We start from the raw sequence: 57671 nt of genomic DNA, 5'->3' as shown, positions 1-57671 counted from the left end.
GTACTAGGAATGGCAGAAGCCAAAGGCAAATTTTCGATAGCAAAGCCTAAATCCTTCTTAATCAAATCATACACATCGGCTTGTGGTGAGCGAGGTACGGCATAGGCCTCGTCACCCGAAAGAGGCTTTGTTACCAAAGGAATATCGCCCCAAGTTTGAACCATATTAAAGTAAAATAAGGCTCTTAAAAAACGCATTTGAGCACGAACATCGTTTTTATATGTTTCGCTCAAAGATGCCGTTTCAATTTTATCTAAAACAATGTTTGTACTAAAAACGGCACGATAATAATCTTGCCAGAACTGATACACCATGGTATTGGTGGTCATCAAGCTATAATCTTTAAACTGCCATTTGTCTGCCTGAATCCCTGAAATATTGTACATAATGGCATTGTCGCTCATTTGTTCATTACAATACGAAACGGGTCCTTCGGGATGATAAACCGTATATAAAGAAGCGTATGCCGAGTTGATGGCAAGTTCAAAGTCGTCGGTTGATTTGAAATTGTCTGCCGTTGCATTTGAAATCGGCGCAAGTTCTAAAAATGAATCACTACAACTGGTAGTAAGTAAACTTGCGGCAATGAGAAGGTATATTTTTACAATTTTTTTCATGTCTATCCTGTTTTTTGAAGTTTAAAAAACATTGATTAAAAATCTATCTTAGCACCAATTGTAATGACTCTTGGGATGGGATATGAGCCATAATCTACGCCAATGAAAGCACCATTTGGTGCATTTCCTGAAGCGTTCAAACCACTTGAAGAGTTACCATTGGCTTCGCCCGAGAAGTTAGAGGCGTTGTAAGTAGTATTTTCAGGGTCATAGTTGGTGTACTTACTCCACAAATACACGTTTTCGGCATTTACGTACACACGAGCCGTTTTCAAATGTAATTTTTGAGTGATAGATGATGGGATAGTGTACGAAACGCGAATGTTTTTCAATCTCACAAATGAGGCATCCTCTACCCAAAGACTTGTGAATTGGTCTTGTAAACCTGTCAAACCTAATGTAGCTCTGAAGTGTGTGCCATCGCCAGGGTCTGATTCTGAGCGCCAACGATTGGCTACACCTGCGTACATATTACGTCCGTTGTTCCAAAAACCTGAGTAACGGAAGTTTTGGTTGACAATTTCACCTCCAAATGAGCCTTGGAACATAAACGACAGGTCAAAGCCTTTATAAGAGAAGTTGTTGGTAATACCCGCCATGAAATCAGGTTGATAGTTACCCAAGGTAGTGCGGTCGTCAACCGTGATTTTTCCATCTCCATTCACATCTCTGATAATTGGGTCACCAGGTTTTGTGGTCGAATAATGAGGCGTTGCATCTACCTGTGCTTGGTTTTTGAATACTCCATCTACTACGTATCCAAAGAAATTGGAAATTGGCTGTCCCACTTCTGTTTTTACCGTAACCACAAAATCAGTGTAAGTAATAGGCGCATTGTTTTGACCTAATTGCAAGACTTTGTTGCGGTTTGAACTAAAGTTGAAATCAGTTGACCAACTAAATTTAGGTGTTTGGACATTTTGGGTATTCAAGTTTAATTCTACGCCTTTATTTTCCATTTTACCGATATTTGTCAACTGCGTAGAGAAGCCCGTAATATCTGGAACAGGTACGTTCAGCAACATATCGTTGGTCGTTGAATTGTAATATTCAGCAGATAAGCCAATACGGTTGTTCAGCAATTTTAAGTCTAAGCCAAGGTTAAATTGCGTTGTACGTTCCCATTGCAAATTGGTATTGGCAATATTCGAAATCGCTAAACCAGAAGCTAGCGTTGAGCCTGAAACATAGTTAGAAGAACTTAATAAACTAGTTGAGCCATAATTTGGGATTTGATTGTTACCCGACATACCATAACTTACTCTGAATTTTAGGTTATTGATAGCTCTAATATCTTTCATAAAGTTTTCATCCGAAACTACCCAAGCACCTGATACTGAAGGGAAATATCCCCAACGGCTGTTGGCTCCAAATCTTGAACTTCCATCACGACGGATAGCGGCAGTGAAGAAATATCTGTTCAAATAATTGTATTGAGCTCTTGCCAAATACGAAATCATTGCCCATTCTGAAGCATTGGTGAAGCCACCAGAAACTACTCCAGCATTGAGAGTTTCAACTAAATCGTTTGGAAAACTACCAGACGTAATTGACGCGAATTCATTGCGTTGTTTTTGAACAGAATAGCCCAAGAGTAAAGCCAAATTGTGATCGCCGAAGCTTTTATCATAGTTCAAAGTATTTTCGCTCAACCAGTTCAGACTGTATCCGCTTGTTGAATAACCTTCGGCAGGAAGAATACCCGAGTAGCCATAGCCCTGTTTGTTGACACGGTAAGAGTTGTAACGAGTATTATACAAATTGGCGCTAATACTTGTTTTGAATTTTAAATCATCCAAAATTTTGTATTCCAAAAAGCCTGTAGCTAGTGTGTTGAAAGTCTTATTTTGCTTGTGGATATAGCGTGTCAATGAATATGGATGGCATAAGTTAAGGTCATTGTAGGCCACGTATTTGTTCCAAACTGAATTTGGGTCGCGATAGCCAATATTACCATTTTCGTTGTAGACAGGGAAAATAGGGTCACTTTGAAGTCCCAAACTTACCACATCACTTTTTCCTTGCGTACCATCGGTTCTATCAAAAATTCCTGTAACACCAAGGTTTAAGCCAATCGTAAATTTGTTGCTCAATTGATGCTTGATATTCGAACGTAACGAAAGACGTTTGTAATAGTTTTCGTCTAAAACAGCGTCTTGATTTAGGTACGCTGCCGAAAACATAAACTGTGTTTTGTCTGTACCGCCCGAAGCTGAGAATTGTGCATTTTGAGAAGGAGCTACTCTAAACATCACATCTTGCCAATCTGTACCTTTGCCAAACTGTTGAGGATTAGTCAAAAACTCATCAGGAATTTTGTAAACCGAGCCTCTCACGCTGTTAGGGTCAGAAGCTTTGTTTTTAGCTGGATTCAAATCAACCCAAGCATTATTATGAGCATCGATGTAATAATTAATCCACTGCTGGGCGTCCATCATTTTAACACGTCTTTCTACGCTTTGTACACCCGATTCGTAGCCAACGCTGAAGGTGGTTTTACCTGCTTTTCCTAATTTGGTTGTCACCAAAATAACGCCATTGGCTCCTCTAGAACCATAAATTGCTGCTGAAGAAGCATCCTTCAATACCTCTACAGATTCAATATCTTGAGGGTTTACCATATTCAAGTTGAAGTTTTCAAGTGGTACGCCATCCACCACAAAAAGTGGGTTTGTACCTGCCGTTATGGAGCTTACACCACGAATACGAATAATAGGAGATACCCCAGGAGCACCTTGACTTTGGCTGATATTTACCCCAGCAATCTGACCAGAAAGTGCTTGAGTGACATTGCTAAATGAACGGTCTTGGAACTGCTTAAAACCTACTGAAGATACCGCACCCGATACTGCTCTTTTGCTTTGGGTACCATAACCTACCACAACAACTTCATCGAGCGATTGGAGTTCGAGTGCCAAGGAGATATTGAAAACGGTTCGATTACCGACCACTACTTCTTGTTTAACATAGCCTACATAGCTAAACACTAAGGTTGTGTTTTCAGTAGGAACTTCGATTTTGAAGTGACCGCTTGCGTCCGAATTTGTTCCTTTTGTGGTGCCCTTAATCGTAATGTTTACTCCAGGGAGTGCTTTCCCTTTTTCATCGGTAATAGTTCCTGAAACAGTTGGTAAAGCCACCACGTTTTCTCGCTCTGTTTCTGTGGCGTTGGTGGTAGTACTGGGTGTTTCGATTTTACGTAAAACAATTTGATTGTTAAACATTACATAGGTCACCGAAAGGGGCTTGAGTAAACGCTCCAAAACATCGCCTACACGTTCGTTGCTTGCCAAAAGAGTGACTGTTCTGTTGAGAGGCACAACTTGCGAGTTGTAGGAAATTCTTATTTGAGCGGTTTTTTCAATTTTTTGTAAAGCTGATTTTAGGACTATTCCGTCGATAGAGATACTTATCTTTTTGTTGAGTTCTTCTTGCGCAGAGGTTTTTGCCCAAGCAAAACTCGTGAGGAATAGAATCATGAAAAACTGCATTCCAGTAATTCTCATAATAGTAAGCCAAAAAGCCTTTGATTGTCGATTTTTTTTCATAAATTTGAATGGTTTTCTGTTAAATAAAACAAAAACATCCCCTTACCCTTTTTTGAAAGGGTATGTTGAGCAGACAGGAAGGGGAAAAATGCTAGGTGTTTGTTGTGTGCCACCACGACATACACCTTTTTTTATTGCTATGGAGGGAAGGAGTTAAGTAGGTTTTTCATTGCGATTGTTTTATTTATTGGTTACACCCTAGAGATTGGATAATGATTTTTTCGTTGACTACTTCAAATTTGGTATTAGGTCCAATGGCTTCACAAATAATTTGAAGTTTAGTAAATAGTGGCTCTTCGCCTAGCGTTGTCGTGAGTGAGCAGTCTTCTAATAACTTTTGGTCAAAATAGATATGTACGCCATAAAGACTTTCTAGTTTCTTAAAAATCTGAGCTACGGGGCTTTCATTAAATTCTATTGCTGTACTTGTTTTTGAGGTAATTGCGGCAACTTGTTCGGAACTGATAGCGGTGGCTTGCATCAAATTTTGTTCGTCTACAATGACCTGTTGGTTGGGTAATAGCGTCACTCGGTTATTGTCTTCCTCTTCTTTTTCATATACCATTACTTTACCTGTTTTTACTACTACTTTTACTTCTTTTTCTTTGTTAAAAGACTGTACTGTAAAGCTAGTGCCCAATACTTTGACAACAGTAGTTTTGGCATGCACCAAAAAGGGTTGTTGAGGATTTTTGACTACTTCAAAAAAAGCTTGTCCATCCAAATACACTTCGCGATTAGGAGAATTATCAAAACTTGCTGGAAACTGAATCGTACTATTAGGTTCCAATAATAAAGAACTTCCATCGGGTAATTTGATGGGCATTTTCATCCTGCTCAAATTGGTTTTTGTTACTAACTCTTCAATCGCTTTTTGTGATAAGTGTGACAGCTGAGGATTCACACTTTTGTCGGTATACCACCACACGCCTACACTAAATAGAAGGAATATTGTGGCGGCAATAGACCATTTCCAGGTGTTATGATGGTACCAAGCTACATGCTCGTTGATTTCAAATTCCAGCGTTTCTTCTTCTTGTATTCGATTATGTGTATTTGTAATTAGTCTTTCAATTTGTTCTTCTGAAATCGGCTTTTCATGTATGCCTGTAGCCAAAATAAACTCTCGGGCTTGTTTGACCAAGTATTGCTGGCTGGGGTGTTGTTGAGACCATTGTGTCCATGGGTGTGAATGATTTCGATATCCCTCAGATTTCACCCATTCTACGAAGGTTGAATCCAAGAGAAAATCTTCTATCGTGTAATCACTATATTTTTTCATAAAATAGTAATAAGTCGTCTTTTATATACAGTAGAAAACTTTCTGTTTCTTTATACTGCTTTTTTGTAAAAAAAAATTGATTTGAGGAGGGAAGGGGTTAGGGAAGGAGTATTTTTTGTCTAGGCACAGAGAGAGGCACAAAGGCACAAAGGCACAAAGGCACAGAGTGGTAGAGGGGAAAGGAGGTAGACAAAGAGTTTTTTTAAGGAAATACCGAGGTATAAAGGGAAGGAGTATATCTCAATAAACACACTTTGTGCCTCTGTGCCTTATGCCTTTGCCACTTGTTGTAACAAAACACACTTTGTGCCTCTGTGCCTTATGCCTTTGCCACTTGTTGTAACAAAACACACTTTGTGCCTCTGTGCCTCATGCCTTTGCCACTTGTTGTAACAAAATCCACTTTGTGCCTCTGTGCCTTATGCCTTTGCCACTTGTTCACCACTCAAAAAACCAGACTAATAGCCCGAACCATATGGTCTCGTCAGGGAAAAGGGTGCGTAATAACGTGAGTGCTTCATGGACTAAGTTGCTGACAGATTGGTATTTTACTCCCATTGTCTCAGCAATTTCTTGATTGGATAGTTCCTTATAAAATTTGAGGTAGACAACTTCTTTTTGTCTTTTGGGAAGATGATTTAAGCGTTCGTTTATTAGCCTTACACGTTGAAGCTCGGTTTCGTCTTTGACGATTTTTTCTTCTATCGAAAAGTCAATGTCAAAATAGCTTTCAGAACTTGAGTGTTCGTCAAGAGAAATTGTTTCATTTTTTTTGATTTCGGAAATGATTCTTCTTCGTACTGCCGCAAATAAATAGGCTTTTACGGAGCCTACGTCAATTTTTAGATTTTGACGGTACTGCCATAATTGAATAAATACTTCTTGAATGCAATCTTCAATTAATGCGTCGTCATTGACCATTTTGCGGCCATAGCTAATCAAAGATTTGGCATAAATGCGGAGAAGTTTAGCAAGCGCTGCCTCTTCGCCATTGCGCAAATCATTCCATAGCATTAATTCATCATATCGAGGAGATGAATTGGACATAGTCAGGTTTTAGATCAGGTAAATATTATTATTCATAAAGACTGTAACTAAGGTGGTTATACTCAAAAAATAGTTGCTTTGATAGGATGCGTTAATAATAGGATAAGATGCTACTAAAAAATGGATGTGCCCTTTTCATGATAATTTTAGATTGGTATTATTCTTGATAAACAAATACTAACAACTATGAATTGCAAAATTGATTTGTATTGTTTTGGAACAATACATAAATAAATACCTTCATTACTAGTATGAAAAAATTGATTAGGAACCGCCAGCCTGTCAAAGTTTTAGTAATCGAAGAAGATCCGTCTTCGTTAGAAATTATAAAAACATTACTAAATCAAAATGACTTTGAGTTATTGGCTATTGCACCCGCAATAGGCGAGATAGATTTGTTGTTAGAAACCTTCCAGCCTAACATCATTCTTGTTGCATTAGAACTAAATAGTCTAGGTATTTTTGATTTTATAGCAACGCCCCAATACCTCAGCACACCTTTTATTGGTATGTCTCATAGCCTTGATGATGAGATGTTTGATAGGTGTTTAGAACATGGTAAATGCTTGCTTTTAGGAAAACCCATCAATCGATATGCCTTTCTTTCTTCGATAAACCTTTTGTTACGGATTTATCCCCCTGTTCAGCATAAATATGTGGAGGTGATTGACAAAAATCAGCAGGTGTTGAAGATTCATCTGGCTGATATTGTTTATGTAGAAGCCGAAGGGAATTACACCTTTATTCATACGATTCAAAATAAAGTTTATGCCAGAAAAAAGCCTCTTAAAAACCTTAAAGAAGAATTAGATGAAAAGTTTATTCAGATAAATAAATCTCATTTAATTAATATAGATTTCATTCAAAGATTAGAGTTAGGAAAGCGTTTATTGGTGTTAAACAACAAAGAAATAAAGATAGGAAGGTCTTTTCGTTCTGATTTGGATGCTTTTATCTGCCCATTATCTTGACTTTTGTTAATTTTTGCTCATATTTTTAAAGCCTCCTAAATCTACTTCCACAAGAGAATCTTTTTGACCCTTTCAGTTAAAAATTGTCAGACCATATTTTATTGAACATATAAAAGAATATATTTTACAATTCTAATAAGTGTTATTGGTTCTAGTGGAAAAATCTTCTTGATTCTACTAGTAATTGGCATCTTGTCACCTTTTATGGTGTTTTATCACCCTGAGGTGCCTTCTATGGAGGCTTTGGTTTCAAAATTGTACTTTCAGTTTACATGTGTGATTATTTTTCCAAACAAGTGCATATTTTTTTGTGTGTAAATTATAGGTTCGCCCTGTTGTAAAGTTATTGTTATTTAAAAAATCATTCGTACGCATATTTTTCATTTTCAATAACTAAAATTAATAGTTCTAATTATATGGAGTAAAACTCTGATTTGTGTTGTAGTTCATAGCTTTTTAATAAAAAATATTTAAAAAGATTCGCCCTAATGCTGCAATGAAGTGAGTTTTACCCTGAAGGTTTAAAAGAGTTTAGTATCGTACAAATTTTCCTTTTGATATCCGCTATGATCAAAAAATTACTAATTCTTCGCCCTTATAAGCCGAAGTTCGCCTTTGTTAGTCTTAAGGTTTATGCTCTCTTCAAATCAAATTTGAGGATACGGCTATCGTCCGCTTTTCATATCGCTTCTTCACAGCCCACCTCACAAGCTTATTTTGCTTTCGAATAATTCATAGGAATTAGTCTGCTCAATATCTAATGAGTTTGAGGTAGGAAAGATGTATCGTATTTTTCATGGTGCTTAAGCTAATTTACTGATAGACAGTAGATGTAGCGATGCTAAAATTACAGATAGTAGTTTTAGGATTGATGATATGCAAGTGTTATTCGTTTGTAGAACGTGCTGCAATGCGACTACGAATGATTTGATTTTAGATAGTGTCCTTCTCCAAAAGCCTTAATAATTTTAATTCTATCAAATTGCTCAAACTACCTTTCGCCAAAGTTGTTTAAGATAAATTTTGAAAGTGGTGCCTAAGTAATATGGTTTGGAATTGTTGGGCTACATACAACCTATAAAACAATTTTCATCATGATAAAGAATTTTGTCAGATGTCTAGTCCTTTTCCTGTGTCTTTTTCTTCTTTGGGGTAGCCCTTCTATTGCGATAGGGTCTGATAAACCCTCAAAAGCCAATCTTATTCCCGTTGACCCAGGCAATACAAGTTGTAATACAAAAACACCTTGGACGAATGCTTCGTATACAAATTTATCTGCCAGTAAGTCTAATGGTTTATGTATAGTTACAAACTCTGGTAGTCCTGCTAACCTAGTAGATGCAGATTTGACCAATACCGTGGGCTTCACCCTCACAGGTTTAGGGTGTTTTATGGAATATAGTGTTGTTGATGGTGATGCGGCAGATACTTATCCAGCAGGCTATTATGCAGGTTTTAAAATATCATCCTCTAGCTTATTGAGTGGAAGCGTTGGTGCTAAAGTAACCATCACAACCTACAATAATGGATCTCAAGCTGAGACGAAAGATGTTGTATCCAGCTTACTTGGAATCGAATCAAGTTTGGTAGATGCAAGTGGAAATACAACAGTCGGTTTTATCACAACCCAACCTTTTGATGAAGTAACCATTACATATACAACCTTAGCGGGCGTTCTTTTTGCTGGACAAGTATATTATCCAGTAATCGAGAAATTCTGTGCTGGTTCAGCGTTGGTATGTAATACCCAGACAAATATTTCTAATCCTTCTTATCCTGTCACTATTGATGCTACTCAAACAGGCATCACAGGAGTTGCATGTTTGGGATGTTCAGTCTCTAATCCTGACAATGTCATTAGCTCAAGTACTAGTGATTATGCCACTATTACCATGGCTGTTTCGGCTGGAAGTGTAGGGTCATTAGCTGTAAAAGATGTTTTGACGACTTATCCCATCGGAACTTTTGCAGGGTTTAATATTTCGAATCCAAATTTGATTAATGCGAATTTACTGTCGGGTATTACCTTAAAAACGTATAAAGCTGGGGTATTACAAGAAACCTCTTCTGCAAGTAGTTTGCTTTCGGTGAATTCCTCTTTGTTAACAGGAACTGGTGAACAATTAGTTGGCTTTATTACGACAAAAAGTTTTGATGAAGTAAAGATTGAAGTAGCGAACTTATTAGGGATTCTAAGTACGACGAGAGTTTACAACGTAGTACTAGAAAGTTTCTGTGCAGGCCCAGCGTTGAGTTGTACAGATACGTATTTGGTATCGCCAAGTTTTCCAGCGGTATTGAATGGTAGTTTGACCGGTATTGGGGGAGTAGCTTGTGTAGGCTGTTCTATTAATAATAGTCAAAATGTGGTAGATGCGAGTACTTCAAATTATGCAGACATAGTTTTGACAGCAGGCTTATTGAGTAGTGGTTCGATATCGGTAAAAGACGCTGTGACGACGTATCCAATCGGAACCTTTGCAGGTTTTGACATAGAAAATACGACCATATTAGGAGCGAGTCTTCTGAGTAATGCGACGGTAAGTACTTATTTGAATGGAGTGTTACAAGAAAGTAATGCAGGCGGATTGATATCATTATCGATTTTGAGCTCAACCCGTCAGGTAGTTGGTTTTAAAACCACTAAAACATTCAACGAAGTTCGCTTTACGATTGCGAATTTGGTAGGAGTAGATGTTGGTACGACAAGGGTGTATGGTGCCGTATTACGTTTGGCAAATGCTGCGGGTTTTGTAGCTCCAAGTTTATTGAGTAGTAGTGTGAGTAACGTATGTCCTGCCACAACAGGAAACTTATCAAGTGCCATCGGTAGCGCACCATCTGGTGCAGTGATACAGTGGTTTACAAACAATGCACATACAGGAACAGCCTACAGCACACCGAGTACTGCCGCTGCGGGTACGTATTATGCTTTTTATTATGATTCAGTATTGGGCTGTTATAGTCCAGCCTCGACAGGAGTGGTTGTTACGGTAAATGCCTGTGATACAGACGGTGATGGTGATTTGGATACAACCGACCCAGCACCAAACAATCCATGTGTATGGAGTAATAATCAAGTTTTGGCAAATACTACAACTACTTGGCGCACTGCAGATTGTGATGGCGATGGTATTAGTAATTATGCAGAAAAATTGGCAGGTACAGATCCATTAAATGCTTGTGACCCAGCCTTGGTTGTTCCAACGGTTAGTGCAAGTAGTATCAATAACATTTGTCCTGCTACGACAGCTAATTTATCTACTGCGATAAGTGGAACAGCGCCATCGGGAAGTAGTTTGGTTTGGTTTACGAATAATGCTCATACAGGCACTGCTTATTCCACGCCAACAGCAGCGACAAATGGTACCTATTATGCATTCTATTACAATGCAACGACAGGTTGTTATAGTGCTGCAAGTGCAGAGGTAGATGTATTTATCACTTCTTGTACAGGCTTAGATCCAAGTGGCGTGAGTTGCAATACGAAAGTACCTTTGACGAATGGTTTGTTTACGAACCTAGCGGCAACAAAGACGAATAGTTTGTTGGGTTGTGTGAATCTGACGACTGCCTCGACGAATAATTTGGTTGATTCAGACTTAAATAATTATGCGGGCTTTAATGTGACAGGTTTAGGTTGTAATGTGACCTACAGTGTCAAAGACAATGATGCTACAGATACGTATCCTGCGGGATATTATGCAGGTTTTAAGATAGCCTCAACAAGCCTATTGAGCGGAAGCATTGGTTCTACGGTACGTATCGAAACATATAACAATGGAGTATTTGTAGAAGGAAAAGATGTAGTGACGAGTTTGCTAGGAATAGAATCAAGTTTGTTAGATGGCAGTGGATTGGCGACGGTAGGTTTTATCACGACCCAAGGCTTTGACGAAGTACGTATTATTTACACGACTTTGGTTGGTGTAGGTTTTACAGGCCAGGTGTATTATCCCGTAATCGAGAAATTCTGTGCGGGCTCAGCGTTGGTATGTAACACACAGACGAGTGTATCGAACCCTTCTTATCCCGTAGTAATAGATGATAGTCAGACAGGTATCACTGGTGTCGCATGTGTAGGTTGTTCGATTAGCAATACAGAAAATGTAATCAGCTCAAGCACGAGTGATTATGCGACTATTACGATGTCGGCTTCTTTGGGTAGCAATGCCTCTATTTCCGTAAAAGATGTTTTGACGACTTATCCAATTGGCACCTTTGCAGGGTTTAATATTTCGAATCCGAGTTTGGTTAATGCGAATCTTTTATCAGGTATTACCATTCGCACTTACAAAGCAGGTGTATTGCAGGAGAGTTCAGGAGTAGGGACGTTATTGTCTGTTAATTCTTCACTTTTGACAGGTGCAGGCGAGCAGTTAGTGGGCTTTATTAGTACGAAAGAATTTGATGAGGTAAAACTAGAAATAACGAATGTATTAGGGATTCTGAGTACGACAAGAGTTTACAACGTAGTACTAGAAAGTTTCTGTGCAGGCCCAGCGTTGAGTTGTACGGATACGTATTTGGTATCACCAAGTTTTCCAGCAGTATTGAATGGTAGTTTGACAGGTATTGGAGGAGTAGCTTGCGTGGGCTGTTCTATTAATAATAGTCAAAATGTGATAGATGCGAGTACTTCAAATTATGCAGATATTGTATTAACCGCAGGATTATTGAGTAGTGGTTCGATATCGGTAAAAGACGCTGTGACGACGTATCCTATCGGAACGTTTGCAGGATTTGATATAGAAAATACGACCATATTAGGAGCGAGTCTTCTGAGTAATGCGACGGTAAGTACTTATTTGAATGGGGTTTTACAAGAAAGTAATGCAGGCGGATTAATCAGCTTGTCTATTCTAAGTTCAACTCGACAGGTAGTAGGTTTTAAAACCACTAAAACATTCAACGAAGTACGTTTTACGATTGCGAATTTGGTAGGAGTAGATGTTGGTACGACGAGGGTGTACGGCGCCGTATTACGTTTGGCAAATGCTGCGGGTTTTGTAGCACCGAGTTTATTGAGTAGTAGTGTAAGTAATGTATGTCCCGCTACGACAGGTAATTTATCAAGTGCGATAGGTAGCGCACCATCAGGGGCAGTGATACAGTGGTTTACCAATAATGCACATACAGGTACTGCCTACAGCACACCGAGTACCGCTGCTGCAGGAACATATTATGCTTTTTATTATGATTCAGTATTGGGTTGTTATAGTCCAGCCTCGACAGGAGTAGTTGTTACGGTAAATGCCTGTGATACAGATGGTGATGGTGATTTCGATACGACCGACCCAGCACCAAACAATCCATGTGTGTGGAGTAATAATCAAGTTTTGGCAAATACTACAACTACTTGGCGCACTGCAGATTGTGATGGCGATGGTATTAGTAATTATGCAGAGAAGTTGTCAGGCACAGATCCATTAAATGCTTGTGATCCGGCCTTGGTTGTTCCAACAGTTAGTGCAAGTAGTATCAATAACATTTGTCCTGCTACGACAGCTAATTTATCTACTGCGATAAGTGGAACAGCGCCATCGGGAAGTAGTTTGGTTTGGTTTACGAATAATACTCATACAGGCACTGCATATTCTACACCAACGGCAGCAACGGACGGGACTTATTACGCCTTTTACTATAATGCTAGCACAGGTTGTTATAGTGCTGCAAGTGCAGAGGTAGATGTATTTATCACTTCTTGTACAGGCTTAGATCCAAGTGGCGTGAGTTGCAATACAAAAGTACCTTTGACGAATGGTTTGTTTACGAACCTTTCAGCCACGAAGACCAATAGTTCATTAGGCTGTGTAAATTTGACAACCGCCTCGACGAATAATTTGGTTGATTCAGACTTAAATAATTATGCGGGCTTTAATGTGACAGGTTTAGGTTGTAATGTGACCTATAGTGTCAAAGACAATGATGCTACAGATACGTATCCTGCGGGATATTATGCAGGTTTTAAGATAGCCTCAACAAGCCTATTGAGCGGAAGCATAGGTTCAACGGTACGCATCGAAACTTATAACAATGGAGTATTGGTAGAAGGAAAAGATGTAGTGACGAGTTTGCTAGGAATAGAATCAAGTTTGTTAGATGGCAGTGGATTGGCGACAGTAGGTTTTATCACGACCCAAGGCTTTGACGAGGTACGTATTATTTACACGACTTTGGTGGGTGTAGGCTTTACAGGTCAGGTGTATTATCCCGTAATCGAGAAATTCTGTGCTGGTTCGGCGTTGGTATGTAATACACAGACGAATGTATCGAACCCTTCTTATCCAGTTATTGTAGATGATAGTCAGACGGGTATTACTGGTGTAGCCTGTGTTGGATGTTCGATAAACAATGCTGAAAATGTAATCAGCTCAAGCACGAGTGATTATGCCACCATCACGATGACAGCCTCGGTAGGTAGTATTGCTTCATTAGCCGTAAAAGATGTCCTGACAACTTATCCTATCGGAACTTTTGCAGGATTTAATATCTCGAATCCTAGTTTAATAGATGCGAATTTATTGTCAGGCATCACGATACGCACTTACAAAGCAGGGGTTTTGCAAGAGAGTTCAGGAGTAGGGACATTATTGTCTGTTAATTCTTCACTTTTGACTGGCACAGGAGAACAATTGGTAGGCTTTATCAGTACGAAGGAGTTTGATGAAGTAAAACTAGAAATAACGAATGTATTAGGGATTTTGAGTACGACGAGAGTTTACAACGTAGTACTAGAAAGTTTCTGCGCAGGCCCAGCGTTGAGTTGTACGGATACATATTTGGTATCGCCAAGTTTTCCAGCGGTCTTGAATGGTAGTTTGACAGGTATTGGAGGAGTTGCTTGCGTGGGCTGTTCTATTAACAATAGTCAAAATGTGGTAGATGCGAGTACTTCAAATTATGCAGATATTGTATTAACCGCAGGTTTATTGAGTAGTGGATCAATATCGGTAAAAGATGCTGTGACTACTTATCCAATCGGTACTTTTGCAGGTTTTGACATAGAAAATACAAGTATTCTTGGAGCGAGTCTTTTGAGTAATGCTACCGTCAGTACTTATCTGAATGGGGTTTTACAAGAAAGTAATGCAGGCGGATTAATCAGCTTGTCTATTCTAAGTTCTACTCGACAGGTAGTAGGTTTTGCTGCAACGAAGCCATTCAACGAAGTTCGCTTTACGATTGCGAATTTGGTAGGAGTAGATGTTGGTACGACGAGGGTATATGGTGCCGTATTACGTTTGGCAAATGCTGCGGGTTTTGTAGCACCGAGTTTGTTGAGTAGCAGTGTAAGCAATGTATGTCCAGCGACGACAGGTAATTTATCAAGTGCGATAGGTAGCGCACCATCTGGTGCAGTGATACAGTGGTTTACGAATAATGCACATACAGGCACTGCCTACAGCACACCGAGTACCGCTGCTGCGGGTACGTATTATGCTTTTTATTATGATTCAGTATTGGGTTGTTATAGTCCAGCCTCGACAGGAGTAGTTGTTACGGTAAATGCCTGTGATACAGACGGTGATGGTGATTTGGATTTAACCGACCCAGCACCAAACAATCCATGTGTGTGGAGCAATAATCAAGTTTTGGTAAATACTACAACTACTTGGCGCACTGCAGATTGTGATGGCGATGGTGTTTCGAATTATAAAGAAGCTACTGGAACAGACAACGATCCACTTACTATTGCTGATAATACGGACCCACTGGATGGTTGTAGTTACAATGATGTAGACCAAGTGCTTGCAAATACCTCAATAGGTTGGAAGGCACTTGATTGTGATAAGGATGGAAATCTCAATGGAACAGATAATCACCCTAAAGTGCCATTTGTGGCCGACGATGTGTTAAATGTTAGTTTTGGCATAACTGGAACAGTCAATGTCTTAGCAAATGATGATTTCATTGGAGGGCTTACTACAAGCTTGAGCCGTAATGGTGGTACAGCCACAGGTACTGTCATATTTAATGCTTTGACGGGGATCATGAGTTACACGCCAAATGCCTCTGAGCCAGGAACGAATGTTACAGTAGTTTATCAGGTGTGTAATACTGCAACGATTCCTAATGTGTGTGCAACGGCAACAGTGAATATCAGTGTACCTGCGGCAGGTGATACCGATGGAGATGGTGACCCTAACAACACAGACCCAGAACCTTTGAATGGTTGCGTATGGAGCAACAATCAAGTTTTGGCTAATACCACCACGGCTTGGAAAAATAGTGACTGTGATGGTGATGGGGTGACTAACTACAAAGAACTTACAGGAACGGATGATAATCTAGCTACTACCGCCGATAATACAGACCCGTTGGATGGTTGTAGTTACAATACAGTTGACCAAGTTTTACTTGCGACTAGTCCACTATGGAAATTGGCAGATTGTGACAAAGATGGTAATCTGAATGGCACAGACCCTAATCCGAAATTGGCAGTAGCTAACGACGATAATTTCTCGGCAAACTTTGGAAGTTCAACAATATTTAACGTCTTGACAAATGATGATTTTCTCCCTAGTCTAGCTACAACTATTACTCAAACAGGAGGAAATGCTGGAGGAACCATCGCTATTGTCGGTTCAACAGGGGTATTGACTTATACACCGCTACTTTCAGAACGTGGAACTTCAGTAACAATCATTTATCAAGTTTGTAATACAGCCATAATACCAAACGTGTGTGCGTCTGCTACCGTAACGATCGCTGTGCCTGCTGATACAGACTTGGATGGTATCCCTGATAGCCTAGATTTGGATGATGATAATGATGGTATTCTCGACACCGTAGAGGATGCCCAAATGAACGCTGATATTGATGGAGATGGAATTCCTAACCGTTTAGACTTGGATAGCGACAACGATGGTGTAAATGACGTGGACGAAGCATTGGGTATCGACCTCAATCGCGACGGTATGGCCGATGGCATCGTTTCTGTGGGTGGTATTCCTGCTACTGCTGTTGCAGGTTTGGTATTGAGTGCTCTAGATATTGATTTAGACTTGTTGCCGAATCCGTACGATTTAGATAGCAACAATGACGGAATGTTTGATTTGGCAGAAAACGGCTTTAATCCGAATTTGGATTTAGACAATAATGGGGTCGTAGACTGCTCAAGCAATTGTGACCCTGACGGTGATGGTATTTTGACCCCTGTCGATGGTTTGCCAAATACTTGGAAAGATGCAGGCTTCCCTGATTTGACCCCAACTACAGAAATTGATAATCTGGAATTTACCAACATATCCAACAGTCGAGACTTTGTTGTAAATGTTTTTGAAATAAATAACATTCTTAATATGCCTGGTAGAACAATCAGTTTCCGAGTAGCTAAAATTTCGGGCTTTGATATTACTTATTCTACAAATTCAGGTTTGTCTAATGTATTGGGTGGTACGGCGAATAGTAATAGTGATTGGGATTTTGTGGAAAATGATAACTCAATTATCGTCACAGCCAAAGCAGGAAGTGTTACTCTACAAAATACTAAAAAGGTAGTAGGCTTTACTATTACTCGAAAAGCTACTACCCCAAGTTTGACTAGTCAAAATATCACAGTTACTATCATCTATGGTTCGGCAGGAGAAGAGCGTGTAAACAATAATATTGTTGAAACGAAAGTAACAGCCAACTAATAAAACCAAGCAAGCCTTATGAATATTTTAAAGAAAATTCGCATTCTATTAGCCTGCTTGACACTCTTTAGTGTAAAAATAAAGGCACAAGATGTTAGCATAAATATTATTAATCAACCCGCTACGCTGACTCAAGGCTCTGCCTTGGGTCGGGTAATGGTCGATATTTGTAATAACGATGGGGGAAGCCGTAATGCCTCAGTTGGTAAACTTCGTCCTCTGATTAGTTTTCCAAGTAGTTTGGTCGGAAACACCGTAGTGCCAATTACTTTCGTTGGGTGGACTGTTTTATCAAATGATGGTCAATCAATTAGGCTTGAAAATACAGTCGCTATTGCGCCAGGTGAGTGTTCGCATATTGTGTTGGGATATACTGGGGTAAACATCGGTGGACCTCTGACTGTTACAGGTACCATGGGTTTTAACGGACCACAAACGGTAGGCAATTTAACAGGCAATGACAATAGTACCACCTCTATTACAATTGCTGCGGGCGGTACTGATAGTGATGGTGATGGCGATCCTGATGTTTCTGACCCAGCAGCCAATGACCCGTGTAGCTGGGGCGTAGGACAAGTAATTGCTAATACTACGCTTGTTTGGCGAAATGCAGATTGTGATGGCGATGGCGTAACTAACTACGCTGAAGCAACAGGTTTGGATGGTAACCCTGCGACTACAGCCGATAATACAGATCCTAAAAGTGCTTGTAGTTTGAACATTACTCAAGTAACATTGATGGCCACAAGTTCAGGCGATTGTGATGGTGACGGAGTAACAAATAAAGATGAAATTAATGGTTTAGACAGAAATCCGCTCACTACCGCTGACAATACAAATCCACTTGATTTGTGTAGTTATAATGCTGTAGATCAAGTAATAGCTAACACAAGCCAAACTTGGCGAACGAGCGACTGTGATAAAGATGGGAATACAAACTTTACCGATCCAAATCCTAAAAGTCCAACAGCTAATAATGATGTTTTAACCACAAGTTTTGGGTCAACTGGATCCGTTAATGTATTATTGAATGACGATTTTTTACCTAATATAACTTTAAGTATTACTCGCTCTGGAGGTACTGCACAAGGGACAGTTACTTTTTCACCGACTACTGGATTTATGACGTATTCGCCACTAGCCTCTGAGCAAGGCTCAACTGTTTCGGTGAATTATCAAGTTTGTAATACGGCGGTAAGTCCTAGTGTTTGTGCCAATGCTGTTGTAAATATCACGGTTACAGGTTCATCACCACGTTTGAGTATTACAAAAGCTGTTTCCTCTGGGTTGTATTCTCTTTTCGATAATTTTACCTATACCCTTACCGTAAATAATACAGGATCGGTACCAACCTCAGGTATGATTATTATCAAAGATACGCTTCAAATGGGTTTGGCTTTGGTTTCAGCAACGGTTAATACTGGCTGGGGTTGTAGTGCTTCGGGGCAATTGGTTACTTGTACTCGCACCAATAGTATTCCTGCTGGTGGCAGTAGTTCTGTGACTATCACTGTAGCTGCCTTGCAGGCAGGAACTTTTTACAACAAAGCAGGTGTGTACGGGGGAGGAGATCCTGTAGCTATCAATGGAATTACGGCGGCTCAATCAAATGTTACGACGACTTTTGTGGCACAATTTTCGGTAAGAGTAACTTTAAAAGTTTTCCTCAAAGGAGCTTATAATCCTACCGATGGACTAATGCTGGACAATTTGCGTTCACAAGGGCTAATACCTCTGGTACAACCTTATGGGAAAGGAGCTTACGCCGATATTCCGCACATAGGTCCAGACGAAATTACGACGTCGGATGTTCTGGCTGTAACAGGAAACAACGCTATTGTGGATTGGGTTTCTGTAGAGTTACGAGATAAAAATAATCCCGCAATTATATTGTCGAGTCGCTCGGGACTCATACAGCGAGATGGAGATATTGTCGATGTAGATGGGGTAAGTTGTTTGAGGCTCATGAATATAAGTAATAACAGTTATTATATCGCCATTCGTCACCGTAATCATTTGGCTGTGATGAGCGCTTTGAGTTATCCACTGTCCGATGCTTGTTTCAATTTGATTGATTTTACTAGCCCAAGTGTAAGCATATATACAAAACCAAATACAGATCCAGAATTTAGTGCTTATCCGATGATGGATGTTGGAGGTATTCGTGCACTGTGGGGAGGTAATGCCAGTCCTGATAGATTTGTCATTTACCAAGGCCCTAACAATGATAGAACCTTTGTAGGAAGTGTAATTTTGACAGATCCAAACAATACCGAAAGCCTCAATAATTATATGGTAAATGGGTACTTGCGAGCAGACTTAAATCTGGATGGAAATACCATTTTACAAGGACCAAACAATGATATAAATTTATTATTCAACGAAATATTTACACACCCTGAAAACGCTGAAAAGCTAAATAATTTTATTATTTTTCAGCAATTACCTTAAATATCTATCTTAAAAAAGCTGAGCCGTTTAGCTTTTTTCTAAAAACCACACAGTCTTTACGCTGTCTGTTTAAGTACGTTAATCTTTAAAAATTAACAACATTATATAAAATCGCTAAATAAAAAAATTGGTTAGGGTATTAGCTTCTTTTTTTAAAGGGCTGGTACCCAAAAACCTATTAAAATGTATTCGGCATGTTTTGTGTAGTTCAAAAAACATCAAATTGATAAAATCTTATGAAAACGTTTCTACATTATTTATTCCTTCTAATAGGACTTACACTAAGCTACAAAACTACTTTTGCTCAAAAATTAGTGAATCCTCATATTAGTTTTAAAATAGAGTTACGCCCAGATGGCTACTATTATGGAACCATGAAGTCGGATACTACGCTGAGTTCTGTAAGTCCCAGTAACAACATTTCTACCATACAATTTACGGTAGTTGCCCCCATAGGAACGTTCTCTCCAATTTCTTATTCAGGCTCAACGGTACTTAACCTCCTAGGAAGTATTGAAGATTTAGTACCTTCAGACAATCTTGGTTCATATTTGTGGACTATTCAGAGATCTACCTACGATGCTAATACAGAGTATGCTTTTATAGGAATGACTGGTTCACCACGACTTACAAATACGATCACAAAAGACGTTGAAATTCCCTTGTTTCGTTTTAGACTACAAAATTGTTTAGGAAATATTCGCATGTATCAAAATGGCATAGATTTGCCAAGCCGTTCGGGAACAGCCTTGTTAAATACTGATTGCTCTATCTACCTATCAAGGATTAAAGAAAGTCTTGCCGATGCCTACAAAGATAATTATGGCGGACCCGCTGCCTGTCTTACAGCTCTCATACCCGACTTAATGACGTCATTGACTGCACCATCTTCTGGTGCTCCCAATACAGCTTACAGTTATACCGTCAGTGTCATGAATGTAGGCTCAGGCCTTAGTTCAGGAATTGTGTCAGAAAGTTTTAGTTTGCCCGCAGGTTTGACATTCAATAGTGGAGGAGGCAATGGCTGGACATGCGCCGTTGCAGGTACATCCTCTGGTACAACAACAGTCATCTGTACCAATCCCGCACCGAATGTGCCAGCAAGTGGAAGTATTAATTTCCCATTGACGGTAAAACCAACAACTTTGGGTGCTTTTACCATCACAGCACAAGTATCGGGTGGAGGAGAAAGCAACACCAATAACAACAATGCCACAAGTAATACCACCAGTATTGGTTGTGGTGTGAGCGCAGGAGGAATCAACAGACTTTAATCACTTCTTGGTTAAAGAAAAGAAATATAAGCCTAAGGAGGACAGCAATAACAGCACTGCAAAGCGCTTTTATTGGCAGAAATTCAATAAGATAAGGAGTAACTATTTTTTCGTTGCGAGCGAAAATCAATACTTCAGCAGTACTAGAGGTTGGGATAATCTGCCAACCTCTTTTTTTGTGGAAAGGTCGAGTTATTGGCGATAAAAGGATAGTTTTATGGTGGTAGTTATAGTTACGCTTGTTCACAATCATTTAATAAAGAATGGATTCATACGAAATACTTAAAAGTACGCATAAAGTTGGACAACGCATTTCTGGCGTAGTTATAGGATTTGAACGATTTGAATATCAGGATTTTGTAACATATCAAGTAGAGGTTGAAACAAACTCTAAATACAAATCAATACTGGTATATGATAGTACACAATATGATTTGAATCTAACAAATGAAATTGTACCTCAAAAAGGAACATATATTGAAATGGTTGTGAAAAACTTTGCTGATCAAACCTTATATCTAAGTGCCCATCCAAATGATTTAGACGAAACCGAGATAAAATTATATAAAGACTTTTATGATTTAATTTCAACTATTAAAGAAGGTACTAAACTAAAGGGTAAGATACTTAAAGTTAATCCTTTCGGAATTTTTGTTGATTTAAACTTCCCATTTATTGGGCTTATAGATATTGGACACTCTAATTTTAATGAAGGAGAGAAACTACCTAGCGACTTTTATACTTGGGCAAAAGAAGGTGATAGTATAGATTGTATTGTCTCTTATTATCGGTTTTATAACAGACAAATAGGATTAGGTTGGTCACCTGATGAAACAAAATAAATAGAAAACATTAGCGCTGGATTCCTATCCAGTATTTCATATTATGATATTCTTTGATATGCTCTTATGTGAAATCAACCAGATAGTTATTTAGACAGTCTCATAATTGAATATGATAGAAGACTTAATTTATAAAGACCAAGATGATGTAGTTTGTATATTTCATCGACAATTATATTATGATTTCCTGTATAAATATGTTACGGAGGTATTGAAAGAAAAAATAGATGAAGAATCGAATAAACATTTCTTAAAGGTTTTATCAGACATGACTACGTTTGAAGATGTAGCCCTAATAACTATGGAATTTAGTTCATTTTGGATGTATATGATTATGGGTAAATTAAAAGATGGCTATGCCGAATACAACAAAGTAGATTCTTCTAAAAATAAAGAGATATTTGATTATGAAGATATATTTTTGGCTGAAAATAACATAGAAGGATTTATAGAAGAAGTGCTTCCTGATGGTTGTTTTAAGGGATCATGTTGGTTATAGAATACTTACAACTAACTACCTTGCAGTCGCTCAGCTCTAGCCGAGTGAGGCTTATCAGTGAGCTCTCTGGGTGTTGTTGGCATAGGAAATGAATTAAGATTAAAGTAAAAATATGTAAATTAATTCGTCAACTCATAGCATGGCTTATCATATTGAAGAGATTAATATAGTATCCTTAGGTCTAAATAGGAATGTGATAGACACTACGCTTGCAGACCCAACCAGAAAATGTACCTGGCTTGTCATGGAAAGATAATGGGCTAAAGTCTTGAAAGCTAAATAAAAGGTGGGTGAAAAAATTGAAGTAAAGTATGGAGCTGATATAAGATCAACAAGGTTTGTTGTAAGAGTATGGTTAAAAATTTTACTTGGCACGTATTTGTAAAACAAAATTTCTCTTCGCCACACCTTACTTTTCTTCACTGGACCTGCCTCACTCAGGCGTACTCGTCTAACGCAAAAAAAGTAACCGCGCGGCAGCCGCAAAAGAAAGTCAAGAAATCTTAATTGATGACTTATAGAGTTTAAGTATACTCCAAACTATACAATTGATGGTATGAAAGCTTCTCCTAAATTTTTCAAATTAATTTATTATCATATGGAAAGTACAGAGCTTAAAACATTAATAGGCTTTATCAAAGAAAATACAGTTTTTAATGAAATAATATCAAAAACAATCATTGTAGAATATTATACTATTGAGAAAGGAGGAAGCCTAGATTCGATACTTCATTTGAAGAATGGAGACATTATAACATTCAGAGATTTTGATACCAGCTTTATTTGGAGTATATGGTCATTAATTAATTTATATTTTAATGCAACCTCTTATAGTACAAATCGATGGAACAAGGCTGAATTTACTGTATATAAAGATGGACGATATGATGTAAAAACATGGTGGGATAGCGAATTTCAGATTTCTTTATATGGCGAAGACAACTAAATAATACACTAGCTACTGTTGGATTCCTATCCATCACTCCCTATCCATCACTCCTTTTTCTCAAGATTCTATTCCTTGCAGGAGGCTATCCTTTTTGGACAGACTCCTGCAAGAGCCAATGTTATCGCAAGCTATAGTTCACTTAGTTTAGCAAAGTCCAATTTGGAGGATATGAAGAGTTTATCATTTCCGGTAGTCTAATGGAGGCTTTCTATCGCCTGCCAAGGATTTATATTCAAATATTTTTGCTCCTCGTCTTTGGTACAATTCTTCTTTGGCTTGTTCAATCAAATTGGGTGATTTAAACAAGTTTTGAGCCGTAAGGGCAATCGTTTGGGCGGCGTTCATCATGCCTTTATGCCCAATACTCATACCATTGCAGGCAACAGCTTGCCAGCTGTGGGCGGGCACACCTGGCACCCATGTAGCTGTAGAAAGTCCAGTCGTAGGTGTAACCCAACTCACATCGCCCACATCTGTAGAAGCAGGAAACGCCAAGCCTGTGGTATAAGGACGTACCGTTTGGGCGGAACTGATAGGGGCAAGTGTTTGGGCATTTACCGTCTGGCGAATTTTTTCGGCAAAAGCTATTTCTTCAGGTGTGTAAGGTACGCCTCCGACTTTTTCAAGGCTTTTTTGCATTTCTTTTGCCAAAACATCATTGGGGAGTAAATTGTATAATCCTGCCAAAATTTCGTAGCTCATTTTCGTTTCTGTACCATGGGCTGCCGCTTCTGCGGTTTTGAGGAGGCGTTGCCAAATTTCTTCTAAACCCTGTGCTGTAGGGTTACGAATTGTATATTCGACCATTGCATAATCAGGTACGATGTTGGAGGTAAGTCCGCCGTTTTTAATCACATAATGAATACGTGTTTCGGGAGAAATATGTTCTCGCATCAAGTTTACCATGTAGTTCATGGCTTCAACGGCATCTAAAGCCGAGCGACCTTTTTCGGGACTAGCCGAAGCATGAGCTGCCAAGCCCGTAAAACTAAAATTGGCTACTCGATACGCCAGAGACGAGTTCGGACTAGCGTTGTTGTTATCGCCCGGGTGCCAATGCAAAACGGCATCAATATCTTTGAAAACACCCTCTTTCACCAAATAGGTTTTGCCACCGCCAGCACCTTCTTCGGCTGGTGTGCCAATCAGGCGGATTGTTCCTTTGATACGAGCTTTTGCCATCCAATTTTTGGTGGCAATGGCTGCCGCAACCGAGCCCACACCAAACAAGTTGTGCCCGCAAGCATGGCCATAGGCATTCACAAATTTAGCTTTTCTGAAAGGCAATGCTTCTTGTGATAAACCGGGCAAGGCATCCATTTCTGCCAAAATACCAATCACAGGAGAGCCAGTGCCATAGGTAGCCACAAAGGCCGTTTGCATAGCTCCAACACCTTTTTGTATTTGAAAACCAGCAGCTTGCAATTCTTCTATTAGGGCGTTGGAGGTTTTATCTTCTAAATATCCCGGTTCGGCCCATTGCCAAATTTTATCAGACAAGGCAGTGTATTGGGTATATTTTTGTTGTAATTCTTGGGTAATTTCTTGTTGAGCCAGCGCACACGGAATACCTATCCAAAGGCAAAGGCATACATACAGTAGTTTTTTCATGGTTTTAGTTTGGGTGAATGAGTGGAAAACAATATTTTGACGTATTTTCACTAATATCAAATTTAACCCATGAGCAAGTTTAAATCAAGCAAGTAACAGAATGTTATTTTGAAAATATCCAAGCAAAATCTTTACAATGAAAAAAGAGTGCTGGATTCCAATCCAGCACTCTTTTTTCCTAGGATTCTATCTTTTATTGAGGTAATCTATTGGAAACCTAACTTGAATGGGCAAGTTTGACCAGCATTTTAAGTCGTCACTAGTCCAGAGAAGATTCCAATGAGGATAATTAAAAAGAATAAAAATGAGTAAGACATAGTCAGTAGTATGAACTTTACAATCGTTTTTACCCAACTTTGCTGATATACGTTTTTGATAGAAATCATGAAATACACTAAACTCAGAACTATCACAAACAATCCAATGTATCCTGATTGATCATAAAAATCTTGATTGAAAAAGTATTTGTGTAAATCATTCAGCAATTCACATATTGCCCAAAATACAAAAATAGCGGAGTGGGTATATAAGGTAAACACAAGGTGTTGAAAGTAATACCGCCACTTGGTACGTCTTTCGAAAAACCATAAGATATAGGCTGCAAACGGTAATAGAATAAACATGATTGTCGGCAGATAATTGTTGAACAACATCGTTCTGCCATTTATTTCAGATTTTAATCCATACTTTTCTTCAAGATAGCGATGGTATTCCTTTACAATACTATTTTTGATAGTTTTCCTGACAGGGAAGAATGTAGATATTCCCTTAGTCGTCAACACGGAATCTAAAGCCTTATCATTTAATTGAAAGTAGTAGGTGATGGAATCTTTTGGAATAATGAGTTTTTTGAAAAGACCTAAATAAAATTTGGAGCCATCTTTTCTAGCATTATACTCTTTTTGAGCATCTTTCATACCTTTTCTGAATTCATCCAGATTACTTTTTGAGACAGTATCTGGTTCTGATTCGAGGTTATTAGAAAGGTCTTTTTTTAATTGTCTAGCAAAGTTTCTACCGCTATTATAGTCTCTATTTTCGGCTTTTCTAAGCGAATCAATGGTGTTTTTGCTCCGTAGCTCGGTGCTGCTCTCATCTTTTAGTAGGTCTGAACTCATGATGAAAAAAAAGATAGCACTCACTGCAAAATACATTCTTACAGGGTGCATATATTTAACTCTTTTCCCTGAGTTAAATGCTAAAGGCAGTTTACCCGGATGCGTGAATATAATTTTTACCGTTTCGATAAACTTGGTTTCAAAAAAAGTAATACCTCCAATAAACTCCATGATTAGGTCTTTCATGGGTGCATTCAAATTGTGATTTTCTTGTCCGCAATCGTGGCAATAATTTTCATTGCGTTCTAGGACAGTTTCACAGTTTGGGCATAAATGGGTTTTACGGCGTACTTTTCTTTTTCGCATAATAAAATAGTAGTATGGTAGTATTTGAAATGAGGCTATACAAATTTAGATAGTTTTAGAAAAAACTCCCTAACAATTGCTGGATTCTCATCGCTAGTGCTGGATTCCAATCCAGCACCCTTTTTTTTCTAAGGATTCTATCCTTTTTGATTTGCTTAGGCTATCACTTTTTCCCTACCCAACCCAAATGTGTATGCTGAAAACTGTCAGTATATTTAAGTCCATAGCCCAAAGCTCTGTCCATAGCCGAATGTCCAAATAAAATAATACCAGATAAAATTAGAAGGTCATGATTTAGCCAATATCCAAGCGCAAGTATAGCGATAGCCAATAGTTTGTGATGAAATAGGTTGTATCCCCAAGCCCCAACTTTAGTATTCAATAAATACCCCAACATCGAAATATCTGGCAGCAGAATACAAGCAGGATATATCCACCAAGCATAATCTAATTGCTGAAATAATACGATAGAAAGAAGTAGCTGACCAAGTTCTTCTAATTTGAGGAGGAAATTCATATCTTTTGTCATGTTCGTTTTTGTTTTTGTGATGACACAAAATTCGAGCATTTAAAAGTATTCACTCTTGACAAAAATCAAGAACTTTCGGATTTGCGTTTTCTGATTCGACTAAAGGTTTCGGCGCTCATACCCAACACAGAGGCTATGTATTGAAGCGGTACCTGATTAAAAAGTTCTTTATTTTGCTCAAAATACGCATCATAACGTTCTTCGGCGGTCATTGATAGGTGTGAAAACACACGATTTTCAATCATCGCAAAACATTTGACAATGAATCTTTTTTCAATATCGAGCCACTTCGGAAACTCTTGACAGAGTTTGAGATAATTATTTTTTGAAAGGGTCAACAATTCAACATCTGTAAAAGCTTGAATCGACCAGCGATTGGGCTGGTTAAAGAAAAAACCTGCTATTTCGGTAATAAGATAATTTTCGGTCGAAATCCATTGAGTAATTTCCTTTCCGTCTACAACAGCATAAACCCTGAGAATCCCACTTTTAATAAGACTCAGTTTATTACAAACTTTATCTGATTGGGTGAAATAAGCATTTCTGGAAAGTTTTTCTTCTTTAAAATAGGAGCGTAGGAGTTCCAACTCAACCTCAGTAAGTTGTCCGAAGTTGTCTTGAATAATAAGGTTAAAGTCTTGCACAAAAAGAGTGGTTATAAATCTTGAGCATTTTCTCGATATAGATAGAAAATTGTAATCAGTTGGTTGGTTGCTGTATCCCAAAACATCATGTAAGCTTTTTCCTCGGTAGTAAAAGTATTCAAACACACTTCTTTCGCTGAGGAACTTGAGAGTTGTTTAATCGCTTCTTCCCAAGAACTTATTTCTTCATTCTCAAAAAACTTCCTTTTTAAACTTTTGTTGATTCGTAACCTTGTAGTGTATAATCCTGTTAGGTACTCTCTCGTTTGAACTATTTCATTCAGAACACTCTCAGGATTTTGTTGGAGTGCGACTGCACATTCTTGCGCTAGAAAAGACGCCTTTTCTGCTTGAAGGCCATTTAAAATTTGTTCCTGTGTCATTTAGAATTGGTTTTGGATAAAAGGTGTCAAAGATATATGTATGATTATTGAATTATGTCTGTAGAATTTTAAGCTTTAAAGAGAGGGTTAGCGTGGTATGAACGAGCTATGTTAAGTTCTTAAAATCTTATCCATTTTTTTGCCCTTTGCTAGTTCATCAACTAATTTATCTAAATATCGGATTTGTTGCATCAATTTATCTTCAATATCTTCTATGCGGTATCCGCAAATGACCCCAGTAATTTTATGAGCATTTGGATTTATCTGAGGAGCTTCTGCAAAAAAGGTTTCAAAGTCTATTTTTTGCTCAATAATTTGTAGAATATTGGCAACATCATAGCCTGTTAACCAACAAATCACTTCATGTAATTCGTCTACAGTCCGTCCTTTTTTCTCAACTTTCTGTACATAGTGAGGATATACACTCGCAAAAGACATTTTGAAAACTCTGGTATTTGTATTCATGCTAGGAGGAGGGTTAATGCTATTATTTTCGAATTTAATGATAAAAATTCTAAAAAACAGATGTCTGCATGATTTATGATTTCAGTTATGAGCGTAGCTATCTCATAGCTATCTTAAGGTCTAAGATTCTTCTTTCAAATGCAGGATTGGTAATATATGGTTCCAAAAACTCTATTTGTGTGGTTGTCGTTTTCCAAAAATAAAATGAAAATCCCCCTGCGCTCCAAAACTCATAAAACCTATTGTCTGACAATTCAATATCGAGTGTTTCATAAAAACAAGATGTTCCTTTGAAACTCCTACAAATTCTGATTCTCTTAGTAAGTAAATTAAAGAAAGTGTTAACCAAGTCATTTTTGGTCCCATAATGCCCACAACTTCTATGTTCAACACCCATTAATATTTCTTCCTCAAAATCCTCATTGTATTCAATCCAAATCCTCGGTTCTCCAACAGTCAATCTAGTCTGATTCTCTGTTTTTTCAATACGTAGATCATGGGAAAAGTATTCTTGAAGTAAGTCTTCAATATGTTGCAATAATATTTTATTTGAGATGGGCATATATTCATATATTTGTTTAGAATATTTGAGATTATTCAATCATTAATTCAACAGGTTGAGTATTTTCCAAGCTTTCAAACCAGAAAAGATTCGCCATTAATTTTTTTGAAATGGTATGGCTAAAATGTTTGTGCTTGTCAAGTTGTTCTACCCTTATTGAGGCTGAAATTAAAGGGTCTTCTTTAATAGAGGCAGTATAGCTAAGCGTAAAAAAATATCGATACGGTCCAACTCCTGTATGCTCAAATGGACGAAACTCAAGGATTCTTCTTAGATGCCCAAAATCCTGTAGCGAGATGGCAAAACGTAAATTTAGTCTCTGTCCATCTATAACACACGCAATGAGTGCAGAACAAATATTATCTTGTTTTGTGGCATCCAATAGTTCGATTAAACTTTCTTTGGGTATTCTCATAATATTGAAGAAATTATTCGGTATTCCTCTCATCAAATTATCTCTTGAAATGAAAAACACATACTATTTATTGCTTAATCAGCTTTCAACGGGAATCATTTTAAATACTGATGGACAGACTTTCTATTGCAATAATTCAAATACAGAATTTCAGGAGTATCCATATATCGAATTGGAAAGCTATGAAGCTGTTGAGGAGGAAGTTGCCAAGTATTTAGCAACTCATTCAAATATAGAGATTGGTATTTATGATGAAAATAAAAAAGTTATCAAAACTATTCAAGGCGAAATCTTTGAGCCTGTTTTGCAAAAAAACCTTGGTGGAAATTTTGGTAATCGTGACGAATGTCTCAGTGCCTAAGAAAAACTAAATTCCCCAAACCTCATTTAAAACAACATTGATTTTGTCCTCAAGTATCTCTATTAACTCCATATTCATAAATTCGTAATCAACGGGAATGCTTAATACTTCTGTAGGTGGTAAATCAAGGGAGGTCGTTCTGTCATAAATGCTTTTTAGATATTCGATACTAATGCGACACCATTTTCAATCCGATAATAGAGCCAATTAAAGTACTGATAAAAAATAGGCGCCAAAAAGTAGCTGGTTCTTTAAAAACAAGTATTCCCAAAAGTACTGTTCCAACAGCACCGATACCTGTCCAAACAGCATAAGCTGTAGCAATAGGAAGCGATTCAATGGCTTTCATCAAAAGCCCCATGCTGATAAAAAGCGCTATTCCAAATCCTGCATACCAAAGATATACCTCGTTTCCTGTACTTTCTTTTACTTTGCCCAAACAAAAAGCAAAGGCTACCTCAAATAGCCCTGCAATAATTAACCATATCCAATTCATATTTCTTGTGTTAAAATTCACAAGCAAAGTTCTGCATCGGAAAAGGAAAATTCTTTTACAAATGTTAAAAAATACTACCTATCGAATATCAGCTCTAATTCTACTCAGACTCACTTGACTAATTCCAAGATATGAAGCAATATGTCCTAATTGTACTCGCTGAATCAAATCGGGATGTATATGCAGAAGTTCATGATAGCGTTCGCTGGCTGTTTTGAATTGTCTCGCAATAAATCTTTCTTCCGTTTTGATGAGTTCTAGTTCAGCCAATTTGCGTCCCCAATTAGCGATATGTATGTCACTCTGATAAAGGTCTTCCAATACCTCTGTTTTTAACTGATACAGTTCACAATCTTCCAATAGCTCTACATCTTCGTAGCCTTCTTGTCCAATGACATAGCTTTTTAAAGACATTAATGTATCTCCTTCTTTGCAAAACAGAAAAGTAATCTCATTGTCAGGCGTTTGAGTATAGAGCCTTGCAATTCCTTTTTTGATAAAGTAAATATTACTTTCCACTTTATTGGCTCGAAGTAGAATATGACCTTTCGGAAAACTAACCTCAGAAATATGCCCTTCCAGCATTTGCATAGATGCTTCAGGAAGAGGGTAAATTGTATTTGAAATGTGTGATAAAATCATGCTAGTTGGAATCGATTATCTCCCATTCTCCTTTTTTGAAATAGAGATTATTGAATTTTGGAGAATAGAAAACTAAATGAAAGTCCCAGCTATGTCGATAGGTAGTGGGATTGGAACTTAAGATATGATGTGTTGGCTGAGACATGTTTATGAGTAAATGCTCAGAAACATAGTTTTCTGTAACTCTGATTTTACCAATATATGTCTGTATAATTTTTTCTTTTTCGGTTACATAAAAATAGATGGAGTCGTTATCCTTTATTTCAAATCGAAAATGATTGTATTGCCAATCGGCTTGTTTGCCCGAAAAATAGGATCTATCTACAATGTACTGCCCACAGTAATCATCTTTTTCTAGATTTGGTTTTCCTAATATCCAATTTAGACCAGATATAAGCAGAACCATTGCCAAAAGACCCAACCATAAAAAGCCAATGATTTTCCCCCAATGGTGTTTCCTTGTTACGAACCATGTAATCAAAAGAATGGCGGATAAAGGAACCACAAATAATATCATGAATAGGTTAAATCCGAAGCCCATAAGCAAATTCAAGTTGTTAGTTAATAGTATATCCGTTATTAGAATAAACTCATAATCAGGAAGGTATAATCAATGTGTACCGTGGTTTATTATAAATGTAATCTTGTCTGTTACTTATGTCATTAAAATTTGAGATGAATATCTGTAGATTATTTGACAAAATCCAAATTCTGAATTTTATCAATGCAAGCCTCAACCGAATCATCCGTAGACTTCAGTTTATATTTTAAATGCCAATTTTTACTTTTCACCAAAAATATTCCTAAAGATTTTTCGAAGTAAGCCTCTACTTTGCTGTCTACACCTGCATCAGGATTGGTAAACTTTAAAATTTGAAGAGATTTTTGATGTAAAGTATAGGCAAAAGAATCTACAACGACCACCCTATCTGAATCCTGAGGAATATGATTCACCCAAAGAGTATCGGATTTGTCAAGTTCTTGTTTAATCACATAAAAGCTATTGTCTTTTTGTGATACTGCTTTTTGTTTTTGGTTACAAGAGTAAAGGCTAATAATTGCGATGATACACAAAATTTTTGATGTAGTTTTATCCATGAAGTTATGTCTATAAACCAGCGATTTAAAGGTCTAGGAAAATTCAAAACAAAGATGTGAATATTCATTGGGTAACCTGCCTTTAGCTCACAAAATGAAAATAATTAGGGTATTTACAGGGGTATTCTTGCTTATGTATCTTGAAAGAATAAAATGGAGTTTTGTTTTAAAATATATAGGGTGATAAGTTAACCCCATTTCAATCAAGTAATTAGTACAATCCCAAGAATAAATTTGACTTGTAATTAGCGAAAATTTGCTAAATATAATTAGTTAATTATTTGGTAAAACTTCGTTTGTCATGGAATAATATTGTGTTGGCTGATACTTTAAGATAAAATTCTTTGTTTTATCCTGTTTAGTACAATAAACGAAGATGTTATAAGGATTAGACAATATCTTAGAAAAACTTCTTCAAAAATTAGAATAAATAAAGATTAGCGTCAAAAAAAGCGTTGTAAGGGATAGGTTTTGAAGTGAAATTGGATACTTGAACAAAAATGCCACTCTCAAAAAAGTATAACGTTTAGCACGAAAAAAATTAGATTGTCGTGGAATTGTGAAATTTCTTCCCTAATTTTGCACCCGAAAAGAGTTAGTAAGTTTAAGATGTAATAAACCCCAGCCAAGCAAAGCGAAAAAAATCTCTTTCCTTATCTTGTAAAGGACTTGCATCCAACGAATAACCTCTCAAATCGAATTCCAAAATCACAAATCCAACTATAAAGAAATGGCATCAGTCAGACCAGATGAAGTGTCAGCCATCTTGAGAGAACAACTTTCAGGATCTAAGTCAGAGGCTGAACTCCAAGAAGTAGGTACCGTGCTACAAATCGGTGATGGTGTAGCTCGTATTTATGGACTATCGAAAGTACAAGCGGGTGAGTTGCTCGTATTTGAAAACGGCTTGAAAGCCCTAGCCCTTAACCTCGAAGAAGACAACGTAGGTGCGGTATTATTGGGTGATTCATCTGAAATCAAAGAAGGTGACACCGTAAAACGTACAGACGAAATCGCCTCTATCAAAGTAGGTGACGGTATCTTAGGTCGTGTCGTGAACACACTTGGCGAGCCAATTGACGGCAACGGTCCAATCGCAGGACAATTATACGATATGCCACTTGAGCGTAAAGCTCCAGGGGTAATTTATCGTCAACCAGTAACAGAACCTCTTCAATCAGGTATCAAAGCGATCGACGCTATGATTCCAGTAGGTCGTGGTCAACGTGAGTTAGTTATTGGTGACCGTCAGACAGGTAAAACAACTGTTTGTATTGACACAATTATCAACCAAAAAGAATTCTACGATGCAGGTCAACCAGTGTTCTGTATCTATGTAGCTTGTGGTCAGAAAGCTTCAACTATCAAACAAGTTGAGCAAGCTCTTCGCAAAGCAGGTGCTATGGATTACACAGTAATCGTAGCGGCTGGTTCTGCCGACCCAGCTCCAATGCAGTTCTTTGCTCCATTTACAGGTGCTGCTATTGGTGAATTCTTCCGCGATACAGGTCGTCCAGCATTAGTAGTGTATGACGATTTGTCTAAGCAAGCGGTTGCTTACCGTGAAGTTTCATTGCTTCTTCGTCGTCCTCCAGGCCGTGAAGCTTACCCTGGTGACGTATTCTATTTACATAGCCGTTTGTTGGAGCGCGCTGCCAAAATCAACGCATCTGACGAAATCGCAAAAAATATGAACGACCTTCCTGAGTCTATCAAAGGAATCGTAAAAGGTGGTGGTTCATTAACGGCTCTTCCAATTATCGAAACTCAAGCGGGTGACGTTTCTGCTTATATCCCGACTAACGTAATCTCTATTACCGACGGTCAGATCTTCTTGGAAACTAACTTGTTTAACGCAGGTATCCGTCCAGCTATCAACGTAGGTATCTCTGTATCTCGTGTAGGTGGTAACGCTCAAATCAAATCAATGAAGAAAGTAGCTGGTACATTAAAATTGGACCAAGCTCAATTCCGTGAATTGGAAGCCTTCGCTAAATTTGGTTCTGATTTAGATGCTGCTACTAAATTGACTATCGAACGTGGTCGTCGTAACCTTGAAATGTTGAAGCAACCTAACGGTAGCCCTCAACGTGTAGAAGACCAAATCGCTATGATTTATGTTTCTACTAACGGTTTAATCGACACAGTTGCGGTATCTAAAGTACGTGAGTTCGAGAAGGATTTCGTTACAGTTATGCATGCTACTCAAAAATCTACTATGGATGCTTTGAAAGCAGGTAAATTCGACGATTCTTTGACTGATGTATTGAAGAAAGTGGCGAAAGAAGTGGCAGTTAAATACCAAGGATAATATTTGAATGTAGGAGAGGGTAGTACGCTACTCTCTCTTTTACAGCAATTAATCAATTAGCAAATTGTGAATTGTGAATGAGAAATCATCACAAAAGCTTCGCAAAATTGAGACTGATTACCTAGTACGAAATCATTATTTGACTTGATATTCTTTAATGTAAACTTTCTGAGTCCTTACAAATAACAGATACATTAGTAATAAATAACGATTTTGAATACATCAAATATTTCATTTCTATCATTCACTGTTTCAAACATTAGCAAAAGATGCCTTCATTAAAAGAAGTCCGTAACCGAATAGTGTCAGTAAACTCTACTCAGCAGATTACTAAAGCCATGAAAATGGTTTCGGCGGCTAAACTTCGCCGTGCAACTGATGCTATTGTTCAAATGCGCCCTTATTCGCAGAAATTAACCGAAATGATTGCAACTGTTTCGGCTAATGCAGAAGGTGCTCAATCGAACCCATATACTATCACTCGCGATATTCAAAAAGTGTTAGTAATCGTTGTTACTTCTGACCGTGGTCTTTGTGGAGCATTCAACGCCAACGTTGGTAAGGCAACTGTAAACCTTATCGCAGAAAAATACGCTAGTCAAAATGCCGCAGGCAATGTTGAGATTTTGGCTTTGGGTAAAAAAGGTGCTGAATACTTAACTCGTCGTGGTTATAAAGTAAACGAAAAATTTGTTCATATCTTCTCTAAATTGTCTTTCGCTTCAGTTCGCCAGGCAGCAGAATATGCTATGGATGGATTCGTTGCTGAAAAATATGACGTTGTAGAAGTTATTTTCAATGAATTCAAAAACGTGGCAACTCAAATTTTGAGAGCAGAACAGATGTTGCCATTAGTTGATAAACAAGATAGTAACGTTAAAGCATCAACAGTTGATTACATCTTCGAACCTTCTGAAGAAGAAATTATCAGCGAGTTGCTTCCTAAAGCGTTGAAATTGCAAGTGTATAAGGCTGTTTTAGAATCAAATGCTTCTGAACACGGTGCTCGTATGACTGCAATGGATAAAGCTACTGAAAATGCAGGTGAATTGTTGAAAGAGTTGAAACTCGTTTACAACCGTTCTCGTCAAGCTGCGATTACGAAGGAAATCCTCGAAATCGTTGGTGGTGCCGAAGCATTGGCCTCAGCTTAATCTTGTTAAAAAAGATTATAAAAAAAGACCTTCCGAAAGAAAGGTCTTTTTTTATGTTCAGATTTGAGTATTCTTAAAATTTAAACACTTCAGTCTTCAGTTTAAATTCTTTTCTATTTTCTAGAATCTTTAAAGACAATCACCACTCGTCCAATCAACCCTACAGAGATAATTCCTCCAATTAAGAGAATAAAAAAGGTTTTTTCATTGAATCCGTTTGTCGAATCAAGTAGTACAATCGCACCCCAAGTGATTAGCACCACTGCAATAATTATGACAATGAATAGAAGAATGTAGGCTATGTTTTTCATGAAAATACGTTGATTGTTAGTCTGACCCAAAACTAAGCGTCCTATGTTGCTTTAACAAGAAAACTAGCATTTTGTTCTTTTTATCCTTCAAAATACGCTATTTGCTACTTAACTCATCGTAGGCAGCGGTCAAACTTCTTATGATTCCATCGCCTTTCCATTCTGGGGCATTAGGGATAGCCGTGGTTTTAAGGATTTCCTCCTTACTTTTTCCTGCTTTTATTTCTTGCGAAACATAACCCAAAAGCTGTTCCAAATAGTTTTTGAATGCCTTTATATCTTCATGAGTCCCCGTAATTTTCTCAGGATCAAAAGCATGTCCAAAAACAAAAATGGTATCCTTGTCAAAAGTTCCATTGATTTTGTCCAAAACGTTAATCCAAGAGCTCATACTAGCACCCGCATTGCGGTCTACTACAGGATAGCGGCGATTGAATACCAAATCACCACAGTGTGCTACATTGGCACGTTCAAAATGAATAATAGAATCACCGTTGGTATGACCTGCACCAAAATAATGCATTCTGATGGTCTCTTTTCCTAATTTCTCTTTGTGTGTGTCTTGATAGGTTATATCTGGGAAAAGCTGTTTTTCTACTGTGTTTTGCTTCTCGGCAACAGCTTTTTGATTTTTTAAAGAGTTTTCATGAGCAATAACATGTTCAACAATTCCTTTAAAAGCAATATTGCCACCAGAGTGATCGCCATGGTGGTGAGTATTGAATAGTAATTTTATGGGATTTTCCGACATCCCTTTAAGTGCTTCAATCAAGTGGTTGGATTGTTCAGGAAACTGAGAATCTACCACAGCAATCCCCTTGCTAGTTGAAGCGAAGGCAATTGTACCACCTCTCTCGGTAAATACTCCCACACCATTACGTAACTCTTTGATTTTGTAAGGAGTATCAAATGGAAATTTATAGGAACTCAAACCGAGACTTGCCATCAAAAAAGCAGAATGTTGGAGAAAGAGTCTTCTTTGCATAGAATAATGATTGTTAGAGTTGTATTTAATTTAGAGAAAGGAATGATTCGTATGTTTTGTTAAAACTAAAATTTATCAAATTTGAATTGTTTGATATCAAGGCACAAAAGAAAATAATCCAAGAAATCAGAGACTTAAGTATGAGTGCTGAATTGTGAGTGATGAGTTTTGAGTATAATTTTATGATTACTAATATTTTATCTGATTAATTTGATCAATTAGAGATGTAAGATATTGATAATTAAAATTTTACATTCACAATTCAAAACTCATAATTCAGCACTAATTATGAATACATTGCTCTCGAGTTATTCCTTTGTGCCTTTACTTTGGAAATGGGTTACTGAGGAAAGACTTCAAAAATTTAGTACATTTTAATTAGAGTAAAATGCTATATTTAAGTTTTCATCTCAACTTTTCGACCAACGAAGCTATTAGGATTCTGAACGAATATGCAGCATCTCAAAACAAAACAATATGGTCCTGTCAAAGCTTTTGAACTTGGGTATCATTGGCCTGGTTTACCCACTTTTACGGTACATATTTACTTCATCGACGGACTCCTAATAGACACAGGGCAGTATAATTGTCGTCATACGGTTTTATCCTTGTTCAAACAGTTGCCTCTTCAGCAAATTGCGCTTACACATTGGCACGAAGACCATATCGGAAATGTTTCTACACTTTACAATCACTTTCATCCAACCATTTTTGCAGATCCTTTAACAGCCGAGAAGGTTCGACAAGGCTTTGATATCATGCTTTATGAAAAGTATTTCTTTGGTAAAATTCGACCACAAGATATACCTATTAAAACGCTTCCAGAAGAGATTAAAACATCCAAATACTCATTCGTGCCTATCTATACACCAGGGCATAGCGATGACCATCATGTTTACCTTGAGCCGAACGAAGGATGGCTTTTTTCAGGTGATTTATTTGTAAGTCAACGCATAAAAGTGTTTCGAAAAGGAGAGAATATATGGCAGCAAATTGATTCACTTAAGCGAGTTTTAGCATTATATTTTGATAAAGTTTTTTGTGCACATAACCCACAAATAGAATTTGGTAGAAAATCTCTGGAGCGTAAGCTTGACTATTTTGAATCCTTTACCGAACAGGTATGCTTTTGGTACAATCAGGGTTATAAAACTGCTGAAATTATCCAGAAAATGGCGCTGAAAGATAAGAAAATGATTAATCTCATGACTGGCTACGACGTGAGTGTACATTGGATGGTGGGTTCTGTAATTAAGCACTTGCCAGTATCTTTATAAAAACTGATAGAGGTGGAATGGAACCATTGGTCGAATTTTTATATCTTCTTGTCTCTATAATATGCCATTAGGTAAAACAAAGTCGTATTTTTGACTGTTCAAAATGATTGAATAGTCTTCAAACAATTCTCCAATTTAAACAATAACATGAAAAAGATTTTATTAACATTTGTGGCAGCTGCAGCTATCATGACTGCTCAAGCACAAGGGATCAAAACTCCAGCGCCAAGCCCAACCCAAACCATCAAACAAGATTTTGCTTTATCTTCTATTGAGGTAAATTATTCTAGACCCAATATGAAGGGTAGAACTGTTTTTGGGGATCTAGCTCCTTATGGAAAATTATGGAGAACAGGTGCTAACGCAGCTACAAAAGTAACTTTTGGTGAAGATGTAACTGTAGGTGGCGTAGCGGTGAAAGCAGGTACTTATGTACTTTACACTGTTCCAAACAAAGACGAATGGGAAGTGATTTTCAACAAAGGATTAGGTAACTGGGGTATCGATGGTTACAAAAAAGAAGAAGATGTTGCTCGTTTCAAAGTAAAACCAGTAGCATTGCCTTCATCAGTTGAGACTTTCACGATTCAATTGGGTAATGTAACGCCTGCGACAGCTGATATTCAAGTTTCTTGGGAAAAAACTCAAATCAACATTCCTGTAGTAGCAGATATCGATTCTAAGATTTCTAAGTCTATCGAAACAGCGATGAACGTAGACAACCGCCCATATTTCCAAGCGGCTAGCTATTATTTTGAAGCTGGAAAAGATTTGAAACAAGCATTAGCATGGACGAACAAAGCTATCGAAAACAGTCCAAAAGCATTTTGGATGGTACATTTGAAAGCAAAAATCTTAGCCAAAATGGGTGACAAAGCCGCTGCTGTTACAGCTGCAAATCAGTCTATTATATTAGCTAAAGAGGCTAAAAACGATGATTACGTAGCATTGAACGAGAAATTGATTGCTACGTTGAAATAATTTCATGCCTTAGGCTTTAAGCGATATGCCATAAGCGAAAAGTTAAAGAATATTTCAAATGAAATGATACATACTTTTTGACCTAATGTCTAGGTGTTAAAGCATTTAATTATAACATGAGTCATCCCTAATTTTTAGGAATGGGATTACTTTCCAAGTTTTTATCAAAAAGGCGGTCGAAAAATATGTTTTCGACCGCTTTTTTGATGATACTATACTAGATATGAATGGCTTAAGACGCAATCATTGCGTCTCTACTGATAGAAAATAAATTTTTACATAATCACTCAACCACTCGTACACTAAATCGCTAAATTCGGGATGACTCATGCTAGATTTTACTCAACCTAAGACGCAAAGTATTGCGTCTCTACTGGTGGTATGTAGATTTAATCACTCAATCTCACTTCACTCAATACTATTTCCTCCTAATAAAATCTACCTTATCTATTTTACAGTAAATAAAAAAATAGTACCTTTGCAAAAAAATAAAAACACCCTTAGGGTAAAGTCATGAAGTTCCTATATTTTTCTCCTAATTTCTTCTCTTAGTAAAGGCATTTCATTGAACCTTTACATCATTTTAGAATCTATCAATCGGATAGAGACTTCATCTGCTTATGGCATTAGTGAGTATCCATTGGTTTTTGATTCATTACAAATTATTTTAGGGAACTTAGTCATTGTAAATTTCAATTTTTTTGTTTTAGCAATTGTTATGTATTCAGAAGCTTTTCTGGATGTCATTGCCCAATTCGTTCATTCCGTAGCATGAAATGAATACGATGCCTAAAGACTTAGTTTCCCACCACGTAAATAACAATTAAACTTATGAGCACAGAACAGAAGGTTGAGGTAAACCTAGAGGAAATAAATATTAAAAAACGCCGCTTAGAGGTTATTAAACAAGAGCTGAAATCCGAATTTATCGGCATTGACTATATTATTGACGAATTAATCAACTATATCCAAATCTGGTATTTGATGCCAGATGTTTTGGTTCGCCCGATTGTTGTAAACCTTTGGGGTATGACAGGTGTAGGGAAAACAGATTTGATTCGTCGATTGGTTTCAAAACTTGAATATCAAGATAGATTTGTAGAAGTCGAGTTATCACATGGCGAAAACTATTGGTACACATCGGTTGCTTCTATTTTTGAGAGTAATTGCATCAATGACGGTAAGCCTGCTATTGTATTATTCGATGAAATCCAACGCTTTTATACGATTGACCCTGAAGGAAAAGTAGTTACGAATACCCGTTCTCAGGATTTTTGGGAACTGCTATCTGATGGACGACTCTCCAAAAAAGATAATAAGGAGTCGATAGATGAATATATGCAGCGTTATATGCACTCGTCAACGCAGCGTCAGAAACGAAAAAATAAGCCTGTAGATGATGATGTAGCAGATGATGACGATGATTTGGTTGGATTGTGGGAAGCATATAATTTGAAAAAAACATTTGTTCTCAATGAGTCTGTACATGAAATTGCAGAGATGAAAGAGGATGATATGTTGAAAATTATGCAGCAAAAACGAGATAAAAAGACCGTTTTTGAACCGATTAATCATGCCAAGACTTTAATCATTATCAGTGGTAACCTCGACGAAGCATATTCAATGGCCGACGAAGCGGGTGAAACAGATGTAGATGCAGATATTTTTAGGGCTTTTACCGAAAAAATTACTATTATTGATATTAAAAAGGCGCTATCGAGGAAGTTTAAACCAGAACAAGTCGCACGTTTTGGAAATATTCACTTGATTTATCGTTCACTCAAAAAGCAAGATTTTAATGCTCTCATTGATTTAGAAGTTCGTAAAATTCAAGAAAGAAATATTGAGCATTTTGGGTTGAAAACGACAGTGACAGATGCTGTTAAACAACTAGTTTATCAAAATGGGGTATTCCCTGTTCAAGGCGTTAGACCAGTGTTTTCGAGTATCGTGGACGTTGTGGAGGCCAATTTGTCTAGTGTTATTTTTGAAGCATTAGTTGAAAGTGCAGAAGAAATTACTTTGGATTATAATTTTGTTGAAAAAGAGCTTATTGCCACTTGGGGCGAAACCTCCGAAAAACGAATTCCCTATATAGGTAAGGTAGATTTGATTCGTCAGAACAACTTGCCAGATATGATTGCTAATATCTCAGTACACGAATCTGGTCATGCAGTGGCATATTCTTTACTATTGGGTGTTGCACCACTACAGTTGAAGTCAAGAGTAGCGTCGTCGTATGCAGGAGGATTTTCATTTCCCCATCAGATACACATGTCGGAGCAAAATGTTTTGAAGAAAATCAAAATTTATTTAGCAGGAGGATTAGCCGAATCATTGATTTTTGGAGAAGAAAACGTCACAATTGCGCAAAGTTTCGATCGAGAAGATGCAGCAGGATTAGTGATGGAATACATTCGAAAATTTGGCTTTGACCGCAATTTCGCATCCTATTACATGAGTTCAGCGGAATACAGTATGGATATGACTGTAACTGATTGGCCGATTGAGAAAATGATGAAAAATTTGGAGCAAGAAACACAAGAACTTTTGGTTCAAAATAAGGATTATTTGGTTGCCTTATCGAAAGTGTTATTTCAAAAAGGTAGTTTAAAGCCAGAAGAAGTAGTTGAAATTGCGCAAAAATTTGGTCATACACTCAAAATCCATAATGAGAATCACTTGATTATTGCCCCTTATCAGGATACCCTAGATCAGCAATCATAACAAAACTCGGTATGTCAATGCTTTACAGATTGACGTACCAACTCTAAAGAGAAAGCAGTATCTTTGTCGTTCGGCTTTATGTCATCAAAGAACATACTTGGATTGTGTAAGTTTCTATTAATGAGCTGTTTATGTTTTGGTCTATTTGATTTTAAGAAATCCTGTTGTTTGAGCCGTAGGCGAGTTTAGGATTTCTTGACTTTCTTTTGCGGCCGCCGCGCGGTTACTTTTCTTGTGTCAAGACAAGAAAAGTAAGCAGTGGCGAAGAGAACTTTTGCCTGTTTGATAAAAGTTAAGTAAAATTCTTGAACGCACTTTCATAAGGAGTTAACACTACATAATTCTCTTGTAAATATAAAATAATTTTGTTTGGCCTTGCGCCATTTTTGCACACACACTTTGAGTGGATATAGTATTGAAAAACAGCGACTTAGTAATGATAATTTTATCCTCTCAGTAAGTGAATTCGATAAATAAGCTTTATGCATAGTACTTATAAAGAAAAAGAAACGGCAGTTTTGGTTGCCGTTCAAACGCAGAAACAGAATGCAGCTCAGACCAAAGAATATCTCGATGAGCTAGCATTTTTGGCAGATACTTCGGGTATCGAAACACTGTACACTTTTACTCAAAAACTCGAACGTCCCGACAACCGCACGTATGTAGGAAAAGGACGAATGCAAGATATTTTGATGTATGTAATCGACAACGATGTGGATATGATTATCTTCGATGATGAACTTTCTCCTATTCAGATTCGTAACATCGAAGCAGAATTTGCACATTTTCAAAAAGAAGTAAAGGTATTAGACCGAAGTTTGCTTATCCTCAATATTTTTGCGATGCGTGCGCAAACCGTACAAGCACGTACGCAAGTGGAGTTGGCACAACAGCAATATATCCTTCCTCGTTTGACACGCATGTGGACCCACTTGTCCAAACAGCGTGGGGGTGTGGGTATGCGTGGTCCGGGTGAAAAAGAATTGGAAACGGACCGTCGTACAGCCAACGACCGTATCTCATTTTTGAAGGAAAAGTTACGTCAAATCGATAAACAAGCACTTACTCAGCGTAAAAATCGTGACAGAATGGTGCGTGTATCCTTAGTGGGATATACCAACGTAGGTAAATCTACTTTGATGCGTCGTTTGGCAAAAGCTGACGTATTTGCCGAAAACAAATTGTTTGCAACCGTAGATTCTACCGTTCGTAAAGTTACGATTGATTCTATTCCTTTTTTGTTGTCAGATACCGTAGGGTTTATCCGAAAATTGCCTACCATGTTGATTGAATCATTCAAATCGACATTAGATGAGGTGCGTGAAGCAGATATTCTATTGCACGTTGTGGATATTTCACACCCAAATTACGAAGAACAAATTGGGATTGTAAATGATACTTTGACTGAAATTGGTGCAGCGGATAAACCAACGATTTTGGTATTTAACAAAATCGATAAGTTTGAGGTAGAACCCGAAACAGAAGAAAAAGAGCAGGACGATTGGGAAGTTGTTCATGGTGAGAATCCTTGGGAAGAAGAGCCAAAAGATCAAGCTTCGAGAATTCAGAAAGTTACAGAGTTTTTGAAAAAATCATATTTGCACACTCCTCAACCTTTGGCGGTATTTATCTCGGCAGAGCAGAAGGAAAATCTAGACGAATTAAGAGATACTGTGCTTAATTTGGTAAAAAGTAAGCATATCCAGATTTTCCCTAACTGGCTCACTACTGATGAATCGTACACTGAAAATACTGAAAGCTGGGCAGAATAAAGTCCCTGTTTCGATTTGAGAAACTTTTAATTACTTACTTTTTTAAGTAATTTTGTTCTGTGTGGTCTCGTATGGTAGACCACTTGGCACTGTAGTTCAATGGATAGAATAGGCGTTTCCTAAACGTTTGATGCGGGTTCGATTCCCGCCGGAGCCACCACATTTTCTAATACCTCTTCTTGTTTCTCCCTCTTCTTCATGCTTGCTTTGATTTGTGCTACTAAATTGCGGTAAGTAAAAAAGTAATAGAACATCCCTTTTTCGGCACGATTAAGCTTGTATTTTCCAGAGGTATAAACCGATAGTGTGTATTTTTCTATTCCCAAAATCCTTTCTAAGTCTTCAAACTTTAGTTTTTGCTGTGCCATTTTATCCAAAATCCACTGAGCGTCCACTACATCAGTATTTGTTGGAATAAAAAGTTTGACGCCAATACGTAACCTTCTTCCATATAAAAATGGACTAAAAACTTCTTCTGTAACCTTCACCAAAACTTCTTTGATATTGGGTTCATTTTCTTCTTTTTGGAGCTGACTTGTTTGAATGATTATCTCATGCTCCGTGACTTTCATGGTTTTAAATAACACATGATGTTTTTTCATTTGAGTTATGGCTCTTTGCTCAAGAGCGGCTTTGAGGGTCGAGCTCAGATGCTCAAAGCGATGTAAATTGTCGAACTTAGGTGTCATAATAGTACACAATAGTGGGAATTGAATAAATTAGAGAGAATACTGCCTTATTGAAAAATGTGAAACTAAAATAAATTGAGTTTGAGATACTGAATTAAAAGTGGTAGAATTTTGAATTTGTTGATTGTTTTTATCGAAAAAACATAAAAAATGTAGCTTTCAGAGAGGAAAAATGATATTTGGGTGTGTTTGGATAACTCGATAGAAATATTGATAGGATAAAGTTACAAAACTTTGGATAAAAAAAGTAATTATACTCAATTTTTTGAAGATTCAGTTTTTAGCTACCTAATCAACTGCATCAAGTTTGGAAAAAATGAAAAAATAAGGCTCTGATAGTCACATTATTAAATACTTTTTTAGAAAAAATTACAACTTCTTTCCAACCTTCCGTTGATTTTGCGCACTCTTTAAAGCAAAACAAATCAACACAACATTATGAAAAAATACCTTTTTAGTATCATCGCTGCGGCTACTTTGATGTCTTGTTCTGACAATGATAGCTTTCCTACACGCTTTGTTTTATCTGATAAATTTACGACAAACAGTCAAGGTTGGGTAGGTGATTTTGCAGATTATCCAACAACTGATTCTGTGTTTTATGAGTTGAGCTACAGCCATACCAAACTACCTGCACCTCTGGATACAGCAAAAAAAGCTCTACGAATTTCAGGAAATAATCATAGCGATGATTTATTTATGTTCTTGAAAAAGAAAGTAACAGGTCTTAAACCTAATCAGACGTACAATGCCAAATTTGAGGTGGAGTTTGCAAGTACAGTACCTAACGGTATGATGGGAGTGGGTGGTTCGCCAGGCGAGAGTGTGTATTTCGGAGCAGGATTTAGCGCAATCGAACCAAAAAAAGAGGTTGATAACGGCTATTACAGAATCAAAAATGTAGGAAAAATTTCCCAAGCTGCTGACGGAAAAGACATGAAAGTAATGGGAAATGTAGCGAATGGAACAGACAAAAATCAATATACCTTGGTTAAACGTTCGGGAACATTTACAGGTAAAACCGACGCTCAAGGACAATTATGGTTGATGATTGGTACCGACTCAGGCTTTGAAGCTACTACAACTTTGTACTATACAGGTGTAAATGTAGAGTTTATTGAGGTGACAAATCAGTAGTTTTTAAATGATGTTACTGAGCGATTGTGTTGTCTTTCAATCGCTCAGTAAGATTGTATTAGTTTACCAAGTGTTCCCAAATGACTTGATAAACTTCAGTAGCATCGATTTCCTTTTTGTCGATTGCTTTGTCTGTCACAAGGATTGGATAGTATTCTTTACCAATGTTTATACCACCATGAGAGCCTTTTACAAGTGTAGCATCCAAAGGAATAACATCCATCAAGTATCTGAATCCAAATAGCTTACGAGCAAGTTTATATGCAGCACGTAACTTAATCAAAGGATTTTTAGGATTCATAAACATCTCAACTGGGTCATACCCTGGCTTGCGGTGAATATCTACCAAACGTGCAAAGTCAGGTGCTACTGCATCGTCGAACCAATAGTAATAGGTAAACCAGCTATCTGCGTCGGCCATTAAGACAAAATCGCCTGAACGCTCATGGTCAAGGTGGTAATCTTTTTTTGTATTTTCGTCTAAAACTAAGGCTACCCCAGCAATATTATTTAAGATTGTTCTTACCTTTTCAAGCTGTGTTTTGTCGTTGACATACACGTGTGCTATTTGGTGATCGGCGGTGGCAAAAGCTTTTGAAGCACCTGCATCCAACAGTTCTAACCCTTTTTCTACACGTACATTTATTAAGTTATTTTCTCTTAAAATACGATTGACATGGATTGGATTGTTGACCGTATTGATGCCATATTCAGAAAGTAAAATAATATTACAATCTTTCTGGCGATAATAAGTCACTAAATCTTCCACCAACTTATCAACTTCGCCCAATTCTTTATGAATTTTCGAAAAATCAACTCCATATTTTTGTAAACAATAATCCAAATGTGGGAGGTAGATTAAGGTCAACGTAGGGTCATGTTTTTTGTCTACCCAAACAGAAGCATCGGCTATCCATTTCGAAGATTTAAGGTTGGCATTGGGACCCCAAAAGTTGAAAAGTGGGAAAGTTCCAAGTTCAGCTTGTAGCTCATCTCTCAAACTCGAAGGGTGAGAATAACAGTCGGGTGCTTTTACACCATCAGCATGATATTGCGGTCTTGGTGTTACGGAATAATCGGCAGTTGAATACATATTATACCACCAAAACATCTTTGAGCAAGTAAAGTTGGGGTCTAATTTTTTGGCGGCATCCCAGATTTTTTCTGACTGTACCAACTTATTAGATTGTTTCCAAAACTTTACCTCAGATTCAGTACGATCGTACCAGCCATTACCGACGATTCCATGTTCTTTAGGGAATTTGCCTGTTACATAAGTACTTTGTGCTGTAGTAGTTACCGCGGGAAGTACAGGTTTGATATGGGTAAAATGATGATCTTCAAAATACTTTTTCAAAAATGGTGTATGTTCACCAATTACGCTGGTGCTAAGCCCAACTATATCAATAACAACAGTTTTTTTCATATTTCTAAAAAATTGGGAGCAATGAGTTTAGTGCTAAACCAAGGTTTTTACCCATGCGATTTCTCGAACAATAGAATCATTTAAAGGCGCCTGCACCTCTGCGGGCAACACTCCCCATGTATATGTTTCGATTTCGAGATGATTGGTGGCAGGCATTTGTTTATGCAAAGCCAATGTTTCGACAATATCGTTTCTAGTAGACGACAAAAGTCCATAATGTTCGATAAACAGAGGTACGTGAAAATGTACTCGCCATTCTTGATAAGACACTGTTTGAGCAGCTACTAAAGCATCGCCAAGGTCAGTGAACTTCTCAAAACTTCCATCTTCTTTTAACGCGACTACTTGGTGCAAATAGGTAGGTTCGTTGTATTGTGCCAAAGCTGCGAGTTTTTCTGCTTTTTGTTCATCAAATACTACTCGAATTGCTGAACTAACCTGAAACTTGCCAATATTAATCCCTAATTCTGCTAGTTTTGTCAAAGCCGCTTCAGGTTTCTCAAAGTTTACGGCAAAATGGCAAATATCATAGCATAGTTGGACATGCGTATGAATAAGGACTTCTATTTGCTTGTCTGTTAGGTTTTTATCTTTGAAATGTTCTTTGGCTGTTGGCAGTAATATACGTTGATACCAGTCGATGAACTCAGATGAGTTTTCGAGAATACCATCTGGTTCTGGTTCTATATCCAAGTGTAATATTTTGCCTGTTGATTTCTGAATTTCAGCCAGTTTTTCAACTACTTGTAAAATATGCGTCGTCGAAATAGCAATAGCATCAGCCAGTTTTTGAGGCGTTTCCCACCAATAACGATAGGAGAGAGGCGAGGTCGAAATCCCACCTTCTTGCATATCGGTTGGTAAAATGTCAGCCAATATTTCAAACATTCGGATGGTATAATCACGACGATTGGTGGTAGTCCAGTCAGGTGCATGAACTTGGTCTTTTACTACAGCATCATGAAAATCTCCATAAGGAAATCCATTCATCGTAAATACATAACAATTTTGCTCAGATAGCCAATTTTTGAAAGTTTCAAGATGATCTTTTTGACTTAAATCAATACTCGCCTGATTGGCCAAACGCAAGCCAATTCCCATCGGCTGGTTGGGACTCACTTGTTGTTTGATTACTGGAATACTATTTTGAAGTACTGAAAAATGATGTTGCCAATCTTCACCTGTATGGATATTGCTACAATAAGTCAAATGACCATTGGGAGTTTTCATGCTAGTTTATTGTTAATTTCGTAAAAGCCTTAAAATACACAAACCTTCGAAGCCAGATAATCTACGGCTTGTTTTACTAATTCAAAATCTATCTCGTGAACTTCCTCGCCTTTGCCTAATGCTTTTAAAAGGGTAATGGTTAGTTGACCACCAAGATGTTCTCTAAATTCATTTAAGCCTTTCCAAAGATTGATTTTATCATTTTCTGCCAAGGCTGGGTGATATAGCTCAAAGCCTAAATTTTGTAAAAGCGTAATGATTCTCTGTAAATCATTTTCGGTTAAATCACCTTTAAGATGCGAATACACCGAATCCAAGGCAATACCAATCGCAACAGCTTCACCGTGACGAATAGTGAAATTGGTAAGATATTCTAACTTATGTGCAGCCCAATGCCCAAAATCCAAAGGTCTTGCTGAACCACTTTCAAATGGGTCGCCACTAGAGATATGCTGGACGTGCAATTCGGCACAACGGAAAATATGCTGGTACATGGCATCTTCATCACGATTTGCCAAAGCAAACGCATGCTCTTCAAGCCATGTGAAAAACTTCAAATCCTTGATTAAGGCTACTTTAACGGCTTCTGCAATGCCCGAACGCCAATCACGGTCGTTGAGGGTTGTCAAGAAATTACTATCGTTGAACACTGCTACTGGGGGAGCAAATGTGCCTAAGAAGTTCTTTTTTCCGATATAGTTAATGCCATTTTTTACCCCAACACCCGAATCATTCTGTGACAAAACCGTTGTTGGAATGCGGATATGCTTGACCCCACGATGTGCCACCGCCGAAGCGTAGCCTGTCATGTCCAAAAACGCACCACCACCAATGGCAGCCACAAACGAATGGCGGTCGATACCATAAGTATCAATCGCTTCGAGAGCTTTGTCGAAATAACTAGGTTGATTTTTGACGATTTCTCCTCCCGGCAATACCAGAATATCTGAAGCAAGTTCAATGGCATCTTGGGTTGCAAAATAGTTACGAATGGCATCTTGCAAGTAAGGATGTGCCTCGGCAACGCCTTCGTCAATGAGAAAAAGTATTTTCTTTTTGAAGGTTGGACTACCGTAGTTACGGAGAAAATCTATGAATAATGAGTTTTCAGGCGCAAATAAGTTTTTAGTAAATTGGATATTATAAGAAAAATGTACCTGAAAAGATTGCTGAATAACTGACATTGAATTAAGATTTTAAGTCATTTAGTGCCAAAGAATATTGTCGGGCGCTAAGTCATACAATTAACATGTGGTGATTTTTAGTGATGAATCGTGAATGATGAATTGTGAATTAAATTCAATTATTTGGCATTCGGCTTTCAGCTATGGGCTTTTCGGCAAAAATATTTCTTATGAATTCATAGAAGCTTTTCTACCTAATACTTATAGATGACCACCCAAAAACTAATAATTAAGTTTGACATATTGATGAGTTAAGATATTAGTAATCATAAATTTGCACTCACAATTCATCATTCACAATTCATCATTCACAATTACGTTACGGCAAACATTTTTGCCAAACGCATTGATAGTGGTAAAAGCAATACAACGATTAAAGTCTGAACAATATTTCCCGATAAACTCACCCAAGCAGCATCCATAATGATTAAAGATAACACGCCTGCTTTTACAGCTTTTCCGATATTGGGACCTATAGGAAGTTGAATAGCTTTGAATAATGGTTTTCCTATCAAGTAAAGATGGCTGGCTACCAAAATGGCTGTTAACCAAAGTGTTCCTCTTGTAAAAGATACATACAACTGCGCCGAACTCACCAGCAGATACAAGAGCGCTGCAAAGTATAGGATATTTTTGCTTCCTCCATGTACCTCACCACGACTTACCATCGTAATAGCTGCAATATATATAACAGGAATAATGGCTAAATATTGGAAATTTTGCCATTGTTCAGGCATTACACTCATGCCAAGTAACAGGTTAAAACCTCTGCATAGGCCCATGTTGACGGGACCTAAAAATGAATGATGTTTTCCCCATTTGTCATAAACTAAAGCTGCAATAGCGGTTATAATCGCAAAAATCGCACTTAAAGGACTTTGTAAATAGGCACTAATCACACCGATTAGTAACAAAATACTGCCTAACATGCTCGCCTCAGTAAGAGTCACTTTTTTGCTCGGAATCGCTCGTTCGGGACGTTCGATGGCATCCAGTTCGGCATCGAATACGTCGTTGAACACCACACCCCCTCCATACAATCCCAAGGTGGATATAGACAAGTATAGAACAGATTGTACATGAAAATAGTTTGTGTCAAACACAAAGTGTACAATACTCATACCTGCCAAAATGTCTGCGACCGCCGTTATCATATTCGCCGGTCGCATGAGTTGTAAATAATATTTAAGTTTCAATTTGTCTATTAAAGAAGTTAAAAACAGAGAATTGGTTTATGCGCTTTAGGCTGTTAGCCGTAGGCTATAGGCAAAAAGCTTTGGTTATTTCAGGAGAAATACTTTTCAAATTTAGCATAATGCCCAGCACCTTAGTAAGTAAGCAAAATAAAATTCAATTTTTGAGCTTTCGGCTTTCAGCTATGGGCATTCGGCAAAAACATATCTAAACAATTCAACACTCTTTGCCTTGTGCCTAATATACAATTCATCACTCCTACCTATCTAATCACTATCGCATTTTTATCGATACGTGGTTGTTGTCCTCCTCTCAAAATGGTATTTCCATTGAAAGTTTTACTTTGGTCAATAACCGTATTGTTCTCAAAATCCTCCACATTGATTTGACCACTTTGTGCAAATGCGTCGATGGCATTTTGATAAGTAACCATTTTGATGTCATGGGCCGAAATGCCTTTCATTTTCATCAAAGCGGCAGTTTTGGCAACGGCAAGTGGGTCGCTAATACCCCAGTCAGCCGCAGAATTAATCATGATTCTTTCAGAGCCATATTGTTTTACAATTTCTACCATTCTTTCGTTACCCATTTTGGTAAATGGATAAATCGTAAATGCTGCATAAAAACCTTGGTCGAGCACACTTTTTACGGTTTCCTCATTGTTGTGATCAATGATTACCATGTTGGGAGCAATACCATGTTCGAGCGCAATAGCCATACTACGCTCGGTACCTTTGCGTTTATCGCGGTGTGGCGTGTGAACTTGTACGGGTAAATTAGCTTCTTTGGCTAAATCTAATTGCCAACGATAATACTTTTCTTCTGCGGGAGTTTGGTCATCAAAACCAATTTCTCCAACACCAACCACGCCTTCTTTGTAAAGATATAGTGGCAAAATCTCCATGACTTGTTCTGCCAAGGGTTCGTTGTTGGCTTCACGAGAATTAAGCCCAATCGTACAATAATGTTTGATACCAAACTGTGACGAGCGGAATCTTTCCCAACCTACCAGACTGCTAAAGTAATCTTTGAATGTCGCCAAACCTGTGCGGGGTTGTCCCAACCAAAAAGCAGGTTCGATAATCGCCACAACACCAGCGTCGGCTAAGGCTTGATAGTCGTCGGTTGTACGTGAAGTCATGTGTATATGCGGGTCAAAAAACTTCATATCCTTTATATAATCCATGAAATTGGCCTGCACGTGTTGCGCAGTTACTTTCTCCTCTGCCGAACCTTCAAAGTGCGAAGGATTTTGTTGTATTTCTGAATGTTTATTACACATAATCGAATGAGTGAATTGAAAATGAGTGAGTTAGTGAGTTGCTTGCGTTTCCTTCTTATCTTTTGAGTCACTACACATAACACAGTTGATGAACCTCCAATTGCTTCCAGCTCAATTGTCCTTTTTGTACAGAAGCTCGTAATTGAGGGTAATTTTCTAACAAACTTTCAGCACCAGGAAATGATGTTTCGGAGCATACCAAAGCTGCTGCTGTTTGATTTTGGATGTCATTTGACTGAAAAAGTTTATCCAAATCAGCCAAAATTGTATCATTCATAAAATTGATTACCAAACGCCATACTTGTGCAGGCACTTTGCGGTCGGCTGCCCAGCGCTCATGTGCAAAGTCGGAAAGTGTTTCAGCAAGTTTGCGGTTAGCACGTTTTTCCAAGCCTACAATCAAATGAATAGGTTTATCATTAAAAATACATTTTAGCACCAATTGATTCCATGCTAGTTCTGAAAAATGTAGAAAAGGGTAAGGATTGCCAAATCCGATAGCATCAAAAACGACGCCCATATTAGAGCGAACAGCCTCTGTGGCTCTAAAAAGCCATTTTTCTGGATAGGACAATACTGGCAAGGCCGAATAAAGCGCTACTAATTCATTGATTTCGGCGGTATCAAAAAGCGTTTCTATATTTTTGACATATTCTTCACTTTGTTCGCTTGGAATATGCAATAGCAGATAAACACGTACCAATCTTTCTAAAGTCCATTCTTCAATTTGCCAATCTGGTACAACCGAATGAATTACCTTTTCGTCGACACGAATTGCTACTTTGCGAATAAATCTAGGCGCTGAAACAAAGGCTATTTGAATCGCTTTTACATCAGAATTAGCCTTAGTTTTAACCCACTCTAATTCTTTCTCATTTGCTGTGGCCTCAATAGCACTGAATAGTATATGTTGGATAGACGTCATCGTTTTGGGATAGTTTTATGACTCAGGGTTTTGGGGTTATCCAAAAGAAATCTTTTATGTGGACCAAAAACCTTTTCTTTCTTTTTGTAAAGATAAAAACATCTACTCAGCTTGGTGTCTTGTTTTTTAGGGAAAAACATCATTTATGACAATAATCAATGTTTATTTTTTTCCTATAAACTTAAGTTTTGGGTTTTAGGTACAAGTTAACAGGCACAAGGCAAAGCGAGTTAAATAATTTTTTAGTAACGATAGATACGTTTTTGCCGAATGCACATAGCTGAAAGCCGAAAGCTAAAAAATTAGATTTGATTTTGCGCACTAACTCAAAATCAAATGATTTATAACAAAATTAAATAGAAATAATTCAATTATTGTCCCTTTGTGAGAAAATAAATATAATGGCTAAATAGAGAGGTTAGTACAAAATTCCTTGTGTGCTCGTTATAGGTTTTTTGTAAAAATAGGAGGCATCCCAGATTTTGAGGAAATTTTAAACTTTGGCACTCAATTTTACTAAAACACTTGTAAACTGTATAAAAAAAGAAAGTCCAAGACTAAGTCTTGAACTAGGAGATTCAATTTTGTCCAGCTAAAAGCCATAGCCTAGCCCTAATTTCTCAAGATGATTTTAGAGGTTTGGGACTTTTTACCTGTTTCTATTTTGAGCAAATACATACCTGTGGGTAGTCCTTGCAAGTCGAAGACCTCTTCTGTATTGGCACGAACCATTCTTGTATTTTGGATAATACGACCGCTCAAGTCAATCAGCGTTGCCTGTGCATTTTCGGTCATTTTTACATAGACATACCTATTGGTGGGGTTTGGATAAACCTGACTAATTTGGTCTTGCTCAGTACCAGTAATGACCACCTTGGTAAGGTTTTTTAATACTCGTAATCCTCCCGTATTAGTACCAATGATTACATCAGGAAGCAAATCGTTGTCTAAATCTCCAATGGCAATTGTGGCATTTCCTCCAATCAATAAGTTTTCAGACTTATTACTAAAACTGTTGAATATCAGACTAGTATCTGCTACGAATTGATTGGTGTTTTGCTCTTGGAAACTTCTGTAAATACTCATATTACCCGTACGATTCCCAACAAGCAAATCAGTTTTTCCATCAAGATTGACATCACCTGTTGTCAGAAATATATTACCTGCAATATAATCTGTCTGAAGCTTGCCTAAGTTATCATTTTGTACCACATACTTAGGTGATTGATTACTTCCAGTATTTTGGATAAAACGAATATTTCCACGCGAGGTTCCATGTAAAATATCCATTTTCCCGTCTTTATCAAAGTCAAAAAAAGTAACAGATTCGCCAGCTAAAAAGTCTGTAAATGTGGGCAATAACACCGCGTTGCTCAACTGAATATTAAAAGCTTGATTACGAGCTGCCTTGTTGGGAATGTATCTTATTTCCATGCCTTTAGACGAATTAGAACTAAAGCCCAAATCATCGACACCATCGCCATTAATATCAGCCACGAAGGGACGAACATCCAACAATTGCATAGATTTTACGAGTCCCAAATAATCTGTATCTTTTACTTCGAACGTGTTATCGCCTTTATTTTCCAATAAAACCAAACCAGCTTTTACGCCAGTTAAGGTTATATTTCCGCTATATCCAATCACCAAATCTTTGTCGCCATCACCGTCAATATCGACCAAGACAGGAGAGGCGTTTTCTCCTAAATCGAGCATGGTATTTTGGAGAAAATTTTTACCCTGAAAATTCCAAATAGGCAAGTTATCTTTTCCTGTATTTTTATAAAACCATACAGATTGTTGAAAGTCAACAGTTCTTTCCGCACTGTCAAATCCGTTTGGTGCTGCCACTAAGTCTTTGATGCCGTCAAAATCGAGGTCTTCGAAATAGACTGCTGGAAATATAGGAAAATCAATGGCAGTGGTATTGGTGGGATACACATAGTTTGCCGACTTAAAAGAGGCGCGTTGTTGCGTACCCTGATTGATCAGCGCAGCAATATTGTTACAGGTGATATGTCCAAAAAGCACATCTTTTTTATTGTCACCATTTAAGTCAAGTAATAGCAAGGCATTGCCCGAATGAAGGACTTTTTGCGCACTAGGGTCTGTAGATTTTTGTCCAGCAGGTGTATCACCACAATCTATCCCAAACTGAAAATCTTGACATAATTGCTTGATAAAATCCCCCCAGCAATAACCGATTTTTACAAATTCGAGACGAGTTGGGTCGTTGTATTTCTCGACGGCATTATTTCTATGAAATTCGACAAAATCGCCCGAAGGATCAAATAATAAAACATCAATGTCGCCATCGTTATCGATGTCTGTAATCGCAGGAATATCGGTAGCGGTTACATTGAGATTGATTTTCCCTGAAAAACCGATGCTATAAAGTGGACTCGCAATCAATTGCCACGAAACCTTATCCGCAGTAGTGGTATTGCGGTACAATTTTAATCCTGCTGAGGAATGAGTAAACAAATCTTTTCGACCATCCTTGTCATAATCTACCAATAGCATCCAGTTTTGCAGTGTAGGGAATAACGTTTCGTATTGTGGTGCATATTGCCAATAATAGACTCCAGAAGTATTCTTGGTTGCCAAAAAAGTAAATACCTTCTGGGCAGTACGGTCATAAACGACTAAGTCTTCTGGACCCTCGTTGTTGAGCTGACAAGTCGAAAACTGTGGAGCATTCAAACCGCCCGCAAAGGCATTGACAAGGTTTTGTCCATTCTGAAGGATTTTTACTTGGTCGTTATACTTAAAAGAGATTTCTTGGGCATAAATTTGAATAGAAGACCAAACTATATAGAGCGTAAGTAATTTTTTCATTCGATATTTGTTTGCTTATTTCGTAGTTGAATTATACGAAATTCGATGAGTATTTAACAGATAACTAGTTTGTGAGGTTTAATTGATTATTAATCAGTATATTATTTTTTTTAACGAAAAGAAGAAAAAACCACCTTGTCTCAAAGACCCAATTGAATATAGAGATGGTTGCATGTTTTTTCAAAATAAAATAAAAAATAGCGTAGTCCTCACAACTACTTTTAGAGATTCTATTATTATCAAACCTTTTCTTCGGCAAATTGTTGATAACAACTAAACGACAAAAATGATGATTTCGGTTAGCGAATTATACCAAAAATACAAAGAATGTACTGGCGTATCTACCGATACCCGTAAGATTGATCAAGGAGTTTTGTTTGTGGCTCTGAAAGGACCCAACTTTGATGCCAACCAGTTTGCGACCCAAGCACTTGAAAAAGGTGCTGCATATGTGGTAGTTGATGACCCCGCTGTTGTTCAAAATGAACGTTATTTATTGGTCGAGGACGGTCTACTGGCTTTACAACAACTAGCCAATTACCATCGCAAACAGTTGAATATTCCTTTCGTGGGGCTCACTGGTTCAAATGGGAAAACCACCACTAAGGAGCTGATAAACTGTGTTTTATCCAAAAAGTATAAAACGTATGCAACGCTTGGAAACCTCAATAATCATATTGGAGTACCTTTAACAGTATTGGCGATTGATGATTCGATAGAGCTGGCGATTATCGAGATGGGTGCCAACAAGCAAGGCGATATTAAGGAATTAGCTGAAATTTGTGAGCCTACGCACGGCTTTATTACCAATATCGGAAAAGCACATTTAGAGGGTTTTGGTGGTGTTGAAGGCGTTAGAAAAGGAAAAGGTGAATTGTTTGATTTTTTATCAGAAAATCATAGAACAGTTTTTGTCAATGTTGCTTCAACTCCGACTTATGAAATGACGCAAGGCAAAAACTTTGCTGAGGTAATTACTTATAGTGCTGAGCCAAGTACTGATTTTGCTACCGTAGTAACCTTGACTGAAGAAATCCCTAGCGTGACGTTTGAAGACTCGGACGGACATGCTTACACCACTCATTTGACGGGTAAATACAATTTCTTCAATATGTGCGCTGCCATTCGCATAGGGCAATATTTTGGCATAGATACTCAAACTGCTTGTCAGGCAGTGGCTGACTATGTGCCAAATAATAACCGTTCGCAGTTTGTTGAAAAAGGAACAAATCTTGTTTTGATGGATGCGTACAATGCAAACCCATCTTCAATGAATGCCGCTATTACCAATTTCAATAATTTGAAGGCAGATAAAAAAATGGTGATTTTGGGTGATATGTTCGAACTAGGCGAGGAGGCAGAAGCAGAGCATAAAGCTATCGGAGAACTCTTGAAAAATTGTCAATTTGACTATATTCTTTTGGCAGGAAAATTGATGGAATCCGCTGTGTCTCAGTTACCCATCATGAAGGTGCATTATTTCCCAGACAAGTTTGGTTTGCACGTATGGTTGCAAGACCATAAAGTTGAAAATACCCATATTCTCGTGAAAGGTTCGAGAGGAATGGGCTTAGAAAGTGTATTACAGTTTTTGTAAATTAATATGCTTTAGGCTGTAAGCTGTGGGCATTAGGCAAAAAAGTTTATATTCTTTCATGAAAAAAACATTTAACTTTTTGCTTACGGCATATAGCTTACAGCCTAAAGTGTTACAGTGCAATTTCTCTAACTTTGTTTGAAAATATGAGTAATGATTCGTTTAAAGAACTAAGAGGTCCTAATCAGGGTGTCAATGGAATGCTGCGAGCAGGTATTGCTGTCGTGTCGGTGGTAGCTGCGGTGTTGCTATACATGGTGATTCAAAGCAATGATATTAAAAAAAGTCAACAAGAAGTCATCGAAGAAAAAGTTGTACAGTTGGCCGAGACTCGTATCAAGCTAGATTCTATTATGCATCAATTGGATAGTAAGATTGCAGAGATTCAAGAACTGGGAGGAGATATATCTGAGCTACAAAAAGCCAAAGCTAAGTTGGAGCTGGATAAGGCTCAACTACTCAAAAATACTTCTGAAGAAATTGCGAGTATTAAGGCTACGTATCAGGCTAAAATTTTGAATTATGAGTCACTACTAACTGTTAAAGAGCAGGAAATACAGCGTTTGCGTGCAGAGAATACCGAGTTGGCATCTCAAAATGAAGATCTTAGTGAGGAGAACACTAGTCTAAAATCTGAGAAATCCGCTCTCGCCAATACTGCTGCTCGAATACGCGCCCAAAAAGAGGATGCGGATATTCGGAATAAGGCATTAGCCGAAAAAGTCTCACGTGCGACAGCCTTAAAAACGGAGTTTGTGAAAATTACAGGTATCAATCAAAAAGGCAGAGAATTTGATGACAGAAGAATGAGAAATGACAAATTAGCTCGTCTCAAAATTTCTTTTATGTTAGCCAAAAATGAATTGACTGAGCACGAAAAGAAAACCATTTTCATTCGTA

42 protein-coding genes and 1 tRNA gene (2 of these 43 running past the window's edge) are annotated in these 57671 nt (G+C 37.8%); 18 read left to right on the top strand and 25 right to left on the bottom strand.

Annotated elements, in window-relative coordinates; translation table 11 throughout:
- From QM524_RS12330 to QM524_RS12315, 4 genes are all read right to left on the bottom strand, one after another.
- Positions 1–617, bottom strand: the beginning of a protein-coding gene (locus QM524_RS12330) for a RagB/SusD family nutrient uptake outer membrane protein (RefSeq protein WP_283344830.1). 808 nt of this gene lie to the left of the window's left edge; the window shows 617 of its 1425 coding nt (coding positions 1–617); the start codon lies at positions 615–617; the stop codon falls past the left edge of the window.
- Between the two features lie 35 nt (positions 618–652).
- Positions 653–4165 (bottom strand): TonB-dependent receptor, encoded by a 3513-nt coding sequence (locus QM524_RS12325; protein WP_283344829.1) that lies wholly within the window; start codon positions 4163–4165, stop codon positions 653–655.
- Positions 4166–4349: 184 nt separating this feature from the next.
- A complete protein-coding gene (locus QM524_RS12320) occupies positions 4350–5447 on the bottom strand; it encodes a FecR family protein (protein ID WP_283344828.1) in 1098 nt (365 codons plus the stop codon).
- Between the two features lie 438 nt (positions 5448–5885).
- The gene (locus QM524_RS12315) at positions 5886–6494 is read right to left on the bottom strand and encodes an RNA polymerase sigma factor (RefSeq protein ID WP_283344827.1); all 609 of its coding nucleotides are present in this window, start codon (positions 6492–6494) and stop codon (positions 5886–5888) included.
- 251 nt (positions 6495–6745) lie between these two features.
- Between QM524_RS12315 and QM524_RS12310 the strand changes: the two genes are divergently transcribed.
- The 7 genes from QM524_RS12310 to QM524_RS12280 all read left to right on the top strand — a co-directional run bounded on the left by QM524_RS12310 (position 6746) and on the right by QM524_RS12280 (position 23118).
- Positions 6746–7465, top strand: coding sequence for a LytR/AlgR family response regulator transcription factor (locus QM524_RS12310; RefSeq protein ID WP_283344826.1), 720 nt, complete (start codon positions 6746–6748; stop codon positions 7463–7465).
- Between the two features lie 1094 nt (positions 7466–8559).
- On the top strand, positions 8560–17106 hold the full coding sequence (locus QM524_RS12305; RefSeq protein ID WP_283344825.1) for an Ig-like domain-containing protein: 8547 nt from the start codon (positions 8560–8562) through the stop codon (positions 17104–17106).
- Positions 17107–17124: 18 nt separating this feature from the next.
- Entirely contained in the window at positions 17125–19557 is a 2433-nt protein-coding gene (locus tag QM524_RS12300) for an Ig-like domain-containing protein (protein WP_283344824.1), read from the top strand.
- Between the two features lie 236 nt (positions 19558–19793).
- Positions 19794–20831: a hypothetical protein gene (locus tag QM524_RS12295; protein ID WP_283344823.1), complete on the top strand. Its 1038-nt coding sequence runs from the start codon at positions 19794–19796 to the stop codon at positions 20829–20831.
- A gap of 263 nt (positions 20832–21094) precedes the next feature.
- Positions 21095–21673, top strand: coding sequence for a S1 domain-containing protein (locus QM524_RS12290; protein WP_283344822.1), 579 nt, complete (start codon positions 21095–21097; stop codon positions 21671–21673).
- Between the two features lie 112 nt (positions 21674–21785).
- On the top strand, positions 21786–22172 hold the full coding sequence (locus QM524_RS12285) for a hypothetical protein (RefSeq protein WP_283344821.1): 387 nt from the start codon (positions 21786–21788) through the stop codon (positions 22170–22172).
- A gap of 556 nt (positions 22173–22728) precedes the next feature.
- Positions 22729–23118 carry a hypothetical protein gene (locus tag QM524_RS12280; RefSeq protein ID WP_283344820.1) on the top strand — a complete coding sequence of 130 codons (390 nt, stop codon included), beginning with the start codon at positions 22729–22731 and terminating at the stop codon, positions 23116–23118.
- A gap of 183 nt (positions 23119–23301) precedes the next feature.
- Here QM524_RS12280 and QM524_RS12275 read toward each other — a convergent pair whose 3' ends face one another.
- From QM524_RS12275 to QM524_RS12240, 8 genes are all read right to left on the bottom strand, one after another.
- Positions 23302–24732 (bottom strand): amidohydrolase, encoded by a 1431-nt coding sequence (locus tag QM524_RS12275; protein WP_283344819.1) that lies wholly within the window; start codon positions 24730–24732, stop codon positions 23302–23304.
- A gap of 248 nt (positions 24733–24980) precedes the next feature.
- Positions 24981–26156, bottom strand: coding sequence for a DUF3667 domain-containing protein (locus QM524_RS12270; protein WP_283344818.1), 1176 nt, complete (start codon positions 26154–26156; stop codon positions 24981–24983).
- Between the two features lie 163 nt (positions 26157–26319).
- Positions 26320–26685, bottom strand: coding sequence for a DUF4260 domain-containing protein (locus tag QM524_RS12265; protein ID WP_283344817.1), 366 nt, complete (start codon positions 26683–26685; stop codon positions 26320–26322).
- 65 nt (positions 26686–26750) lie between these two features.
- Positions 26751–27329 carry a Crp/Fnr family transcriptional regulator gene (locus QM524_RS12260; RefSeq protein ID WP_283344816.1) on the bottom strand — a complete coding sequence of 193 codons (579 nt, stop codon included), beginning with the start codon at positions 27327–27329 and terminating at the stop codon, positions 26751–26753.
- Positions 27330–27340: 11 nt separating this feature from the next.
- Positions 27341–27712 carry a hypothetical protein gene (locus QM524_RS12255; protein ID WP_283344815.1) on the bottom strand — a complete coding sequence of 124 codons (372 nt, stop codon included), beginning with the start codon at positions 27710–27712 and terminating at the stop codon, positions 27341–27343.
- 111 nt (positions 27713–27823) lie between these two features.
- Positions 27824–28177 carry a DUF2200 domain-containing protein gene (locus QM524_RS12250; RefSeq protein ID WP_166580119.1) on the bottom strand — a complete coding sequence of 118 codons (354 nt, stop codon included), beginning with the start codon at positions 28175–28177 and terminating at the stop codon, positions 27824–27826.
- 97 nt (positions 28178–28274) lie between these two features.
- A complete protein-coding gene (locus tag QM524_RS12245; protein WP_283344814.1) occupies positions 28275–28739 on the bottom strand; it encodes a hypothetical protein in 465 nt (154 codons plus the stop codon).
- A gap of 31 nt (positions 28740–28770) precedes the next feature.
- Positions 28771–29154, bottom strand: coding sequence for a hypothetical protein (locus QM524_RS12240; RefSeq protein ID WP_283344813.1), 384 nt, complete (start codon positions 29152–29154; stop codon positions 28771–28773).
- A 49-nt stretch (positions 29155–29203) separates the two neighbouring features.
- On the opposite strand from QM524_RS12240, the gene QM524_RS12235 reads away from it, so the two are divergent.
- On the top strand, positions 29204–29515 hold the full coding sequence (locus tag QM524_RS12235; protein ID WP_283344812.1) for a hypothetical protein: 312 nt from the start codon (positions 29204–29206) through the stop codon (positions 29513–29515).
- A 169-nt stretch (positions 29516–29684) separates the two neighbouring features.
- Here QM524_RS12235 and QM524_RS12230 read toward each other — a convergent pair whose 3' ends face one another.
- The 4 genes from QM524_RS12230 to QM524_RS12215 all read right to left on the bottom strand — a co-directional run bounded on the left by QM524_RS12230 (position 29685) and on the right by QM524_RS12215 (position 31751).
- Complete coding sequence (locus QM524_RS12230) at positions 29685–30011, bottom strand: DMT family transporter (protein WP_095162341.1); 327 nt, start codon at positions 30009–30011, stop codon at positions 29685–29687.
- 78 nt (positions 30012–30089) lie between these two features.
- Entirely contained in the window at positions 30090–30653 is a 564-nt protein-coding gene (locus QM524_RS12225; RefSeq protein WP_283344811.1) for a Crp/Fnr family transcriptional regulator, read from the bottom strand.
- Between the two features lies 1 nt (position 30654).
- Entirely contained in the window at positions 30655–31194 is a 540-nt protein-coding gene (locus QM524_RS12220; protein WP_283344810.1) for a hypothetical protein, read from the bottom strand.
- Between the two features lie 149 nt (positions 31195–31343).
- Positions 31344–31751, bottom strand: coding sequence for a hypothetical protein (locus tag QM524_RS12215; RefSeq protein WP_283344809.1), 408 nt, complete (start codon positions 31749–31751; stop codon positions 31344–31346).
- Between the two features lie 730 nt (positions 31752–32481).
- Here QM524_RS12215 and atpA point away from each other — a divergent pair.
- Together atpA and atpG are read left to right on the top strand one after the other, a co-directional pair.
- Positions 32482–34062 (top strand): F0F1 ATP synthase subunit alpha, encoded by a 1581-nt coding sequence (gene atpA, locus QM524_RS12210; protein ID WP_095162347.1) that lies wholly within the window; start codon positions 32482–32484, stop codon positions 34060–34062.
- A 269-nt stretch (positions 34063–34331) separates the two neighbouring features.
- Positions 34332–35216, top strand: a complete 885-nt coding sequence (atpG, locus tag QM524_RS12205; RefSeq protein WP_283344808.1) for an ATP synthase F1 subunit gamma — start codon at positions 34332–34334, stop codon at positions 35214–35216.
- Positions 35217–35329: 113 nt separating this feature from the next.
- Here atpG and QM524_RS12200 read toward each other — a convergent pair whose 3' ends face one another.
- Together QM524_RS12200 and QM524_RS12195 are read right to left on the bottom strand one after the other, a co-directional pair.
- Entirely contained in the window at positions 35330–35527 is a 198-nt protein-coding gene (locus QM524_RS12200) for a hypothetical protein (RefSeq protein WP_095162352.1), read from the bottom strand.
- A 97-nt stretch (positions 35528–35624) separates the two neighbouring features.
- Positions 35625–36512 (bottom strand): MBL fold metallo-hydrolase, encoded by an 888-nt coding sequence (locus QM524_RS12195; RefSeq protein ID WP_283344807.1) that lies wholly within the window; start codon positions 36510–36512, stop codon positions 35625–35627.
- Between the two features lie 452 nt (positions 36513–36964).
- On the opposite strand from QM524_RS12195, the gene QM524_RS12190 reads away from it, so the two are divergent.
- From QM524_RS12190 to QM524_RS12165, 6 genes are all read left to right on the top strand, one after another.
- The gene (locus tag QM524_RS12190; protein ID WP_283344806.1) at positions 36965–37789 is read left to right on the top strand and encodes an MBL fold metallo-hydrolase; all 825 of its coding nucleotides are present in this window, start codon (positions 36965–36967) and stop codon (positions 37787–37789) included.
- 147 nt (positions 37790–37936) lie between these two features.
- Positions 37937–38770 carry a DUF2911 domain-containing protein gene (locus tag QM524_RS12185; protein ID WP_283344805.1) on the top strand — a complete coding sequence of 278 codons (834 nt, stop codon included), beginning with the start codon at positions 37937–37939 and terminating at the stop codon, positions 38768–38770.
- Between the two features lie 831 nt (positions 38771–39601).
- Positions 39602–41497, top strand: coding sequence for an AAA family ATPase (locus QM524_RS12180; RefSeq protein WP_283344804.1), 1896 nt, complete (start codon positions 39602–39604; stop codon positions 41495–41497).
- Between the two features lie 482 nt (positions 41498–41979).
- Positions 41980–43269 (top strand): GTPase HflX, encoded by a 1290-nt coding sequence (gene hflX / locus QM524_RS12175; RefSeq protein ID WP_283344803.1) that lies wholly within the window; start codon positions 41980–41982, stop codon positions 43267–43269.
- 85 nt (positions 43270–43354) lie between these two features.
- Positions 43355–43429, top strand: a tRNA-Arg gene (locus QM524_RS12170).
- 967 nt (positions 43430–44396) lie between these two features.
- Positions 44397–45095 carry a hypothetical protein gene (locus QM524_RS12165; protein WP_095162365.1) on the top strand — a complete coding sequence of 233 codons (699 nt, stop codon included), beginning with the start codon at positions 44397–44399 and terminating at the stop codon, positions 45093–45095.
- Between the two features lie 58 nt (positions 45096–45153).
- On the opposite strand, the gene QM524_RS12160 is transcribed toward QM524_RS12165, so the two are convergent.
- From QM524_RS12160 to QM524_RS12130, 7 genes are all read right to left on the bottom strand, one after another.
- Positions 45154–46521, bottom strand: a complete 1368-nt coding sequence (locus QM524_RS12160; protein ID WP_283344802.1) for an alkaline phosphatase family protein — start codon at positions 46519–46521, stop codon at positions 45154–45156.
- A 33-nt stretch (positions 46522–46554) separates the two neighbouring features.
- On the bottom strand, positions 46555–47751 hold the full coding sequence (eboE, locus tag QM524_RS12155; RefSeq protein ID WP_283344801.1) for a metabolite traffic protein EboE: 1197 nt from the start codon (positions 47749–47751) through the stop codon (positions 46555–46557).
- Positions 47752–47780: 29 nt separating this feature from the next.
- The gene (locus QM524_RS12150; protein ID WP_283344800.1) at positions 47781–48935 is read right to left on the bottom strand and encodes a 3-dehydroquinate synthase; all 1155 of its coding nucleotides are present in this window, start codon (positions 48933–48935) and stop codon (positions 47781–47783) included.
- A gap of 314 nt (positions 48936–49249) precedes the next feature.
- The gene (eboC, locus tag QM524_RS12145; RefSeq protein WP_283344799.1) at positions 49250–50104 is read right to left on the bottom strand and encodes a UbiA-like protein EboC; all 855 of its coding nucleotides are present in this window, start codon (positions 50102–50104) and stop codon (positions 49250–49252) included.
- Between the two features lie 287 nt (positions 50105–50391).
- Positions 50392–51411, bottom strand: a complete 1020-nt coding sequence (locus QM524_RS12140) for a TatD family hydrolase (RefSeq protein WP_283344798.1) — start codon at positions 51409–51411, stop codon at positions 50392–50394.
- A gap of 70 nt (positions 51412–51481) precedes the next feature.
- Positions 51482–52336 (bottom strand): EboA domain-containing protein, encoded by an 855-nt coding sequence (locus QM524_RS12135; RefSeq protein ID WP_283344797.1) that lies wholly within the window; start codon positions 52334–52336, stop codon positions 51482–51484.
- Positions 52337–52948: 612 nt separating this feature from the next.
- Positions 52949–55174 carry a T9SS type A sorting domain-containing protein gene (locus QM524_RS12130; RefSeq protein WP_283344796.1) on the bottom strand — a complete coding sequence of 742 codons (2226 nt, stop codon included), beginning with the start codon at positions 55172–55174 and terminating at the stop codon, positions 52949–52951.
- 286 nt (positions 55175–55460) lie between these two features.
- Between QM524_RS12130 and QM524_RS12125 the strand changes: the two genes are divergently transcribed.
- Complete coding sequence (locus QM524_RS12125; protein ID WP_310586448.1) at positions 55461–56771, top strand: UDP-N-acetylmuramoyl-tripeptide--D-alanyl-D-alanine ligase; 1311 nt, start codon at positions 55461–55463, stop codon at positions 56769–56771.
- Positions 56772–56917: 146 nt separating this feature from the next.
- Positions 56918–57671, top strand: partial view of a hypothetical protein gene (locus QM524_RS12120; RefSeq protein ID WP_283344795.1) — the 5' portion only. Its footprint extends 233 nt past the window's final position; 754 of the gene's 987 nt are visible here — the first part of the coding sequence; it begins with the start codon at positions 56918–56920; the stop codon falls past the right edge of the window.

The sequence above is a fragment of the Flectobacillus roseus genome (genome assembly GCF_030056595.1).
GTDB classification, from domain to species: Bacteria; Bacteroidota; Bacteroidia; order Cytophagales; family Spirosomataceae; genus Flectobacillus; species Flectobacillus roseus.
This window is presented reverse-complemented; position numbering and strand designations above follow the sequence as displayed.

Bases quoted from the DNA above. Each gene is read 5' to 3' on its own strand.
- QM524_RS12130 (WP_283344796.1), bottom strand. From the start codon at position 55,174: ATGAAAAAATTACTTACGCTCTATATAGTTTGGTCTTCTATTCAAATT.
- QM524_RS12215 (WP_283344809.1), bottom strand. From the start codon at position 31,751: ATGGATAAAACTACATCAAAAATTTTGTGTATCATCGCAATTATTAGC.
- QM524_RS12280 (WP_283344820.1), top strand. From the start codon at position 22,729: ATGAAAGCTTCTCCTAAATTTTTCAAATTAATTTATTATCATATGGAA.
- QM524_RS12160 (WP_283344802.1), bottom strand. From the start codon at position 46,521: ATGAAAAAAACTGTTGTTATTGATATAGTTGGGCTTAGCACCAGCGTA.
- hflX (WP_283344803.1), top strand. From the start codon at position 41,980: ATGCATAGTACTTATAAAGAAAAAGAAACGGCAGTTTTGGTTGCCGTT.
- QM524_RS12195 (WP_283344807.1), bottom strand. From the start codon at position 36,512: ATGCAAAGAAGACTCTTTCTCCAACATTCTGCTTTTTTGATGGCAAGT.
- QM524_RS12230 (WP_095162341.1), bottom strand. From the start codon at position 30,011: ATGAATTGGATATGGTTAATTATTGCAGGGCTATTTGAGGTAGCCTTT.
- eboC (WP_283344799.1), bottom strand. From the start codon at position 50,104: ATGCGACCGGCGAATATGATAACGGCGGTCGCAGACATTTTGGCAGGT.
- QM524_RS12265 (WP_283344817.1), bottom strand. From the start codon at position 26,685: ATGACAAAAGATATGAATTTCCTCCTCAAATTAGAAGAACTTGGTCAG.
- QM524_RS12300 (WP_283344824.1), top strand. From the start codon at position 17,125: ATGAATATTTTAAAGAAAATTCGCATTCTATTAGCCTGCTTGACACTC.
- QM524_RS12150 (WP_283344800.1), bottom strand. From the start codon at position 48,935: ATGTCAGTTATTCAGCAATCTTTTCAGGTACATTTTTCTTATAATATC.
- QM524_RS12220 (WP_283344810.1), bottom strand. From the start codon at position 31,194: ATGGGCTTCGGATTTAACCTATTCATGATATTATTTGTGGTTCCTTTA.
- eboE (WP_283344801.1), bottom strand. From the start codon at position 47,751: ATGAAAACTCCCAATGGTCATTTGACTTATTGTAGCAATATCCATACA.
- QM524_RS12275 (WP_283344819.1), bottom strand. From the start codon at position 24,732: ATGAAAAAACTACTGTATGTATGCCTTTGCCTTTGGATAGGTATTCCG.
- QM524_RS12325 (WP_283344829.1), bottom strand. From the start codon at position 4,165: ATGAAAAAAAATCGACAATCAAAGGCTTTTTGGCTTACTATTATGAGA.
- QM524_RS12125 (WP_310586448.1), top strand. From the start codon at position 55,461: ATGATGATTTCGGTTAGCGAATTATACCAAAAATACAAAGAATGTACT.
- QM524_RS12135 (WP_283344797.1), bottom strand. From the start codon at position 52,336: ATGACGTCTATCCAACATATACTATTCAGTGCTATTGAGGCCACAGCA.
- QM524_RS12285 (WP_283344821.1), top strand. From the start codon at position 21,786: ATGATAGAAGACTTAATTTATAAAGACCAAGATGATGTAGTTTGTATA.
- QM524_RS12295 (WP_283344823.1), top strand. From the start codon at position 19,794: ATGAAAACGTTTCTACATTATTTATTCCTTCTAATAGGACTTACACTA.
- QM524_RS12290 (WP_283344822.1), top strand. From the start codon at position 21,095: ATGGATTCATACGAAATACTTAAAAGTACGCATAAAGTTGGACAACGC.
- QM524_RS12270 (WP_283344818.1), bottom strand. From the start codon at position 26,156: ATGCGAAAAAGAAAAGTACGCCGTAAAACCCATTTATGCCCAAACTGT.
- QM524_RS12250 (WP_166580119.1), bottom strand. From the start codon at position 28,177: ATGAATACAAATACCAGAGTTTTCAAAATGTCTTTTGCGAGTGTATAT.
- atpA (WP_095162347.1), top strand. From the start codon at position 32,482: ATGGCATCAGTCAGACCAGATGAAGTGTCAGCCATCTTGAGAGAACAA.
- QM524_RS12240 (WP_283344813.1), bottom strand. From the start codon at position 29,154: ATGAGAATACCCAAAGAAAGTTTAATCGAACTATTGGATGCCACAAAA.
- QM524_RS12190 (WP_283344806.1), top strand. From the start codon at position 36,965: ATGCAGCATCTCAAAACAAAACAATATGGTCCTGTCAAAGCTTTTGAA.
- QM524_RS12235 (WP_283344812.1), top strand. From the start codon at position 29,204: ATGAAAAACACATACTATTTATTGCTTAATCAGCTTTCAACGGGAATC.
- QM524_RS12255 (WP_283344815.1), bottom strand. From the start codon at position 27,712: ATGACACAGGAACAAATTTTAAATGGCCTTCAAGCAGAAAAGGCGTCT.
- QM524_RS12200 (WP_095162352.1), bottom strand. From the start codon at position 35,527: ATGAAAAACATAGCCTACATTCTTCTATTCATTGTCATAATTATTGCA.
- QM524_RS12305 (WP_283344825.1), top strand. From the start codon at position 8,560: ATGATAAAGAATTTTGTCAGATGTCTAGTCCTTTTCCTGTGTCTTTTT.
- QM524_RS12315 (WP_283344827.1), bottom strand. From the start codon at position 6,494: ATGTCCAATTCATCTCCTCGATATGATGAATTAATGCTATGGAATGAT.
- atpG (WP_283344808.1), top strand. From the start codon at position 34,332: ATGCCTTCATTAAAAGAAGTCCGTAACCGAATAGTGTCAGTAAACTCT.
- QM524_RS12140 (WP_283344798.1), bottom strand. From the start codon at position 51,411: ATGTGTAATAAACATTCAGAAATACAACAAAATCCTTCGCACTTTGAA.
- QM524_RS12225 (WP_283344811.1), bottom strand. From the start codon at position 30,653: ATGATTTTATCACACATTTCAAATACAATTTACCCTCTTCCTGAAGCA.
- QM524_RS12310 (WP_283344826.1), top strand. From the start codon at position 6,746: ATGAAAAAATTGATTAGGAACCGCCAGCCTGTCAAAGTTTTAGTAATC.
- QM524_RS12165 (WP_095162365.1), top strand. From the start codon at position 44,397: ATGAAAAAATACCTTTTTAGTATCATCGCTGCGGCTACTTTGATGTCT.
- QM524_RS12245 (WP_283344814.1), bottom strand. From the start codon at position 28,739: ATGCCCATCTCAAATAAAATATTATTGCAACATATTGAAGACTTACTT.
- QM524_RS12180 (WP_283344804.1), top strand. From the start codon at position 39,602: ATGAGCACAGAACAGAAGGTTGAGGTAAACCTAGAGGAAATAAATATT.
- QM524_RS12185 (WP_283344805.1), top strand. From the start codon at position 37,937: ATGAAAAAGATTTTATTAACATTTGTGGCAGCTGCAGCTATCATGACT.
- QM524_RS12320 (WP_283344828.1), bottom strand. From the start codon at position 5,447: ATGAAAAAATATAGTGATTACACGATAGAAGATTTTCTCTTGGATTCA.